A 41,880-nucleotide genomic window follows, 5' to 3' on the forward strand; every position below is an offset into this window, starting at 1 on the left:
GGCGCAGCGGACGGGACTCGAACCCGCGACCCCCGGCGTGACAGGCCGGTATTCTAACCGACTGAACTACCGCTGCGCGTAACACTTGAAACGAATGGTGGGTGATGACGGGATCGAACCGCCGACATTCTGCTTGTAAGGCAGACGCTCTCCCAGCTGAGCTAATCACCCTTCGCTTCGGTGTGGGCGGCATAATACACCAAAAATCTGCAATGTCTTGATTTAAATACAATTTATTTAAAATAATTTCTTTGGTGCCCTCCGCGCCCCGAAAAACGGGGCCTCAAGCCCCCAAATGCGAGTCTATTGCGTTTATACGCTGCTTGGCGGCACAATTAAAAACCATTCTCAATAACACCTGAGCCGCGCCAATGTCTGTGGGTGAACCGCCATTCCAACGGGAAATAACCCTGCTCTACAGTGAGCATCACGGCTGGCTGCTCAGTTGGTTGCGGCGCAAACTCGGTTGCCGCCAGAACGCAGCCGATCTGGCGCAGGACACGTTTGTGCGAATCCTCAATACCCGCGAATCCGTGGCAAGCATTCGTGAACCGCGTGCTTATTTAAGTACAACGGCTCGACGCCTGCTGATCGATCAGGCGCGGCGTAAGCAGATTGAGCAGGCTTACCTGCAAGAGTTGGCGCTCACGGTGGACGCGTTGGAAGGGTTTCAGTCGCCGGAGCAAATCCACACTACCCTGGAAGCCCTTGAGCACATCGCGTTTATTCTGGAAGGCATGCACGACTACTCGCGCCAGGCGTTTGTGCTGTATTACCTGGAAGAGCTGACCCAACAACAAATCGCCCGCCAGCTCAAGCTGTCGGAACGCACCGTACGCAAATACCTGATCCAGGCACTGGTGCATTGCAGCCATAGCATGGACACCTGACCCGCGCATGCCTGACACCCACCAACAGATCGAAGAACAAGCCGCTCAATGGCTGCTGCGCCTGCACGAAGGGGACTTGAGCGAAGCCCAGCGCATGGCGTTCGAGCGCTGGAAGCAACAAGGCCCGCAATACGCCGCAGCCGCTGCGCGTATGGAGGCCGTGATTACCCGAATGCAGGCGTTGCGTGCGGAGAAATCACCGGCGCGGGCGGCACTCAACGCAGCATTTGCTCAACCAAAACCGCGGCGCGGCAAAAACGCGGTACGCGCCCTGCTGCTCGCGTGCAGCCTGGCGATTCCTGCGGCGGCGCTGCTCGTCAGCCCTTATCCACAACGGTGGATGGCCGATGTGCGTAACGGCCCCGGGCAGTGGCAAACCCTGCAACTGGCGGACGGCTCGACACTCACCCTGAACGGCATCAGCGCGGCGAACCTGCATTTCGATCAGCAGCAGCGCCGGATTGAACTGCTGCAAGGCGAGATCCTGGTGGAAGTGGCTCATGACAGCGCACGGCCCTTTATCGTGCAGACGCCGCAAGGCACCTTGCGTGCCCTGGGGACGCGGTTTGTGGTCAAGCGTGAGGGTGACGTGACCGTACTGAGTATGTTGCAGTCGCGCGTGGCGGCGCACAGCACGAATGCCCAGGAGACCGTGGAAGTGGACGCCGGCTCGCAGGCGCTGATGAGTTCGAACGCAGTGCGCCTGAGCGGCCGTATCGACCCGGCCAGCGTCAACGAAGCCTGGCGTCGCCATCAGTTGGTGGTGGAAAACCGGCCGTTGCCTGAAGTACTGAATGAAATCGCCCGCCATCGAGCCGGCTATCTGCAATTTGATCGCGCCGCCCTGCAACACCTGCGGGTATCGGCGGTCGTTCCGCTGGATGACAGCGATCAAGCCCTGCAATTGCTGGCGCAAACCCTGCCGATCAAGGTTCGCCACTACACACCCTGGCTGATGGTCGTAAGCCCTGAAACAGCACCCAATAAATAATTATTCGCATTTGCTTCCGGTTTTTTCGCGGTTGCCCGTCAAGCAAGGTAATTCGACACGTAAAGGATTGCCCTGACCATGCACACCCCTTCTGACCCACGCGGGCGTTTTGGCCTGCTGAAAAGCGCGCCGCTTTCCCTGGCGATATTTGCCGCGTCCACCCTGAGTACTCACCTGGCACAGGCGGACACCGTCAACGTCGCCGCCCAAGCCTACGACATTCCCGCCGGGCCGCTGGGCACTTCGCTCAACCGCTTTGCCCAGCAAGCCGCCGTGGCGATTGTGTTCCAGCCCCAGGCACTCGAAGGCCTGCAAAGCCCCGGCTTGAAGGGCAACTTTGCCACCCAGGACGGCTTTGACCGATTGCTGCAAGGCAGTGGCTATCGTGCCGTTAAGGTTTCCCAAGGGTACGCGCTGCAGGCCATTGCGACGGCCAGCAGCGGCACCATGGAGCTAGGCCCCACCCAGGTGACTGCCACCCAACTGGGTAACGTCACCGAAGGCACCGGTTCCTACACGCCCGGTACGATCGCCACCTCGACGCGGTTGATACTGACGCCCAAACAGACCCCGCAATCGGTGAGCGTGGTCACCCGCCAACACATGGATGACTTCGGCCTGAACAACGTCGACGACGTGATGCGCCATACTCCAGGCATCACCGTGTCGGCCTTCGACACCGAGCGCAGCAACTATTACGCGCGCGGCTTTTCCATCAATAACTTCCAGTACGACGGCATTCCTTCGACCGCGCGCAACGTCGCCTACTCGGAGGGCAACACCCTCAGCGACATGGCGATCTACGACCGCGTAGAAGTGCTCAAAGGCGCCACCGGCCTGCTCACCGGCGCCGGCTCACTGGGTGCGACGATCAACCTGGTGCGCAAAAAGCCCACCGCCGATTTCCAGGGCCATGCCACCCTCGGTGCCGGCTCGTGGGACAACTACCGCAGCGAACTGGACGTGAGCGGCCCGATGACCGACAGCGGCAATGTGCGCGGCCGAGCGGTTGCGGCCTATCAAGACAAGCGCTCGTTCATGGACCGCTACTCGCGCAAGAGCCCGACGTACTACGGCATCATGGAGTTCGACCTGTCACCCGACACCTTGCTGACCGTGGGCGGCGACTATCAGGACACGTTGCCGACCGCCTCGTCGTGGTCCGGCAGCTTTCCGCTGATCAACTCTCAGGGCGAACGCAACAGCGTCAAGCGCTCGTTCAACAACGCCGCCAACTGGAGCAGTTGGGAGCAATACACCCGCACCGTGTTCGCCATGCTTGAACACGACCTGGGTAATGGCTGGGTCGGCAAGCTGCAACTCGATCACAAGATCAACGGCTACCACGCGCTGATGGGCTCGATCCAGGGCGACCAGCCACAGCCCGACGGCACCGCCAACCTCACCTCCGGCAAATACACCGGTGACACCGTCAGCGACTCGGCCGACCTGTATGTGAGCGGCCCGTTCAGCCTCGGCGGTCGCGAGCATGAGTTGGTACTGGGCGGCTCCATCAGCGCATCGCAGTGGAAAGGCAAGGGTTACTGGAACCTGGCCACCAATACCGTCGACTTCAACCACTGGCGCGGCCACGCCACGATCCCGGATTGGGGCAGCGCGCAATCACTGATCGACGACACCGTGCGCCAGACCGGCGCCTATGTCACCACGCGCTTGAACCTCGCCGACGACCTCAAGCTGCTGCTGGGCGGGCGCGTGGTCAACTACCAGGTCACCGGCAATAACCCGAGCTACCGCGAGTCCGGGCGGTTCGTGCCGTATGTGGGCGCCATTTACGACTTGAACGACACCTACTCGGTCTACGCCAGCTACACCGATATTTTCATGCCCCAGGAAAACTACAACCGCGACCGCGAGAACAAGCTGCTTGAACCGGACGAGGGCCAGAACTGGGAATTTGGCCTCAAAGCCGACTTCCTCGACGGCCGCCTGAACGCCAGCGCCGCCTACTTCGAAATCCACGAATCCAACCGTGCGCTCTCCGACGACGAGTACAACAACCAGACGCCGATACCGTCCAACTACGCTTATAAAGGCAGCAAGGCGGTGACCAAGGGCTACGAAGTGGAAGTGTCCGGCGAGATTGCGCCAGGCTGGCAGTTGCAGGCAGGGTACACCCACAAGGTCGTGCGCGATGACAAGGACGTGAAGATCTCCACCTTCGAGCCCGAGGACCAGGTCAAGCTGTACACCACCTATAAACTCAAGGGCAACCTGGACAAGCTCACCGTCGGCGGCGGCGTGCGCTGGCAGAGCGTGGGCTGGCAGGATATCTACAACAACCCGCACAAGGGTTATGAAGAGTTCTCCCAGGACGCTTATTGGCTGGTGGACCTGATGACCCGCTACCAGGTCACCAAGAACCTGTCGGCGACGCTGAACCTCAACAATATCTTCGACAAGTCCTACTACACCAATATCGGTTTCTATAACTCCGCCGCGTATGGCGAGCCGCGCAACGTGATGGTGACAACCCGTTGGGATTTCTGATCGCCCCATAAAAAACGCCGCCGATCATCGGAAATGATCGGCGGCGTTTTTTCGGTTTTACAAACCCCGGACAGCAAAAAGCCCGCTCAATGAGCGGGCTTTCTGTGGTGACCTGGCGTTCAGTGTTCCAGGTTACCGAATATGGCGCAGCGGACGGGACTCGAACCCGCGACCCCCGGCGTGACAGGCCGGTATTCTAACCGACTGAACTACCGCTGCGCGTAACACTTGAAACGAATGGTGGGTGATGACGGGATCGAACCGCCGACATTCTGCTTGTAAGGCAGACGCTCTCCCAGCTGAGCTAATCACCCTTCGCTTCGGTGTGGCGCGCATTCTACGGAGCGACCCTAAGTCTGGCAAGCACTTTCTTAAATCTTTTTTTTCAGCCCTTCCAATGGCTTAGGCAGGGTTGGCCTCAGCCCGGATCAAGAGAATAATGCCCCCCTTTGTATAAAGGAGAGACTCACCCCATGTGGTTCAAGAACCTGCTTATCTATCGCCTGACCCAAGATCTGCCTGTTGATGCCGAGGCGTTGGAAGCGGCCATGGCCACCAAACTGGCGCGCCCGTGTGCAAGCCAGGAGTTGACCACTTACGGTTTCGTCGCACCTTTTGGTAAAGGTGAAGACGCTCCCCTGGTGCATGTCAGCGGTGACTTCCTGCTGATCGCTGCGCGCAAGGAAGAACGCATCCTGCCGGGTAGCGTGGTGCGTGACGCGCTGAAAGAGAAAGTCGAAGAGATCGAGGCCGAGCAAATGCGCAAGGTCTATAAGAAGGAACGCGACCAGATCAAGGATGAAATCATCCAGGCCTTCCTGCCGCGTGCCTTTATCCGTCGCTCGTCGACTTTCGCCGCCATTGCGCCGAAACAGGGCCTGATCCTGGTCAACTCGGCCAGCCCCAAGCGCGCCGAAGACCTGCTGTCGACCCTGCGTGAAGTGATCGGCACCCTGCCGGTACGCCCGCTGACGGTTAAAACCGCACCCACGGCGATCATGACCGACTGGGTCACCACGCAGAAGCCGGCCGATGACTTCTTCGTCCTCGACGAATGCGAACTGCGCGACACCCACGAAGACGGCGGCATCGTGCGCTGCAAGCGCCAGGACCTGACCGGCGAAGAGATCCAACTGCACCTGACCACCGGCAAAGTCGTGACGCAATTGTCCCTGGCCTGGCAGGACAAGTTGTCCTTCATGCTCGACGACAAAATGACCGTCAAGCGCCTGAAGTTCGAAGACCTGTTGCAAGACCAGGCTGAACAGGACGGCGGTGACGAGGCATTGGGCCAACTGGATGCCAGCTTTACCCTGATGATGCTGACGTTTGGCGAGTTCCTGCCGGCGTTGGTTGAAGCATTGGGCGGCGAAGAGACCCCACAGGGCATCTAAGCAACACCCGCCATAAAGGGAGCACAGTCAGTGTGGGAGCTGGCTTGCCTGCGATGCAGACACCTCGGTCTATCAGTCATACCGAGTTGATGCTATCGCAGGCAAGCCAGCTCCCACATTTGATTACATTTGCACTTCCGAAATCTGATAACAAGGACACCCCCCCATGCGTGCACTCGCCGCCTTGAGCCGCTTCGTCGGCAATACCTTCGCCTACTGGGTGTTGATTTTCGCGGTGCTCGCCTTCCTTGAGCCCGGCTGGTTCATTGGTCTCAAGGGCGCCATCGTGCCGCTGCTGGGCCTGGTGATGTTCGGCATGGGGCTGACCTTGAAACTGGAAGACTTCGCCGAAGTCGCTCGCCATCCCTGGCGCGTGGCCCTCGGCGTGGTTGCGCATTTTGTGATCATGCCGGGCGTGGCCTGGCTGCTGTGCCAGGCGTTCCACCTGCCGCCGGAAATCGCCGTCGGCGTGATCCTGGTCGGGTGCTGCCCAAGCGGCACTTCATCCAACGTCATGACCTGGCTGGCACGCGGTGACCTGGCGCTGTCGGTGGCCATCGCCGCCGTCACCACCCTCCTCGCCCCGCTGCTGACGCCGGCGTTGATCTGGCTGCTGGCCTCGGCCTGGTTGCCGGTGTCGTTCATGGAGTTGTTCTGGTCGATCCTGCAAGTGGTGTTGCTGCCGATCGTGCTGGGCGTGGTGGCGCAGCGCGTGCTGGGTGAGCGCGTCCGCCATGCGGTAGACGTGCTGCCGTTGGTGTCGGTGGTGAGCATTGTAATCATCGTCGCGGCGGTGGTTGCGGCGAGCCAGGCGAAGATCGCCGAATCCGGCCTGTTGATCATGGCCGTGGTGATGCTGCACAACAGCTTCGGTTATCTGCTCGGCTACTTCACCGGCCGTATGTTCAAACTGCCGTTGGCGCAGCGTAAATCCCTGGCCCTGGAAGTGGGCATGCAGAACTCCGGGCTGGGCGCCGCACTGGCCAGTGCGCACTTTTCGCCGTTGGCGGCGGTGCCGAGCGCGCTGTTCAGCGTGTGGCACAATATTTCCGGGGCATTGCTGTCGACGTACTTTCGCCGTATGAGCGAAAAAGAGGACCGCCGCGCCCTGGAGAACACGCCACAAACTTGATCGCCCGATCAATTTTCGGCACTCTACCGAGCTTCGCGGGGACGACCTCGCGACGCTCTCAAGCGCTTAATCCGGGGACGACCCCAGCTATAAAGGGGAGATCAACATGTCCTGGATCATTCTGTTTTTTGCCGGGCTGTTCGAGGTCGGCTGGGCGGTCGGCCTGAAGTACACCGATGGCTTCAGCAAGCCGCTGCCGACTGCCCTGACGATTGCCGCCATGGCCATCAGCCTCGGCCTGTTGGGCCTGGCCATGAAGGAGCTGCCGCTGGGAACCGCCTATGCCATCTGGACCGGTGTGGGTGCAGTGGGCACGGTGATCGCCGGGATTATCCTGTTTGGCGAGTCCATGGCGTTGTTTCGGCTGGCGAGTGTGGCGTTGATTATTTGCGGGTTGGTTGGGCTCAAGATCAGTACTTAGGCCACTACCGTTATCGCAGGCAAGCCAGCTCCCACATTGGACTGTATTCACCGTTCAAAGGTGGGAGCCGGCTTGCCTGCGATGAGGCCCTTACAGCCAGCAACTAACTACCTGACACTCCCACGCAACACACCTACCCGCGCCTGCAACTGCTCAGGCGTCGCGGCCTCCAATGCAACCGGCTCCCCCGCCACCAGCACCACCCGCGACCAGATCCGATGAAAGATCCCCTTGTTCGGGTCGCGACTGAAAAAGCTCCCCCACAACCCCTGCAACGCCATCGGAATCACCGGCACCGGCGTCTCCTCCAGAATCCGCGTCAGCCCGCCACGGAACTCATTCATCTCGCCATCGGCGGTCAGTTTGCCTTCAGGGAAGATGCACACCAACTCCCCGTCCTTCAGGTACTGGGCAATCCGTGTGAAGGCCTTTTCGTAGATCTGGATATCTTCATGGCGCCCGGCAATCGGAATCGCCCCGGCCGTACTGAAGATAAAGTTCAGCACCGGCAAACGGTAGATCTTGTAGTACATCACAAAGCGAATTGGCCGACGTACCGCGCCGCCAATCAACAATGCATCGACAAACGACACATGGTTGCACACCAGCAGCGCCGCGCCTTCATCCGGAATCAGCTCAAGGTTGCGATGCTCCACGCGGTACATGGAATGGCTGAGCAGCCAGATCATGAAACGCATGGTGAACTCGGGGACGATTTTGAAGATGTAGGTGTTGACCGCAATATTGAGCAGCGACACCACCAGGAACAACTCGGGGATCGACAGCTTGGCCACGCTCAGCAGCAGGATCGAGACGATGGCCGAGACCACCATGAACAACGCGTTGAGAATATTGTTGGCCGCGATGACCCGCGCGCGCTCGTTTTCGGCCGTGCGCGACTGGATCAGCGCGTAGAGCGGCACGATATAGAAACCACCGAACACACCCAGGCCAAGGATATCGAACAACACCCACCACGCCTGACCGTAGCTGAGCACCGCCAGCCAGCTATGTTCCTGGGGTGACTGCGGGAAACCGCCGGAGTGCCACCACAGCAGCAGGCCGAACACCGTCAGGCCAAACGAGCCAAACGGCACCAGGCCGATCTCGACCTTACGGCCCGAGAGCTTTTCGCAGAGCATCGAACCGACGGCGATACCCACCGAAAACACCGTGAGGATCAGCGTCACCACGGTTTCATCGCCGTACAACCATTCCTTGGCGTAGGCCGGGATCTGCGTCAGGTAGATCGCGCCGACAAACCAGAACCACGAGTTGCCGACAATCGAGCGCGACACCGCCGGCGTCTGCCCCAGGCCCAGGCGCAAGGTTGCCCAGGATTCGCTGAAGATATTCCAGTTCAGGCGCAGCTCGGGCGTGGACGCCGCCGCCCGCGGAATGCTGCGACTGGCCAGGTAGCCGAGCACCGCCACGCCGACAATCGCCACCGCCACCAAGGGCGCGTAATTGCTCGACGACATGATGATCCCGGCGCCGATGGTGCCGGCCAGGATCGCCAGGAACGTGCCCATTTCCACCAGCCCGTTGCCGCCCACCAGCTCATCGTCGTGCAGCGCCTGGGGCATGATCGAGTACTTCACCGGGCCGAACAGCGCCGAATGCGTGCCCATGGCAAACAGCGCCAGCAGCATCAGCTCAAGGTGGTTGAACACAAAGCCCGTGGCGCCCACGGCCATGATCACGATCTCGCCGATCTTGATCGCGCGGATCAGCGCGTCCTTGTTGAATTTCTCGCCAAACTGCCCGGCCAGCGCCGAGAACAGGAAGAACGGCAGGATAAACAGCAAGGCGCACAGGTTGACCCAGATGGAGCGGTCGCCCTCAATGGTGAGCTTGTAGAGAATCGCCAGGATCAGCGATTGCTTGAAGATGTTGTCGTTGAACGCGCCCAGTAACTGGGTGATGAAAAACGGCAGAAAGCGCCGTGTGCGCAGCAAGGTGAATTGTGAGGGGTGGCTCATCGTCCGTGTTCCTGCGTGGCCTGAAGGCGTGTAGTTTCTCAGGCCACGACTTTACCTAATCGCGCTTACTTATTCGCTAGTCCTGCAATGCATGGCGAAACAAAAAGCTCACCTTTATAGGCGCCCTGCACGGTGCGCTTGGCCACGATCAGCCACATCAGCGTCAATGCCAGCACCAGCACGCTGCCAAAGACGCTGAAAAAGCTCAGGTGCAGCAGGTTCGCCAGCTTCAGGGTGGCCAACGCGTACACCCCGAGCGGGAAGGTAAACCCCCACCAGCCGAGGTTAAACGGGATGCCGGCGCGCAGGTAACGCAGGGTGATCAGCACCGCAATCAGCATCCACCACAAACCGAAGCCCCACAGGGTGATGCCGGCCACCACGCCCAGGCCATTGGCCATTTCGCCCACACCCGGCAACCCATTGGCGGCGAAGATCGCCGGTGCGTCACCGCCCAACAACAACATGCCCAGCGCACCGGTGCCGATGGGGCCAAGGGCCAGCCAGCTCGACGCGGCCATATTGGCAGGCGGCAGTTTATGCAGGGCCATGCGCAACATCAGGATGGTCAGGATGCTGAACGCCACCGGCAGGGAAAACGCCCACAGCACGTAGCTGGTCACCAGCATCACCAGTTGCCCATGGGCGTCGGCCAGGTGCGGCGCCAGCAAGCCACCGCTGGCGGCGGCGACTTCGGCGGCCACCACCGGCAACAGCCAGACGGCGGTCATCTGGTCGATGCTGTGTTCCTGGCGAGTGAACATCATGAACGGGATGAGCACGCCGCAGGCCAGGGCCATCGCCACGTCCAGCCACCATAAGGCTTCTGTCAGCGGGATCACTTCGCTGCCCCAGCGCGGCAGGCCAAACAGCAGCAAACCGTTGAGAATCGTCGCCAGCCCCATGGGAATGGTGCCGAAGAACATCGAGACGGTGGAATGCCCGAAGATGCGTCGCGCTTCGTGGAAAAACATCACCCAACGTGCCGCGTACAACAGGCTGAACAGCACAAACAGGCCAATGGTGAACAGCCACAGCCCTTCGGCAATGACGTGCAAACCAGGCAGGCTGAATGGTAGTTGCGCCAAGGCCAGGGCCAGTACGCCGGTGCCCATGGTCGCGGCGAACCAGTTGGGAGTGAACTGGCGAATCACTTCCCGTGGGCGGGTCAGGTGGCTCAAGGGTTTGTAGCTTGGGGCTTTGCAGGTGGGAATAGTCGAGCAGGTCATGATGGTCATCCTCTTCCTCGCATGAGGTTGAGGCCATCATAGAACCTGATCGAATATCTATATAACGGGTAATATCTCTATCTGTTATCTACTTTACCAATATACGGCATCACTCTATCGCCGCCTTGGCCCGCACCGAGTCCTGCACAACCAAACCGACCAAGGCACTCAGGGCCAGCACCATCAGCGCAGCACCATAGCCTTCAGTGGTGACGATAAGGCCATAAACCTGACACAGGTAACCCGCCAACAGCGCCGGCAAGCAGAACGCCAAGTAGCTCAAGACATAGAACGCCGACATCAAACCGGCCCGTTCGTGGGGCAACGCCAGCCCGACGATACTGCGCACACTGCCCATGAAGCCGCCGCCAAAACCCAAACCTGCAATCACACTGGCGACAAAGAACAGCCACAAAATACCCATGTGGACGGCCACCAGCAGCAGCGCGACGCCCACGGCCAACAGCCCTGCCGACAGCCGCATGATTTTATCGGCCGCACGCTCGCGCACGCTGTAGATCATCACCGCGCCACTCAAGGTCACGACGGCTACCAGGCCGCCGCCGATCAGGTGCGACGTGGAACCGGTGGCAGCCTTGACCAGCGACGGCGCCAGGGATGAGAAAAACCCGCCCAGCGCCCACACCGCCACATTCAGCGGCATCACCAGCCAGAGGGCGCGGCGCGCTTGCTGCGGCACATGCAGGGTCGGCGCCAGCGATTTCAAGGCGCCCGGAATACGGCTGACGGTTTCCGCCAGACGCCACACATACGCCGCCTGCAACACCATCAATCCCAGCAGCGTGAAGTAGATCAATTGGGTAGGACGCGGCGCGAACTCCACCAATAGACCACTGCCCAGCCCGCCACTGGCCATGCCCAACAGGGGCGCCAGGCTATTAAGCATCGGGCCGCGCACGCGGTCAGTGTCGAGCAAGGTTGCACTCAGCACTGCCGTGGCCATGCCGGTGGCGAACCCTTGCAGCGCACGGGCGGCAATCAGGTGCGCGGTGCTGTCGGCGTTGATAAACAGCAGCATCGCCACAATATTGAGCAGCAATGCGACGAAAATCACCGGCTTGCGCCCCAAGTGATCCGACAACGAACCCACGGTCAGCAACGCCGCCAGCAGGCTGACGGCGTACACGCCGAAAATCACCGTGAGCATTGTCGCGGAGAAATGCAGGTTTTCCTGATACACCTGATACAGCGGCGTCGGCGCGCTGGACGCGGCGAGGAAGGTCAGCACCGTGATGACCAGGAACGTCAGGCTGGACCGTTGAGAAATAACGCGAGACATGGGCACACTCCGCTAAAGCTAATACTTTGCTTTTGCGCAGTGTGCTACCGGCGAGCGCTTAAAGCAAATTCTTTGTGTTAAGGTTTTACGCATGGCGATAAAAGAAGGCCTTCGCCCGGGAGGCCGCAGTGCCCGGGTCCAGGAATCAGTGCATTCGGCGGTGCGTGAACTGCTCGAAGTGCATGAGCGCTCCAGCGTTACCGTGCCGATGATTGCGACGCGCGCGGGTGTCACGCCCTCGACCATCTATCGGCGCTGGGGCGACTTATCGGTGCTGTTGGCCGATGTGGCCCTGGCCCGCATGCGCCCCGACAGCGAGCCGGCGAATACCGGCAGCCTGCGCGGTGATCTGCTCGCTTGGGCCGAGCAATACCTGGATGAAATGAGTTCGGAGCCAGGGCGCAACATGATGCGTGACCTGCAGAGCATGATCACACCGGGTTATTGCGTGAGCATTCTGAGTGGGCAGTTTCAGACGATTATCGATCGTTACCCACAGAGTACGCCGCCGAGCGTGGACCATTTGATCAACCTGCTGGCGGCGCCGACGGTGTTTCGCATTTTGTTCTCGACCGAGCCACTGACGGTGCAAGAGCTGCATGGACTGATCGAGCTGGCACTAAAAGGTTAAAAACCTCTGCAAAAAACCAAATGTGGGAGCGGGCTTGCCTGCGATGGCGGTCTGTCAGTTAAACAATGGCTGCCTGACCCATCGCTATCGCAGGCAAGCCAGCTCCCACATTGGCCCTGCCTACAGTCAATAAAAAACGGCCTCACTTGGAGGCCGTTTTTTATTGCAGCTAACGGCTTAGGTACGCATCCCGCGCCCACTCACCAGCAACCGCGCGCAGCCGACATACAGCACCACGGTCGCCACCAGCATAAAGGTGATCGCCACACTGATCTTGATATCCGACACGCCAAGAATGCCGTAGCGGAAGGCGTTAACCATGTGCAACACCGGGTTGGCCAGCGACACGGTCTGCCAGAACGGCGGCAGCAAGGTGATGGAGTAGAACACCCCGCCCAGGTAAGTCAGTGGTGTCAGCACAAACGTCGGGATGATCGAAATATCATCGAAGTTGCGTGCAAACACGGCGTTGATAAAGCCCAGCAGCGAGAAGATCGTCGCCGTCAGTACCACCACCAGAATGGTGACCCCCAGGTGATGCACCTGCAGGTGGGTGAAGAACAGCGACAGCAAGGTCACGATCACACCCACCATCAAGCCGCGCAGCACGCCGCCCAGGGTGTAGCCGATCAGGATGGTGTGCGGCGACACCGGCGAAACCATCAGTTCTTCGATGGAGCGCTGGAACTTGCTGCCGAAAAAGCTCGAGACCACGTTGCCGTAGGAGTTGGTGATCACCGACATCATGATCAGGCCCGGCACAATGTACTCCATGTAGGTGAAGCCACCCATGTCGCCAATTTGGCGGCCGATCAGGTTACCGAAGATCACGAAGTACAAAACCATGGTGATCGCCGGCGGCAGCAGGGTCTGCGGCCAGATCCGGGTAAAGCGCTTCACTTCGCGGTAAACAATGGTCTGCAGCGCGACGAGGTTGGGTTGCAGTTCGGAACTCATACCGCCACCTTCGCCAGATTTTTCTCCACCAGGGACACGAACAACTCCTCAAGGCGATTGGTTTTGTTACGCAGGCTCAGCACTTCGATGCTCTGGGCCGCCAGCTGGGTGAACAACGCGGTGATGCCCATGGCCTTGTCCACCTGCACTTCCAGGGTGTGGCCATCGACCAGGCGGCTTGGGTAGCCGAGCAGTTGCGGCGCCACCGACAGGTTGTTTTTCAGGTCCAGCAGGAAAGTTTCCACATGCAGCTGGCCCAGCAGGTTGCGCATGCTGGTGTTCTCGACAATGGTGCCGTGGTCGATGATGCCGATGTTGCGGCACAGCTGCTCAGCCTCTTCCAGGTAATGGGTGGTGAGGATGATGGTGATGCCCTTCTCGTTCAGCTCGGTGAGGAAGGTCCACATCGAACGGCGCAGCTCGATATCCACACCGGCGGTCGGCTCATCGAGGATCAGCAGGCGCGGTTCATGCACCAGCGCGCGGGCGATCATCAGGCGGCGCTTCATACCGCCCGACAACGAACGCGAAGGCACGTCGCGCTTGTCCCACAGGCCCAACTGAGTCAGGTACTGCTCGGCGCGTTCCTTGGCGATTTTCGCCGGGATGCCGTAGTAGCCCGCCTGGGTCACGACGATGTCGAAGGTCTTTTCAAACTGGTTGAAGTTGAATTCCTGGGGCACCACGCCGATGGAACGCTTGAGCGCCGCCGGGGATTTGTCCAGGTCATGGCCAAAGATATTCACCGAGCCGCTGGTTTTGTTGACCAGGGTGGAGAGGATGCCGATGGTGGTGGATTTGCCGGCACCGTTGGGACCGAGCAAGGCGAAGAAGTCACCTTCGGCAACGTCCAGATCGATACCACTCAGGGCCTGGAAACCGTTGCCGTAGGTTTTGGTTAGCTGCCGGATGGACAGAGCGGAACTCATATCGGATTACGCACCAGAGAAGGGAATAGAAAGAGTAGATAAGCGCGCAGCGCACGTAGTTCAACGGCGGCGCATGACAAGCATGGTGCTTGCCCGCGCCGCACAAGTACAGTCACCTGTATTAATAGTCAGTATTAAGTCAACGCGGTCATCACGGCCTTGCGGTAGGCCGGGCGGTCTTTAAGGCGCTGGTACCAGGCCTCTAGATTGGGCATTGCCGGGCGTTCGATGGGCATCTCGAACCAGGCGTAGGCAAAGCAACCCAAGGGGATATCGCCCATGCCGAAATGCTCGCCGGACAGGTAGGGTTGCCTGGCGAGGGCCTGGTCGACGGTTTCAAGCGCATCGATACAGGCTTGGCGCCCGGCATTGATGCTGTCCCAGTTCTGTTTTTCCGCCGGGGTGCGCAGGATGCCCCAGAACACGGCCTTGAACGGATCGGCAAGCGTGGACGTGGTCCAGTCCATCCACTTCTCGGCGCTGGCCCGCGCTTGCAGATCATTAGGGTAAAAATCCGACGCGCTCTTGGCGCACAGGTAACGCACGATGGTGTTGGATTCCCACAACACAAAGTCGCCGTCTTCGATCATCGGCACCCGGCCATTGGGGTTCAAGGCCCGGTATTGCGGGGTGTCGACCACACCAAAAGCTCCGCCCGCATCAATTGCCTCATAGTCCAGGCCGAGCTCCTCGGCGCACCACAGTGCCTTCCTGACGTTTGATGAATTTTTACGCCCCCAGATTTTCAGCATGACCGCGCCTTATCGTTGATGAACATGGCTTGATGAACGCAGCAGCATACGCCGGTTCACGCGCGGCTTAAATCGCTCTGCATGTCGCTGTGCATGTCCTTCAGCGAGATCGGCATGTCGCCGACAAACAGGTGCGGGTAACACTGCTGAATATGCTCGAAGAAAAACGCTTCGGGCACATCGCTGAACTGGCCGTGGTCCAGCACGTATTCCATCGAGCGCCGCCCCTGGCGGTTGAAGGCGTGGAACACGCTGTCGTTAACCCCATCGAACGCCAGCGGCGGCACGTCGAACAACTCGCACAGTTGGCTGTTGAACGCCGGCGTGGCCTTGACCCAGCGACCGTGCAGGTACAACTCGGTATAGCCATGCATGGCGAACACATCACTTTTAAGCAGCGCGAGCAGGCGCGGTGTCGACAAATGATTGCGCACATCCGCCAGGCCGATGCGCGCCGGGATCCCGCAATGGCGGGCACAGGCGGCCAATAAGGTGGCCTTGGGCACGCAGTAGCTCTCGCCGGTGGCCAGGGCAAAGCTGGCACTGAGGGTGTTCGGGTCACGGCTGAAGGTGTACGGATTGTAGCGAATCGCCTCACGCACGGCGTAGTAAAGACTGACCGCCTGGTCACTTAAATCCGGGCGGGTTCCGCGATGTTTTTCGGCGAACTCCACCACCGCAGGGTGGTCACTATCGATGAAGCGGCTGGGACTCAGGTACGTATCCATGAGCTTTATCTCCAAGGGAAGCCTTGAGTCTAACGACAGGTCTGCCGTGGAGATAACGACGATTCGGCCAAATGTCGGCGTGCGCCAGCACAACTCGTTACACCCTCGCCACCGCGCTTTTTCGGATGCCGACTAAGCTCCATGGTGGTTTCGCCCTTGGTTTCACGGAGGATTGAATATGCTGTTGTTGTGGATACTGGTTCTGGTGGTCGGCATTGCCTACCTGGCACACCGCCGCACCGCGCCCCTGCCTGCGCTGGGCGTGGTTGCCGTCTACCTGCTGGCGATGGGGGCCTGGAGCCATGCACCGGGTTGGCTGCTGGTCATCCTCTGGGTGCTGATCGCCGCCGTGGCCGTGCCCCTGTTGCTGCCCGACCTGCGCCGCCAATACTTCACCAAACCGCTGTTCAGCTGGTTCCAGAAAGTCCTGCCGCCGATGTCCGAGACCGAGCGCGACGCCATCGACGCCGGCACCGTGTGGTGGGACGGCGAACTGTTCAGCGGTCGCCCCGACTGGGACAAGTTGCTGGCCTACCCCAAGGTGCAACTGACCGAAGAAGAACAAGCGTTTATCGACGGCCCTACCGAAGAACTCTGCGCGATGGTCAGCGACTGGGAAATCGGCCAGGCCATGGACCTGCCGCCCGCTGCCTGGGAGCACATCAAGACCCACGGTTTCTTCGCCCTGATCATCCCCAAGGAGTATGGCGGCAAGGGGTTCTCGGCGTATGCCCACTCCCAGGTCGCGATGAAACTCGCCACCCGCAGCGGCGACCTCGCCTCCACCGTGATGGTCCCCAACTCCCTCGGCCCGGCCGAGTTGCTGCTGCATTACGGCACCGACGAACAACGCAACCACTACCTGCCGCGCCTGGCCCGTGGCGACGACATCCCCTGCTTCGCCCTCACCGGCCCGCTGGCCGGCTCCGACGCCGGCGCCATGCCCGACACCGGCGTGATCTGCAAAGGTGAATGGGAAGGCAAGGAAACCCTGGGCCTGCGCCTGAACTGGGAAAAACGCTACATCACCCTTGGCCCGGTCGCGACCCTCCTCGGCCTGGCCTTCAAGGCCCATGACCCGGACCATTTGCTGGGCGAAGAAGAAGACCTGGGCATCAGCCTGGCGCTGATCCCCACCGACACCCCCGGCGTAGAAATCGGCCGTCGTCACTTGCCGTTGGGCGCCGCGTTCATGAACGGCCCAAACTCCGGCAAGGACGTGTTCATTCCCCTGGAATTCCTCATCGGTGGCCAGGAAATGCTCGGCAAGGGCTGGATGATGCTGATGAACTGCCTGTCGGTCGGCCGTTCGATCTCGCTGCCTGCGGTCGGCACCGGCGCGGCCAAGTTCACCAGTTTGGTCACCGGCCAATACGCTCAAGTCCGTGAGCAGTTCAACGTGCCGCTGTCGGCCTTTGAAGGTATCCAGGAAGCCCTGGCGCGCATCGGCGGCAACGCCTGGCTGATGGACAGCGCGCGCATGCTCACTGCCAACGCTGTCGACCTGGGCGAAAAGCCTTCGGTGCTGTCGGCAATCCTCAAGTACCACCTCACCGAGCGCGGTCGCGAGTGCATCAGCCACGCCATGGATGTGCATGGCGGCAAGGGCATCATCATGGGCCCCAACAACTACCTGGGCCGCAACTGGCAAGGCGCGCCGATCTTCATCACGGTGGAAGGCGCGAATATCCTGTCGCGCAACTTGATGATCTTTGGCCAGGGCGCAATCCGCTGCCATCCGTTTGTGCTCAAGGAGATGGCGCTGGCCGGCCGTGAAGACCATGACCAGGCGCTCAAGGAATTTGATGGCCTGCTGATGCAACATATCGGCTTCGCCGTGAGCAACGCTGCCAGCACCTTGGTGCTGAACCTCGGCATCGGTCACTTCGAAAAAGCCCCGGGCAACCGTTTGAGCCAGGGTTATTTCCGTGCATTGAACCGCCAGGCCGCCGCGTTCGCCCTGCTCGCCGACTTGAGCATGATGCTACTCGGTGGCGAGCTGAAACGCCGCGAACGCCTGTCGGCGCGCCTGGGTGATGTGCTGAGCCATATGTACCTGGCCTCGGCGGCGCTCAAGCGTTATCACGACCTGGACTCGCCGGATCACCTGGAGCCGCTGTTCGCCTGGGCCATGGAAGAAAGCCTCGGTGAATCGGAACGTGCCCTGGATGAACTGCTCAGCAACTTCCCCAACAAGGTGCTCGGTTGCCTGCTGCGGGTGATCGTGTTCCCGTTCGGCCGTCGCCACACCGGGCCGTCCGATGCGCTGGACGCCGAGGTGGCTGCAGTGATTGGGCGTGCCAAAGGCGACCCGACCCTGGAAGAGTTGCTGGCGGGTTGCTATCGCCCGCAATCGGCAGAAGACCCGGTGGGCGCCCTGCAACATGCCTACGACCTGCTGAGTGCCAGCCACCCCTTGCAGAAAAAACTCCACACCGCGCTCAAAAGCGGCCAGGTCAAACCGGCCGCCGGCGAGCATGCCATCGACGCGGCGCTGCACGCGGGCGTATTGCAACCGGCCGAAGCGCAAACCCTGCGCGATGCCGAAGCCGCGCGCCGCAAGGTGATCGATGTGGATGATTTCAGCAAGGAAGAGCTGACCCAGGCTGAGGGTAAAATCCGCTGAGTCAGGCGGTCATATAAAAACGGGCGCGTGAGCTATATACTCTCGCGCCCGTTTTTGCTTTAGAGGACTTATCTCGTGTCCAACGTCGTTGCCGATCATCTCGTCTTGCTCGACCACTTGCGCAGCATCCTGGTTGCCGTCGGCGAAGCCGAACAGGTGCCCGAGGAAAGCCATACCCTGTTCCTGGAGCGCTTCGACGAATTGCGCGCCCTGCTGCCGATCGACCCGATCGAAAGCCAGTACCTGGGCCAGGACCTGATGAGCCAGGTCATCCTGCGTTACCCGCAAATCGCCCATCTGGTGCCCCGCGACCTGCTGTGGTTCTTCGGCGGTGACTGCCTGCACTTCATGCCCGATGAAGAACTGGACCTGTATCAGTCCCTGGAAGAACGTCGCTACGAAGCCGAACAGAACGACGAGCCGTTCGACTGGAACCAGGAAAAACAACTGCTGGCCATGCCGCAGGATCAGAGCAAGCACTGAGTCCAGCTAAGACCGTGTGCAGTAAATTGCTTTTGTGTGGGAACTGGCTTGCCTGCGATTGTATCGCCTCGGTTTAACTGATAGACCGAGTCGCCTGCATCGCAGGCAAGCCAGCTCCCACACAAGCCAGCTCCCACAGTTGGACCGCACTCCTACCTTCGGCGCAATGTCGGCTCCTTCGCCATACACTCCACCAGATAATCAATAAACACCCGCAACTTCGGGGGCAGATACCGCGTGGGCGAATGCAGCAACCACGCCTCGCCATGGTAGGACGCAATAAAATCCCACTCGGGCAATACCTGCACCAGGTTCCCCGCCTCCAGGGCGTGGCGCGCCGTGAAGTAAGGCAAGCTACCAATCCCCACATGCTGCAACACCGCATCCAGGCGCACGCCGGTGTGGTTCGCGGCGTAGCGCCCGCGCACGCCCACGGTCACCGCCTTGGCGCCCTGACGAAACTTCCAGCGTGAATCCCCCGGCGTTTCCCCCAGGTAAATGCAGCTGTGTTTTAGCAAATCATGGGGATGTTCAGGCGTACCCTGCTCGGCCAGGTACTGCGGCGTGGCACACAGCAAATGCTCGATGGGCAACAGTTGGCGGCCGACCAAGCCCGGCGGCGGGCTGTCGGTGATGCGGATGCTGAGGTCGACATTGTCGTCGATCAAGTCCACATGCCGGTCTTCCAGGATCAACTGCACATCCACCTTGGGGTAGCGCCGCAAGAACTCCGGCATATGCGGGTGCACCACAAACCGGCCCACCGCCTTGGGCACGCTGACCCGCACCAGGCCTTCGGCCTCATGGGTGAACTGGCCGCTGATCTCCATGACCGAACGCGCCGCGTTGACCATCTCCTGGCAACGCTTGAACACCTCTTCACCGCCTTCGCTCAATCGCAACTTGCGCGTGGTGCGTTGCAGCAAACGCGTAGCCAGCGCCTGTTCGAGGCGCGAGATACTGCGGCTCACTGCTGAGGGTGAAACGCTCAGCTGTCGCGCCGCTTCGGAGAAACTGCCGGTCTCCACGACTTTGACGAAAATCGCCATTTCACCCAGCAGTGGCAAAGGAAGATTGATGCTCATGACGCACAGGTCCATTGATAATTGAACGGATTATCACCCATCCACGCACTATTTATACTGCCCGTAGAACCCTGATGCGGATGTAAATGATGACCGAGCGCCTGTTTTTCACCCACGACCATCTGACTGCCGAGCTTGAAGTGCTGAGCTGCACGCCGCACGAAGGCCTGTTTGCCGTCACCTTGCAGTCGACTATTTTCCATCCCCAAGGCGGCGGGCAACCCTTTGATACCGGTTGGCTGGGCGACAGCCAGGTGCTGCGCGTGACTCAGGAGGCTGACCGTGTGGTGCACTACGTGGACCAGCCTGTGCAGCCCGGCCCGATCAGCGCACGGGTCGACGAACAACGCCGCGCCCTTTACACGCGCCTGCATTCGGCCGGGCACCTGATCGGCAATGCGGGGGAAAGCTTCGGTTGGATGCCGATCAAAGCCCACCATTGGCCCGGCGAATGCAAAATCACCTTTATCCGTGGCGAAATGGCCCAGGCCATCGACGCCGAGGCAATCCAGCAACAGGTCAACCAATGGATCGCCGCCGACTACCCGCGCCATATGACTCTGGAAGACGGCGCCCGCGAAGTGGGTTTCGGCGAACTGCCTGCCTACGCCTGCGGCGGCACCCATGTGCAAGCGTTGAGCGAACTGGGCCAGGTGACCATCCTGGCCTTGTCGGAGAAAAAAGGCGCGCTGTCGGTGCGTTACGAAATCAACTGACAGACCACGCGGCTTTTGTGGTCACCGGGCTTGTTGTGATGAGCAGGCTGTTGTGGCGAGCGGGCTTGGTGTGGCGAGCGGGCTTGCCCCGCGTTGGGCTGCGAAGCGGCCCTAATACAGTCACCGCGTTTTTTCAGGCAAACATAAGCGCCTGGTTTTGGGGCCGCTTCGCAGCCCAACGCGGGGCAAGCCCGCTCGCCACACCAAGCCTGCTCGCCACAAATCCCCCCGCGCTCGCCACATTGAGTATTTACAACCGACAAGTGCGCTAAACCGCAATCGCCCCCGCCCGCCCCGGCTCCACCACAAACGACTTGAGGGTCGACACCGTGGCGTTGGGATCGCGCGGGTCAGTTATCACCCGAAAGTTCGTCAGCATCTTCTGAGCCGCAAGCTCTACCGACACATACCCACGCTGGCGACTGTCGAAAAACTTCACATGCGGATTAAGCGGCAGGATCTTGCTGAACGCCTCAAAGGGCGGCCCGTCAGAGGTCACCGAACTGCCGACAAACTCAGTGGCGATCACTGGCGAATCCGGGTTGTTGGCGTCGGCATGCAGGTCGGTGGTCCAGAAGGAATGGATATCACCGCCCCAGAACACCGGGTTGCTGAGCTTGTGACGCTCGATGGACGCCAGCATCCGTGAACGGTTGGCCATGTAGCCGTCCCAGCCATCGGTCCAATGGCCGACCTTGTGGCTGGTCAGGTCGCGCTGGATCAAGGGCGCCACCAGCAAGTCCTGGGCGATCACATTCCACTGCGCCTGCGACTGGGCAAAGCCCTGGTCCAGCCAGGCCTCCTGCTGCCAGCCGAGCATGGTGCGACCGAGGTCGCGCAGGTCGCTGCAAGTGTTGGCGGCGATATGCCCCTGATGGCTGCCGTTGGCCTGGATGCAGGGTTGCTCGGAGCGATACTGGCGCCCATCCAGCACATGAAAACGCGCCAGGCGGCCGTAGTCCAGGCGCCGGTAAATACGCATGTCCGGCCCCTTCGGCACGCTGCTGGCGCGCAGCGGCATGTGCTCGTAATACGCCTGGTAGGCCGCCGCCCGCTGCTGGAGAAATTGCGCTACGGGAATCTTCGGGTCCTGGGACCAGCGGTTGGCGTAGTCATTCTGCACTTCGTGGTCATCCCAGGTCGCCACGCTGGGCGCTGCGGCGTGCAGCGCTTGCAGGTCCGGATCGGTTTTGTACAGCGCGTAGCGGTTGCGGTAGTCGCTCAAGCTCTTGGCGTTGCCGCTGCCATGGCACCGAATGACTTTTCCCGAGTCAGCGGCGTAAGAGCTGTCGTAAATGTAGTCCCCGAGAAAAAACACCAGGTCCGGCTGCTCCGCCGCCAGGTGACGATAGACGCTGAAGTAACCGCGCTCCCAATGCGAGCAGGAAACAAACCCCAGCCGAGCCGAGGCCATCGCCTGCCAGGGTGGCGTGGTACGAGCCTGGCCCACCGGGCTTTGCGCGCCGAGGCCCTCGAACTGGTACCAATACGGCCGGCCCGCCGCAAGCCCGGCCACTTCAACATGCACCGAATGGGCGAAACGCTCGGTCGCCATGACTTCGCCCTGCTTAACAATGCGCGTCATCGCCGCATCACTGGCCACCCGCCAGCGCACCGGCACCGCGCGCTTCAGCCCACCGCTGCCATCGGCTGCATTGAACAACGGCGCCAGGCGCGTCCAGATCACAAAACCATCCGGCAGCGGGTCGCCCGAGGCCACGCCGAGGGTGAACGGGTAATCCACCCCGGCACTGCGCGCAAACGGGCTGAGAATTGCAAACGCGGTAGCGACCGCCAGCCCGGTAAGGACTCGCCGCCTGCCATGGTCCACTGCGTCACTCACAACGCGCGCTCCCAGTCCTCACGCACGGTGGCAAAGCCCTGCAGGTCTTCGTACACGCCATTTTTGAGAAACGCCCGACGCAGGCAGCCTTCAAAGCGCAGGCCAATTTTTCCCCTGCGTTGCGGGATCGACAATTGAGGCAATGCAATGGACATACGCGGCAGCTCTTGAAGTAAATTCTTCCAGAGTGTACTGCCTTCGTGTCAATTGCATTACGTCATCAAAGTGCCCGGTTAAAACGCTGAAAGACGCGTCCTAGAGCCTTTAAAACGTCAATTAAAGTTAACCATTCGGTCATTTTTGGTTGTTAGCGTGTCGCCCCTAATTCAACGACGGGGTAACAGAATGAGAACCTGGGATGAACCCAAGAAACGCAAGGCACACATCGAGTTGATCCCCATGATCGACGTGATGATGTTCCTCCTGGTGTTTTTCGTACTGGTGAGTTTGAACGTGATTCCGGCACTCGGCATGAAGACCCAATTGCCCAGCGCCAGCAGCTCGCAGCAACTCAAGCCGCAGAATAAATTCATTCTGACCCTGGGCCTGCAAGGCCAACTGCAACTCGACGGCAAGGACCTCACGGTCGACGCTCTGGTGCCGACGCTGAAGGCCGCAGAAAAGCCTGATACCAAGTCGACCATCATCGTCAACAGCGACAAAGGTGTGGAGGTTTCGCGCCTGGTGGAAGTCATGGACACCCTGCGCCTGGGTGGCTTTACCTCCGTGTCCATTGCCACGCGTAAGTCTTGATCATGTATGTACTGTTTCGTGCGCGTCAGCTGCTGGGCAGTGTCCCGGCCCTGATCGCCCTGGTGCTGATTGCACTGGGTATCCAGTCCCAACCGTTGAAAATCCAGCCGCAGTACGACGAGTCGGCGGTCGAACTGGCCCTGGTCGAGCCCGAACCCGAAGTGGTTCCCGAGCCTGTGGTCGAGCAAGAGCCGCCACCGCCGGTGATCGAAGACGAAGAGGCCGAACCGGCCCCGCCGCCGCCACCGCCCAAGCCCTTGCCAAAACCTGAACCCAAGCCCAAGCCGGTGCCCAAACCCAAGCCCGTGGTGGCGGCCAAACCGACTCCGATTCCGACTCCAGCGCCAGTCGCAGCGGTTGCGGCCAAGCCGGTACAGGCCCCTGTCGCGCCGACACCTGCGCCGCCCGCGCCACCGGCACCGCCCAAAGTGGATGGCCAGGCACTGGAAGGCGGTTACCTCAAGGGGCTGCGCAACGAGCTGGACACTTACAAGCAATACCCCACCGGGCGCCAGGCGTCCCTCGAACGCCCCAGCGGTGAGGTGGTGGTGTGGTTGATGGTGGATCGACAAGGCCGCGTCCTTGATGCCGGGATCCAGACCCCGGCGCCGAGCATGCTGCTCAATCGGGCCGCTACCAATAGCCTGCGCCGCATCAAGCAGGTCAAGCCGTTCCCCGAACAAGCCTTCGGTGGACGTAACGAACAACGCTTCACCGCCACCTTCAACTACAGCGTGCAATAAGCACCGACACCAGGACGACAGTGATGAGGTTCACACGTATTCATCTGGCACTTGTTGCCGCGACAAGCATGACCCACGCAGTGGTCATGGCAGCTACCAGCGACAGTGACGTCGGCACCATCGGAGTTCAGGGAGGCAAGGCGACCGCGGGGGGCGGTTACATGGTCCAGGAAGAGAGCGCCAAGGGCCGCTCGACCATCACCAAGGAAGCGTTGGACAAACAAACCGCCACCGGCAACGCCATCGACAAGCTCAAATACACGCCGGGCCTGAACATCTCCAGTGAGGACAACACCGGTCTGTCGGGCTTTCGCTTCACCATGCGCGGCATGAACTCCGACCAGGTCGGTATGTCGGTGGATGGCATGCCGATCAACGACTCCGGCAACTACGCGCTGTATTCCAACTTATTGGGCGATCCGGAAAACATCGACCAGATCTTCGTCACCCAGGGCTCGTCGGAAGCCGACGGCCCGCACATCGGTTCCAGCGGCGGCAACATCGGTATCGTGACCATTCGCCCCACCAAGGAAACCGGTGCGTTCGTCAAACAAGTGGTGGGCAGCAACGCCACCCGCAAGACCTTCGCGCGCCTGAACACCGGTGAAGTCAACGGCCTCTCCAACTGGCTGTCGGCTTCCCACACCGAAGGCCAGATGTGGCGCGGCTCGGGCGCGGTGCGTGCGGACAAGGTGGAGTGGAACAGCTTTTTCGACGCCGGCAACGGCAACACCGCCAACCTGATCCTCAAGTACCACGAGCAGGACAACAACAGTTACAGCCAACTGACCAAGGCGCAGTTCCAGCAGTTCGGCCGCAAGTATGACCCCTACCCGGCCAAGCCGGCGCTGGGCTCCAACGGCAAGATCAGCAGCTATTACGACCTGGCACAAAACCCGTTCCAGACCTTCACCGCCGTGCTCAACACTCAGTACAAGCTGAGCGATAATCTGTCGCTCTCGGTGATCCCGTATTACTACTACGGCAACGGCAGTGGCGTGGGCTCCTCCGCCTATGCACTCAACAGCGGCTCCAACAAAGGCGGCGTGTTCGACCTTGGCAACCTGCCGACGCAGGCCCAATACAACGCCGACGGCTCCGCGACGACGGGCGTCTACTACCGCCCTTCGCGCACCCAGACCTGGCGTCCGGGCATCACCACCAAGCTGAACTGGGACTTGGGCGACCACAGCCTGCAATTCGGCTACTGGTACGAACGCGCCCGCCAAAGCCAGACCCAACCGTTCATTGCCCTCAAAAACAGCGGCAAGCCCAGCGACACCTGGCCGGACGCCAGCTCCGTGGTCGACGCCAACGGCAACACCGTACAAGGTCGCGACCGCTACACCGTGACGCCGGCGCAAAAAGTCTGGGCCCAGGACACCTGGTACATCAACTCGGACTGGACCCTGATCGCCGGCCTTGCCTACATGAATGTCGAGCGTGAGGGCACCAACCACGGCAGCCTCACCGAGCAACCGGGCAAGGCCAACCAGACCTACAACAAGCTGCTGCCCAACGCCGGTCTGAAATACCAGCTCGACGAGCGTGACCAGTTGTTCTACAGCCTCTCGCGCAACATGCGTATCCCGCAGAACTACGTGTTGTACGACAAAGGCGTGGGCTCGCTGGACTCCAAGCCGGAACTGAGCTGGAACCAGGAATTGGGCTGGCGCTACACCGGCGAAGACATGACCCTCGCCGCGACCCTGTTCTACATGCAGTTCAAGAACCGCCAGCTCACGTCCCTGGACAGCAACGGCGATTCGGCCGACATCAACGCCGGCACCGTGATCAACAAAGGCCTGGAACTGGAGTGGAGCGGCAAGCTGCCGCACAACTTCAACTACTACACCTCCTACACCTACACCAGCTCCAAGCAGCAGGATGACCTGACCGTCTTCAGCGCCGGCAAACCGATCGTATTGCCCACCAGCGGCAAGCAGTTCGCCAACGTACCGGCCAACATGCTGGCAGCCAACATCGGCTACGACGACGGGCGTTTCTACGGCACCTTCGGCGGCAAGTTCACCAGCAAGCTCTACGGCGACCTGACCAACGACGAGGCCATCTCGGCACGCACCGTTTTCAACCTCGGCGCCGGTATCTACCTGCCCGTGGACAAAAAAGTGGTCAAGGACGCCACCCTGCGCCTGAACGTCGACAACCTGTTTGACAAGAAGTACCTGGACGGCGTGTACACCACCAAGACCAACGCGGCGAGCTACAGCGGTTTCCGCGATGGCGACCCGGCTTACATCGTCGGCCTGGACCGTACCGTCACGGTTTCCCTGGAAGCGAATTTCTGATTAATCACCTGAGAGGAACACACTCATGGACATGGACCTGCTGCACCAGATCACCTTTTATGTGATGTACGCCGCGATGGCGATCGCGATCTTCATCACCATCGAACGGGGCATCTACTTCGCCTATGTGCGCCGCCAGGCCCGCGCCTTGACCGACGTGCTGGGCGCCAACGTACACAGCGAGCGCGACCTGCCGCAAAGCCTCACCCGCCGCGACAGCCTGCCGCTGAACATGGTGCTGCCGATCCTGGCGCAGAAGGCCTCCAACGGCTCGCGCAAGGACCTGGACGATGAAATCGAAACCCAGTACCTCAAGACCCGCGCGCCGCTGTCGCGCAGCCTGTGGATCATCGAGACCATCACCACCGCCGCGCCATTGCTGGGCCTGCTGGGCACCATCCTCGGCATCATCGACACCTTCAAGGCGCTGGCCAGTGCCGGCGTGTCCGACCCGGGCCAGATCTCCGGTGGTATCGGCACGGCCTTGTTTGCCACCGGCCTGGGTATCGCCATTGCGCTGTTCTGCGTGGTGTTCCACAACTTTTTCCAGGACAGCCTGGAGCGCATCAACGACCAGCTGAAAATCCTGCTGATCCGCGCGGCGACCGGCGCCCGTGTTCAGGGTGAAGTGCCGCACCTGGTACCGACGCCGTTGCACACCCGCACGGCATGACCTTCAGGGCGGGCGCGTGATGCGCCCGCCTTTCTTTTTGCCCGATGAGACGCTTATGTCCCTCTCGATGAAGTTGCGTATCGCCGGCCTGACCGGCCTTCTGTTGAGTCCGCTAGCCCAGGCGGACTTTTCAATTCCAGGGTTTGAACTGGTACACACCGTGCCGGTGGACACCGCGCTGGGCACTGCCGACCTGCGCCAGCCGGGGCCGGTGTGGATCGAGTTGTTTGATGGCGCCAAAAGCAGCATTGATATCGGCCAGTTCTACGCCGCCGACCATCCCGGTTCGGTGATGGACAAGGTGATCGAGCATCTGGAAGCTGCCGGCAAACGGGGTGTGAAGATTCGCTTTCTGCTGGAGGAAAAAGGCATTCGGCTGTCGCAGGCGTCTACCCTGGAACGCTTGCGGGCGATTCCCAACCTGACCTTTCGCGTGCTGGCCTATGGGCAGTTGAGCGGCGGGATCATCCACGCCAAATACATGGTGGTGGACGGCAAGCAGGCGTTTGTCGGCAGTCAGAATTTCGATTGGCGCTCGCTGGAGCATATCCACGAGACCGGCTTGCGCATCAGCGATGCCACGGTAGTCAGCCAGGTGCAGGCCATCTTCAACCAGGACTGGCAAGCCCAGGCCGCCTTGGCGGATAAGCAACCGGTGCCACTGCCCGCTGCGGGCCAGGCACCTGCGCGCACCGGTAACTATCTGGTGGCCAGCCCGCAACGCTACAACCCGCCCGGCGTGGGCGACTCACAACTGGAACTGCCGCGCCTGCTGAGCGAAGCCAAGAAAGAAGTGCGCGTGCAATTGCTCGACTATGCACCGCTGTCCTACGGGCCGGACAAAACCCGCCCCTACTACGCAGTGATCGACAACGCCGTGCGCGCTGCCGCTGCGCGTGGGGTGTCGGTCAAGCTGATGGTGTCCAACTGGAACACCGACAAGCTGGAACTGCCCTACCTCAAAAGCCTGGCCGTGCTGCCCAACGTCGAGGTCAAGATCGTCACCCTGCCTGCCGCCAAACAAGGGTTTATTCCCTATGCGCGGGTGATCCACAGCAAGACCCTGGAGATCGACGGGCAAGTGGCCTGGGTAGGCACCAGCAATTGGCTGGGCGGGTATCTGGATAACTCGCGCAATTTGGAGGTGGTGATGCATGACGCGGCGATGGCCAAGCGCATTGGCGAGCTGCACGAGCAGTTGTGGGATGGGCCGTATGCCAAGGCATTGGACGTGATGGCGCAGTATCCGGAGCCGCATCCGGGCAAGCCTTGAGCGCCCGTTACTTCACTGTAATCCCCTGTGTGTGGGAGCTGGGCAACCCTGATACTTGAGTAGGATATTTCCCTGGCCGAGGCTCCCTACCCCGGCCTTGGTGATGGTAGTGTGTGGAAATGTTTCTGACAGATCGATCAGAAACCTCTTACTCACCGCCTGCAAAGGAATGCCTTTAGTCATGCACTTTCCACTCAAGAAACGGCTGGCTGCCACCCTGTTCGCCGCCAGCTTCGTGGCCGTCGCCACGCCTGCGTCCGCCACTATCAGCGCCGAACAAAGCACAGCCATCATCAAGCACTTTGGCGAAACCCCGGCCGCCGATTTCCGTGGTTTCCTAGCCACACTGGCCAAGAGCGACCTGGCAAAAACCGACGACGTCGGCCCGGCCATTACAGCCTTCCTCGCCAACAAACCCCTGAGCGCCGACCAACAGAACGAAATCAACCGCCTGCTGGGAATTTACACCCGCGTGAAGTACGGCAAGGCCGCCCTGGAAACCCTGCGCGAGCTGGTCGAGATCCCAACTTTCAACATCGACGGCCTGCCGCAGTACAAGAACCCCGAATTCCTCAAGATCGCCGACAAGATCCAGGGCCTGGCCAAAGCCTTCAACCTGAACTTCCGTAACGTCGACAACCGCGTGTACGAAATCTCCCTGCAAGGCAGCGGCGATGAAGTCGTCGGCATTCACGCCCACGCCGACGTGGTGCCGGTGACCCCGGAAAACTGGGTACTCAAGGACGGCACCCGACTTGACCCGTTCAAAGTCACGCTGATCGGCGACCGCATGTACGGCCGTGGCACCGAGGATGACAAGAACGGCATCGTAGTAACGATGTATGCGATGAAGGTCATCAAGGAAGAAAAACTGCCACTGGCGCGCAACTTCAAGCTGCTGGTGGACACCACCGAGGAAACGTCCGGGGACGCCATCCCGTACTACTTCGAGCGTAACCCTACGCCGCAATACAACCTGGCGCTCGATGGCGGCTACCCGGTGGTGATTGCCGAGAAAGGCTACGGCACCGTCATGGCAAGCTTCCCGTTGCGCAAAGGTGACGGCAAAGGTGCACAAATCATCTCGATGACCGGCGGCGCGGCCACCAATCAGATTCCTTCCGTGTCAGTGGCTACTTTAGTCGGTGATAAACCCGCCGAGCTGGCGGCCAGCCTGCAACAAGCCGGTGATGAATATGCCAGGCAGCACGGTGGCGACTTCACAGTGGCGGCCAAGGTGGTGGGCACAGAGGTCAAGCTGACGGTCACCGGTGTATCCGCGCACTCGTCCAAGCCGGAAACCGGCGTCAACCCGGTCGCACGCATGCTGGAGCTGATCCACAGCGTCGACGGCAAGATCGCCCTCAGGCACAACCACATCACCGACGCTGCGCAGTACGCCGCCGACAACTGGGGCCTGGATTACCTGGGCGGCAAGCTGGGCGTGGGCTTCTCCGATGCGTTCATGGGGCCCCTGACCACTTCGCTGACCTTTGTCGGCCAAGACGATAAAGCCTTCAAACTGGCAGTGAACCTGCGCATTCCCAAGGGCAAGTCGCCGGAAAAACTCAAGGCAGAGATCGAAGAGAAAATCAGCGCCTGGGACAAGCGCACCCAGGTGGCCATGAGCGTCACCTACTCGGTAGCCGAGCCGATGTACCGCAACCCGGAAGGTGAGTGGGTCAAAGCTCTGTTGGCCGTGGCCAGCGAAAACCTCGGCATGGAGCACAAATTCGGCGCCTCAGCCGGTGCGACCTCCGTGCATGAGCTGCCCAATGGCGTGCAATTCGGCCTGGCGAAGCCGGGCGTGAAGTACACCGGGCACACCGACGGTGAGTTCAAGACCGTCGAGCAGTTCCTGCTGGACCTGCAGATCGTCACGGAAATGATCGGCCGTGTGGGGCAACTGCCGAAGCTCTGACAGGCGAAGGGATAAACCATAACGCCGATCAATCGTGATCGGCGTTGTGGTTAACCAGGTCTTGCTTGCGGCCTAAAACATATCCATCGCATTGCACAGCTTGGCCTTCTGCACCGCCACATTCTCCGGTTTCCCCGTCGGGTTCAGGCGCTGCAAAGCAATCAGGCACTGGCCACCGTCCAGCAGGATCAGTTCGTAATCTTGCCCGGCCATGGGGGTGAAGTGAAAGCTTTGCCTGCAGCTATAAGAATTGCCGCCGGAAACATAGCCCTCGCTCTGGAAGTTCATGGCAAAAGGCGTGTTCGCCGGCACCTTCAGTTCGCTACGCGCCGAGCCTTGCGCCTCCACCCGGCGGTTGCTCTCGGGCATGCCCAGGCTGCGGCCATTATTCTGACCCGCAAAGCCGGATTCGGACACGGCCATCACCCCGGCGCCAGGCACACGCCAGTCGATGCAGTCACGGCCCGGCACGCCGCGCGCCATGCCATTGGTGATCACACGCAAGCGTGCGGTATCCCCTGAGGTGGGTTCAACATAGGCCGTGTTGTAAGCACGGATATTGGAAATATTGCCGCAGCCACTCACGGCCAGGGCCAGGCCTGCTACCAGAAACACTCGCATGGAAATCCTTTTTTTGAGGCTTAACGGCAGTGATAAGGGCTTTCGCTGCGCAGTTCCTCGCCGGTCCGGGCATCGCGAATGATGACCGTCGCCCCCGGCGCATTGAGGCAGAACGCATTGCGTATGGGGTAAATGTTATGGCCCTCGGCGGTGAAGGTGCCAAGCTTGGTTAACGGCGCGCCGGAGGCGTCCTGAGCCGTTACGGTGTATTCACCCGACATGGTCAGGCAGCCGCTCAGTGAGAGCAGCAAGGTGGCGCAGATTGCATATTTCACAGGTGATGTCCCTATCGCATAGAAATAATTGCCTTGATTGGCAATGGCTGTATGAGCCGACTGCGCCCATATAGTTCAGGGAAACTCGGGAAACCTCCTGCATAACACCTGGAGTGCCTCAGCCCTTCAAGCTTCAAGCATCAGGATATCTTCAAAGAACCCGCCAACCGGCTCGGTGGGGTGGCAGAGCTGGATCTCCAGCACCCACACCATTTCACTTGGCGTGATCTCAAGCGCGGCCAATTCCTGGTTGCCGAACAAAGCGTGGGGGAAATCCGCAATACGGTGGCCTGCCAGGTTACGGGACAGCAGCCAGCCCTTGGAAACGGCCCGCGCCTCGGCAAAGTCATACAGCTCACAGCCAGTCATACCACGCTTCCACGCCTCGCGGGTTTCATCGAAGACTTCATGCACGGCCTTGAAGCAATCGCGGTGCAGCGGCGCCTCGCCAAAAATGAAAGTATCGCCGTAGTCACCTTCGTAGCCGTCCCACACCGGGCCGAGGTCGACCACCACGATATCGCTGGCACGCAGCGTGCGCAGGGGGTCAATGCCTTCTCTCGGTGGACGAACCGTGTCGTCGCCAAACCGGATGTACGTCGGGTGCCAGGTGTGGGAGGCGCCCATGGCCTGCAATTGCTCGGCGGCCATGTCGAGGGCTGCTCCGGTGGTCATGCCGACTTTAAGGTGGCTGGCAATCGCCGCCAGGGCGCGGATGGTTTTTTCACGGGCGGCGAGCATGCCGTCCAGCGAATACCTCGGGCCGACTTTTTCCCAGGTGTCATCCAGAGTCTTGAGCAGCGTGTCGGCGCTCGATCGGCCACTGGGCACAAAGGCTTCGGCGATAAAACGATGGCTGGGCAAACCCGCTTCCAGGCACTCGGCACGCGTCTGGCTGATCATGCCGCCGTTGCCGCAGGCATACACCTGCGCCGCTTCCCAGCGGTGCCCGTGGCTGAGCGCGACTTCCTGCACCTTGCCCTGGGAAGCCAATACCGGGTGCCAGTGAAAACGCGGGTGGTCGAGTACCGCCTGGTCGAGGAATGCACGGTCGTAAAAATCCGTTGCCTGCGCGCCGCCCCAGTAAAACGTCACGTCCACATCCCGCTTCAAGGCGGTCAGCAGGATCGGCTTGATACCCGCGTAGCCGGTGCCGGTGGCGAACAGCACGACCGGCGCCGCGTCATCGTCCTGCCAGGTGCAGGCACCAAAAGGCCCTTCCAGTTGCAACAGATCGCCGGCCTCCAGGCTGCCCAGCAGGGTCTCGGAAAACAGCCCACCGCTCACCCGGCGAATCTGAAACACCAGGCGCCCATCGCCTTCGGCCGGCAGGTTGGCGATCGAGAAGCACCGCGAATCACCATCGACCAGGCGGACCTTGAGGTACTGGCCCGCCCTCACGGCCAACGGCATATCCGGCATCAGCACCAACTCGATGATGTCGGCGCTCAATGCGCGCTTGCTCAGCACCGTGGCTTCGACGACCAGCGCGGGCGTGTCCAGCGACCAGCCGGGAATTTCCAGGCGCATGTCGGCGCAGGCATGGCTCTGGCACAGCAGCATTTCATTGGCCGCCAACGGGTAGCTGGGCGCGGGTGCGCCTGGGGCCAGTTGCCTGGCGCGGTATTCACCTTGGGTGACCACCACCTTGCACGACCCACAGGCACCGCGTCGGCACGAAAACGGCACCGACAAACCGCTGGCGAGCATGGCGTCCAGCAGCAGCTCGTCACCGGCTTCAAAGGTTTTCCCCGAGGGAGAGAGTTCGATTACATGGCGTGTGTTCATAAAGACCTCGGAGTGAGTGAGGCCTGATTGTTGCGCTAGACTAGGCCCATTAAAACCTCCAGTTTTGGATACTTCAGATGGTCCAGATGCGTAAATGGCGCCCCCTGCTCAAGCTTGATGACGGCACAAGCCAAGCCTCCTATCGCAAGATTGCCGAAGGCCTCGTCGCGGCCATCCTCGAAGGGCGGCTGCCGCCCGGCACATTGCTGCCGGGCACGCGGGAGATGGCGCAGTTGCTCGACGTCAACCGCAAGACCGTGATCCTGGCCTATGAAGAAGCCCTGACCAAAGGCTGGCTGATCAGCGAGCCGCGGCGCGGGACATTCGTCAATGCGCAGCTGGCACCCAAGCCCGCACCCCGTCACACCAAGCCGTCCTTCGCCCCGGCACTAATGCCGCAGGCTGTCGTGCCCTACTTCAGCGAGAACGCCCAGGTGATTGCCCTGGAGCATCGCCATGACGCGCTGTTTTTCGATAACGGCGCGTGCGATCACCGCTTGTTGCCGCAAGCCGTGCTGCATCGCTACTACCGCAACGCCTTGCGCAGCAGCTTTACCACCAACACGGTGCGCTACGGCAGCGAAGGCACCGGCTATTACCTGCGCTGCGCGCTGGCCGACATGTTGCGCAACAATCGCGGGCTGATGATCAGTGCCGAGAACATCTGCCTGACGCCAGGCACCCAGGTGTCGCTGTACCTCACCGCCAGCCTGCTGATCCAACCCGGTGACGTGGTGTTGGTGGAGCGCCTGAGTTACCCGCCGGCGTGGGAGATTTTTCGCAAACTCGGCGCGCGCTTGATCACCGTCGACATGGACGATGAAGGCTGCCGCACCGACCATATCGAGCAACTCTGCCAAGCGCATAAGGTGCGCATGATCTACCTCACACCGCACCATCAATTCCCCACCACCGTAAGCCTGCATGCGGCACGTCGGCAACAGTTGCTGGCCTTGGCGGCGCTGCACGATTTTTGTGTGATCGAAGAAGACTACGACCACGAGTATCACTTCAACGGGCGGCCCTACTTGCCACTGGCCAGTGACAGCGCGCAACGCCATGTGATCTATATAGGCTCGTTATCCAAGGCATTGGGATCGACATTTCGCTGCAGCTATGTGGTGGCGCCGGCCAATGTGATTGAAGTGCTGCAACAGAGCGCCGCACTGGTGGTCGGCGACACCGACGCCGTCGCGCAAAAGATGTTGGCGGACCTGATCAACGAGGGTGAATTAAAGAAGCACTTGCGCCGTGTTTCGAAAGAATACGCCGCGCGCCGGGAGCTGTTGCAAAGCTGCCTGCACGAGGCGTTCGGCGAGCGTATCAACGTGCGCACGCCCGAGGGCGGGCTGGCGCTCTGGGTACGTTTCCAGGATGAGACCGATGTTGATCGGTTAGTGGAGAATGCCCTGGGCCAGGGCGTTGTGGTGCGCAGTGCGCGTCAGTTTTCGCCTGCGGGCTTGGCGGAGAACGCGTTGCGGCTGGGGTTTGCTTCGCTCAATCGTGATGAGATACGCCAAGGCACATTGCGCTTGGCGCGGGCCATGAAGAGCGGTTGAAAGCCGACCTGATCACTGAAGCTGCCCACAGAAAAGCAGGTGCCGATCCGGATCCAAACGCAGTGGCACTCAAAGAGGCAGCATCAAACGAGACCGCTCTTGCACCCGAGCCAACTCGGGAAACTCCAGCAGCAACGCACGGTTACCCCTGCCGATATGCTCCATGACCGCCCGTGTAACGTGTTCACGCACCCTCCCGGTCGAGACGTAATACATGGCCCAGGCTTGCTCCGGCGTACAGTGACCGATCTGTTCCTCAATCTCCTTGTACGCCTGGTAGTCGTCCGATTTCACATCGCACGGGTCATCACGTCGGGCCATGATTTATCTCCCTCTCTGGGATCTCTGCGAAAGCTCCAGGGCGTTGCTCAGCCCGTCACGTACCGCTCCTGACCTTGGTCCACACACGCGTGCGGATACGCTCGAGTTTCAACGGCAACGGCTCAAGTGGCACCAGCGTGGCGATGGTTTCTTTGGACGGGTAAATCCACGGGTTATCACGCAACTTCTGCTCAACCAGCGCAGTGGCGTCCTTGTTGGCATTCGGGTACAGCGTGTGGTTGGAGCTCTTGGCAATCACCTTGGGCTCAAGCATGTAATTGATAAATGCCAAGCCGGCCTTGGCGTTGGGTGCATCCTTGAGCAACACAAAGTTTTCCGACCAGACCAGCCCACCCTCGCGCGGCAAGCTGTAGGCAATCTTGCGGCCAGTGTGGTTTTTCTCATTGATGGCCTGGGCTGTCAGTGCCCCACTCGCCCAGCCCACGACCACACAGATATTGCCATCGGCAAAGTCGGCGTCGGTTCGGGAGGAGTCGAAGTAGAGCACGTAAGGGCGGATTTTCAGCAGCAGCGCCTGGGCCTTCTGGTAGTCCTCGGGGTTCTGGCTGTTGCTCGGCAGGCCAAGGTAATGCAAGGCGATGGAGATGATTTCACTCGGCGAGTCGAGCATCGCCAAGCCGCAGGACTTGAGCTTGCTGATGTTTTCTTCTTTGAAGATCAAGTCCCAGCTGTCCACCGGGGCGTTGTCTCCCAGTGCGGCCTTGACCTTATCCACGTCATAGCCGATACCGGTGGTGCCCCACAGGTACGGAATCGCATATTGGTTACCCGGATCGTTAATGGCGAGCAAGGCCAGCATTTGCGGGTCGATATGCGCATAGTTGCTCAGTTGGTTGCGGTCCAGCGGGGCCAGCACACCCGCCTGGATCAGGCTTGGCAACACGTTGGAGGTGGCGACAACGACGTCATACCCGGTGCGCCCGGCCATGGCCTTGCTTTGCATGACCTCGGCACTGTCGAAGGTATCGATGTGCATCTTGGTGCCGGTTTTTTGCTCGAATGCCTTCGGCGTTTCTGGCGCGATCAACCCGAACCAGTTGTACAGGTTAACCTGGGGTTCTGCCGCCGCTGCGGGCGTGCTGGCCCCCGCACAGACAAGCGAGGCTAAAAAAAGGGCTCGCAAATGTGATTTATTCATATAACTATCCTTGTCAAAAACGACAGGCCTTCATGGCCATCAACGCTGGTGGGTGAATATACCCGGCGTCGTCGAATAGTAAACACCTACAAATACTTAGCGCAGCCCCCTGAATCCCTAACCCTAAAGGGGCAGTCCATGTCACTCGACCTTCACAACCTCGCCTGGCACCGGTCGGCCGGCAAGCTGATCATGGAGCTGAACCGCCCAGCCTTCTGGAGCTCGCTGGTTCGCGTCTTGAACGAGTATGTGCAGATCGACAATTGGGGGGGCCTGGTGTTCAGCAACCAGCAAGTCAATGTCGTCAGCGTGACCGAGGTAGCGGATGCCGACGAAGTGGATGCCCTGACGCAACTGTATGTAAAAGGCCTTTATCTGCTGGACCCGTTTTACATTGCCAACCGTGAAAACCCGCAGAGCGGTTTTTTCCATCTGTCAGACATTGCTCCCGAGCACTTCCTGACCACCGAGTATTACCATCAGTATTTCGCCCGGTACGTGCCCGTCGATGAGGTGCAATACAACGTCCAGCTCGATGCGGATCGAACCCTGTGTATTTCATTTGGCAGTAATACGCGCTACACCCCGGAGCAGATCACCACGCGCGCGAAGGACGTGCTCAAGTTGTTGCTCAGTGGTTTCTCCAATAAAGAGATCGCCGGCAAACTGGCGCTGTGGACCGAAACCATCAAGGTGCACCGGCGCAATATTTACAACAAGCTCAACATCAAGTCGCAGTCCGAACTGTTTTCGCGTTTTTTTCATGCCCAAACAGGAGGTTAACGCCCTCAATTAGACGAACGACCCCCTACCCTGCCTGGAAGCCCTCAACGGCGACCTAGCCGTTCGGTCAGTTACCGGGTTTTACACCTTTGCGTACTCTTTCCCTTGATCTCTATCGGAGAAGTCGTGATGCCCTTGATCAGCGATGTAGAACACGCTTGCACACGTCTGGCCCCGGCAGGATGGCGTGACCTGCTGCTGCATCACGGCCTGGACATCACCTCGACAAGCCTGCGTGAAGAACTCGCCAGGCCTCTGCAGATTGATCGCACCCAGGCAGGCTTTGAGGATTTTTCCGGCGATGCCACACGCGGCATAGAGCCTGGGCGCCCGGCCGACAGCCTGTTGTTTCATGCATTCGCCTCGCCCAATGTGGTCAGCGGGGTCAACGGTGAAACGCTCACGGCCTTCCCCACAGCCGCTGAAATCGAGCACATCCTCAATTATGTCTACGGCGCCACTCCCCCGACCCTGGCGGCTTTGCAGCAACGAGCCGGTGAGGCGCCACTGGCGATTGCAGTGTTTGCCTATGAATACCGGCCCTACGCCGAAACCGTGCACAGCCGTCAGGCGGACCTGTGTTTTTCACGCACCGGGGTGGCCCGGGTCGGTACAGCGAACGCACTGTATAACCCGCAGCAACGAGGCTTTTTGCCCTTTGTCGAAGGCCAGCCGAATCAGATGCGGGTGATACCGGCGCGCTACGGCGCGTTCATCGCTGCCCGGCACACCGGCCAACCGACGCGGTTTGGCCCAATGGATGCTCAACCTATCGATGAGGACCTGGAGTTCTGGGTGCCCCTGCACAAAGTGTTCGATGGCAACGAGTGCCTGGCCGGAATGGACCTGACCGTGCAGCTGGAAAGCCACCAGATCAATGAAAAAATCGCACAGATCCATCGGCGCTTTCCCGATACCGGCTGGCAAGAGCCTGACATTCTCAACGCGCCTTTCGTCATCACCGAGGGCTTGTGCCATTGGGCGAATACCGATGAGTTCGCGCCGGGGCTGTTGGTACCCGACGCCAAAGAAGCACTGGTGGAACTGGCCTATTACCAAGACCGTCCGCTGTCGTTCATGATGCCGCCAAATACCGGCGGGTTGGTGCATGGGCGCCATCATTTGCGCGACGACGGTTCGATCGAAGACCTCAACCAGCGTGAGGATGTCGACGCCATCGTCAAGGCGGGCGGCTACCGAGCCCTGCATTATCAGGATGCCATGGCCGACGGCTGGGTACAGGCCCACTGCCCTGCGCTGGAACTGGCAAGCATTGCCGCCTACTCCATCATCGGTGCGCCGGATTTTTTTCCGTTGTGCGGGCAGCGGGAACTCAAGCGATGGTCCAGTGACCCTGGCGTTTTCCCTTGCCCTGCGCCGCCCTGTCCAGAGGTTTGGCATACGCGGGTGAACCCACTGTCCGACGTGCGTTTTTTTATCAATCAAGCCCTTGCCGGTGGGTACTTCGCCCCTGAAGACCGTGGCGTCACCGCCATCGTCTCCCACCCACAATTTTCCACAACACCCGGCGCGGCCCTGCCTGTGCAGCGTGCTCAACGACAATCCTGGCTGCCGGATTTCGCCAGCGGGGTCTTTGGGCCGGGCTGGGAGGTGGGCCGGGGCCTGGTAGACGCTCCGTTTACGAACATGCTGTGCGGTTATCAGTTAGCCAGCCCGTTTACTGAGGATGCACGCATCTGTGCGGCACTCGGCTCGTACTGGCCGGGGTGGCGCCGGACTCCACCCGCAGCTTTGAACCGCGCAATGTTTCAGCCACGGTCATTCCGCTGACAGACAGCGAAATCGGCCTGGGCGACAGCCCTGCCTGGGATGGTCGCGCCGGTCCCACCATGATTGAATCCCAGGGGCGCCCAGTGGTGCAGTACGGTGCTTATGAATACAGCGACTACACGCAGGCCGCATTGGAGGGGCAACTGTCGCTGGCCATCACCGGGCAGACCAGTACCGCGCAGTACCACCAGAGAGTGCTGGGGATGCGCCGTGCTTATCAGGCCGTAGGTGCCGGGTCAGACAAAGAACAGAGAAAACGCTGGCCGTTGCTGTCGTTTTACCCAGTGCGGTTACCAGACGAAGCTTTCGAAATGGCACAGCAAGAAGCGGGCGTGCGACTAAAGGGCGAGGTGCATTATTACAGGCTGTTCAAATACGGCGAGACCTCCATACCCGCTCACGATTTCAAGCTGCGTCACGTGGAGATAGAGCAAGACATCGAGCTGTACATGGGCGAGGACGCTGTGCTTATTCGCCAAGACGGTGCAGCTTGGCAGCAACGCGATGAATCACTTTGATGTCATTGTCGTGGGCGCCGGCCCAGCCGGGTGTGCCACAGCAATTGGCTGCGCGCAGAGGGGGCTGCGAGTCGCGCTGCTGGAGCAGACCCGCTTCCCCAGATACAGGCCCGGAGAAACACTGCATCCAGGCGTTGAGCCCCTGCTGCAGCAACTGCAGGTCAGCCTCCAGAACTGCCCACGTCACCTTGGTCATTGGGTGCATTGGGATGGCCCGCCTCGTTTCAACGCCTTCAGCACGGGGCGCGCTATTGCCTGGCAAGGCTTCCAGGTTTCGCGCGCGTTGCTTGACCAACAATTGCTGGAGCGGGCACAAGCCCTGGGTGTGCAGGTCACGTACCTCAGACATACCAGCCGAGCGCTGCTGCAACACGGTCGTGTGCAAGGTGTTCGTGCGGGCACCATGCAATGGACGGGCAAGTTCGTGGTAGACGCCACGGGACGGCACCACTGGTTGCAACGTCAATTGCAGATACCCTGGCGGCGTTTCTCACCGCGCTTGATCGCGCGGTTCGGATACTGCGAAGACAACAGTCTTACAGACGACAAAATGGGCTTGTTCGCCCACCCACACGGCTGGCACTGGATTGCTCGTATCAGCCGTACATGCCTGCACTGGACCCAACTGGCGTTTACCCAAGAAGGCCAGCAACCCTTGATTCCAACGGTATTACAGCGCTGTAAGGCAATCGGTCAGGTCCGCGGTGCGGACGTGTCGTGGAGGGTGTGCCGCACTACGGCCGGGCCTGGTTTCTTTTTAGTCGGTGACGCGGCAGCAACACTGGACCCTTGCGCCTCCCATGGCGTGATCAAGGCATTAATGTCCGGCCTGCAAACAGCCTGCGCGATTGTCGAATGCCTGTTTTGGCCGGCCGGCGAAGCAACCGTACAAGCGGCCTACCAGGCCTGGGTACAAAAAACAGTGCAGCGTGACGTACTCGCCCTGCGCGATTTCTATCGTGCCCATCCTTATCCGCCAGCCTGGCTCTAAAGGCAGGCTTACCCCGCAGCGCCCAGAAACGGCAGCGCCAGGTACAGCTTGATCACCACCGCATTGGTAATGTCGATAAAGAACGCCCCCACCATCGGCACCACCAGAAACGCAATCGGCGAAGGCCCGAAACGCTGCGTGACCGCCTGCATATTGGCAATGGCGGTCGGCGTGGCACCCAAGCCAAAACCGCAGTGCCCCGCCGCCAGTACAGCCGCGTCGTAGTTGCGGCCCATGACCCGGAACGTCACGAAGATGGCGAACAGGGCCATCAGTAATGCCTGGGCCGCCAACAGAATCACTATCGGCAAAGCCAGCGCTGCCAAGTCCCATAGCTTGAGCGACATCAGCGCAATCGCCAGGAACAACGACAAGCTGACATTACCCAGCAGCGACACTTCACGCTCAAACACCTGATGCCAGCCCAGCGCCGACAAGCCGTTGCGCAATACCACGCCCACAAACAGCACGCATACAAACGTCGGCAACTCGAAAGCCGTGCCTTTAATAAAGCCATACAGGAAGGTGCCGACCTGCAAGCTGACCGCCAATAACGCCAGGGTCTCGATAAATGAAAACGAGGTGATCATGCGTTCCTGGTTGGGCTGCTCAAAGCCTTTGGGCTGAGGTGGTAGCGCCAGCTCAACGCCAGGCACCTGCACACGTTTGATCAGCAAACGTGCAACCGGACCACCAATCAGCCCACCCAGCACCAAGCCAAACGTCGCCGAGGCAATCGCCAGTTCGGACGCCGAAGCCACGCCATATTTTTCGCTGAACACCGCGCCCCAGGCCGCGCCGGTGCCGTGCCCGCCGGACAGGGTAACGGAGCCTGCCAACAGCCCCATCAACGGGTCGAGCCCCAGCGCCTTGGCCAGGGCAATGCCCATGGCATTTTGCACCACCAGCAGGGCCGTCACGACCAGCAGGAAGATGCCGAGGATGCGCCCGCCTTTCTTCAGGCTGGCAAAGTCTGCATTCAGGCCGATGGTGGCAAAGAACGCCAGCATCAAAGGGGCCTGCAATGAAGCGTCGAATCGAACTTCGATGTCCGTCAATACGCGCAGCAATAGCAGCAATGCAGCCACCAATAAGCCGCCGACCACCGGTTCCGGAATACTGTAGGCGCGTAAAAAGCCAATGCGGGCGACCAGCCAGCGCCCCAACAGCAGCACCAGAGAGGCGGCGACCAGGGTTGAGTAAAAATCGAGTTGGAACATCTGGGCAGTTCTCCGAAGTGAACAGACACACTGGGCTGGTCAGAGTAGAGACAGCAGCACCAGCACACACCCACCCGCGATTAACTACGGACTATTCCCATACACTTAACAACAAGGCCTACACAGTTGAGATGTTCACTCGCTGCAAAACCTTTAGAAAAACTAAAAGTGATGGAAACGGGTGAGTTTTTGTCGCCGGCAGAGCCGCTCTTGACCGGCCTGCTGCTGGACAGCCTGGGCTGGAACTATGTGTTCATTTTCCCGGCCATTGGCTCTTTCACCAGCTTCGTGCTCTTGCTGACCGTTGCCGAGCCTATTCCCCACCCAGCACACGCCAGGCACTGTCACCAGGCGCCACGTAAAGCATTCACCGTGAGCAGCACTGTCGACTCAGAGCGTATATCGATCGGCAAAACGCTGTGGTTAGGCCTGTTTCTGACCCGGCGGATTAAATTCAGCGCAAACAAAAACGCCGATCATTGCTGATCGGCGTTTTTGTTGAATATGGAGCGGGAAACGAGACTCGAACTCGCGACCCCGACCTTGGCAAGGTCGTGCTCTACCAACTGAGCTATTCCCGCA

36 protein-coding genes, 5 tRNA genes and 2 pseudogenes are annotated in these 41,880 nt (G+C 60.3%); 22 read left to right on the forward strand and 21 right to left on the reverse strand.

The genetic code is table 11. From position 1 onward, the window contains the following. Positions 1-2: 2 nt before the first annotated feature. Positions 3-76: transfer RNA gene (locus AOA59_RS01320), tRNA-Asp, on the reverse strand. A gap of 19 nt (positions 77-95) precedes the next feature. Further along, a tRNA-Val gene (locus tag AOA59_RS01325) sits at positions 96-171 on the reverse strand. 200 nt (positions 172-371) lie between these two features. Here AOA59_RS01325 and AOA59_RS01330 point away from each other — a divergent pair. From AOA59_RS01330 to AOA59_RS01340, 3 genes are all read left to right on the forward strand, one after another. Continuing rightward, positions 372-890, forward strand: coding sequence for a sigma-70 family RNA polymerase sigma factor (locus tag AOA59_RS01330; RefSeq protein ID WP_099485572.1), 519 nt, complete (start codon positions 372-374; stop codon positions 888-890). 7 nt (positions 891-897) lie between these two features. Then, positions 898-1,881, forward strand: a complete 984-nt coding sequence (locus tag AOA59_RS01335) for a FecR family protein (protein ID WP_099485573.1) — start codon at positions 898-900, stop codon at positions 1,879-1,881. 78 nt (positions 1,882-1,959) lie between these two features. Beyond that, on the forward strand, positions 1,960-4,392 hold the full coding sequence (locus AOA59_RS01340) for a TonB-dependent siderophore receptor (RefSeq protein ID WP_099485575.1): 2,433 nt from the start codon (positions 1,960-1,962) through the stop codon (positions 4,390-4,392). Positions 4,393-4,534: 142 nt separating this feature from the next. Here the strand turns inward: AOA59_RS01340 and AOA59_RS01345 are convergent. Next, positions 4,535-4,611 (reverse strand) — tRNA-Asp (locus tag AOA59_RS01345). 19 nt (positions 4,612-4,630) lie between these two features. Continuing rightward, positions 4,631-4,706: transfer RNA gene (locus AOA59_RS01350), tRNA-Val, on the reverse strand. A gap of 159 nt (positions 4,707-4,865) precedes the next feature. On the opposite strand from AOA59_RS01350, the gene rdgC reads away from it, so the two are divergent. The 3 genes from rdgC to sugE all read left to right on the forward strand — a co-directional run bounded on the left by rdgC (position 4,866) and on the right by sugE (position 7,339). Continuing rightward, positions 4,866-5,786, forward strand: a complete 921-nt coding sequence (rdgC, locus tag AOA59_RS01355; protein WP_003172886.1) for a recombination-associated protein RdgC — start codon at positions 4,866-4,868, stop codon at positions 5,784-5,786. Between the two features lie 166 nt (positions 5,787-5,952). Continuing rightward, a complete protein-coding gene (locus AOA59_RS01360; RefSeq protein ID WP_069786324.1) occupies positions 5,953-6,918 on the forward strand; it encodes a bile acid:sodium symporter family protein in 966 nt (321 codons plus the stop codon). Positions 6,919-7,024: 106 nt separating this feature from the next. Further along, positions 7,025-7,339 carry a quaternary ammonium compound efflux SMR transporter SugE gene (sugE, locus tag AOA59_RS01365; protein ID WP_016970241.1) on the forward strand — a complete coding sequence of 105 codons (315 nt, stop codon included), beginning with the start codon at positions 7,025-7,027 and terminating at the stop codon, positions 7,337-7,339. A gap of 107 nt (positions 7,340-7,446) precedes the next feature. Here the strand turns inward: sugE and AOA59_RS01370 are convergent, their stop codons facing one another. The 3 genes from AOA59_RS01370 to AOA59_RS01380 form a co-directional block, all read right to left on the reverse strand. Beyond that, on the reverse strand, positions 7,447-9,321 hold the full coding sequence (locus AOA59_RS01370) for an MFS transporter (protein ID WP_099485577.1): 1,875 nt from the start codon (positions 9,319-9,321) through the stop codon (positions 7,447-7,449). 65 nt (positions 9,322-9,386) lie between these two features. Next, positions 9,387-10,550, reverse strand: coding sequence for a TDT family transporter (locus tag AOA59_RS01375; protein WP_099485609.1), 1,164 nt, complete (start codon positions 10,548-10,550; stop codon positions 9,387-9,389). Between the two features lie 109 nt (positions 10,551-10,659). After that, on the reverse strand, positions 10,660-11,850 hold the full coding sequence (locus AOA59_RS01380) for an MFS transporter (RefSeq protein WP_099485579.1): 1,191 nt from the start codon (positions 11,848-11,850) through the stop codon (positions 10,660-10,662). Positions 11,851-11,941: 91 nt separating this feature from the next. On the opposite strand from AOA59_RS01380, the gene AOA59_RS01385 reads away from it, so the two are divergent. Then, complete coding sequence (locus AOA59_RS01385; RefSeq protein ID WP_065931713.1) at positions 11,942-12,481, forward strand: TetR/AcrR family transcriptional regulator; 540 nt, start codon at positions 11,942-11,944, stop codon at positions 12,479-12,481. A 177-nt stretch (positions 12,482-12,658) separates the two neighbouring features. Here the strand turns inward: AOA59_RS01385 and AOA59_RS01390 are convergent, their stop codons facing one another. From AOA59_RS01390 to AOA59_RS01405, 4 genes are all read right to left on the reverse strand, one after another. Continuing rightward, positions 12,659-13,438 (reverse strand): ABC transporter permease, encoded by a 780-nt coding sequence (locus AOA59_RS01390; protein WP_058420148.1) that lies wholly within the window; start codon positions 13,436-13,438, stop codon positions 12,659-12,661. Then, positions 13,435-14,367 carry an ABC transporter ATP-binding protein gene (locus AOA59_RS01395; protein ID WP_056859647.1) on the reverse strand — a complete coding sequence of 311 codons (933 nt, stop codon included), beginning with the start codon at positions 14,365-14,367 and terminating at the stop codon, positions 13,435-13,437. Before AOA59_RS01395 ends, AOA59_RS01390 begins: the two co-directional genes overlap by 4 nt. Positions 14,368-14,501: 134 nt before the next feature. Further along, positions 14,502-15,119, reverse strand: coding sequence for a glutathione S-transferase family protein (locus tag AOA59_RS01400; RefSeq protein ID WP_099485581.1), 618 nt, complete (start codon positions 15,117-15,119; stop codon positions 14,502-14,504). A gap of 56 nt (positions 15,120-15,175) precedes the next feature. Then, positions 15,176-15,847 (reverse strand): transglutaminase family protein, encoded by a 672-nt coding sequence (locus AOA59_RS01405; protein WP_099485583.1) that lies wholly within the window; start codon positions 15,845-15,847, stop codon positions 15,176-15,178. A gap of 178 nt (positions 15,848-16,025) precedes the next feature. On the opposite strand from AOA59_RS01405, the gene AOA59_RS01410 reads away from it, so the two are divergent. Continuing rightward, entirely contained in the window at positions 16,026-18,473 is a 2,448-nt protein-coding gene (locus AOA59_RS01410; RefSeq protein WP_069788774.1) for an acyl-CoA dehydrogenase, read from the forward strand. 75 nt (positions 18,474-18,548) lie between these two features. Continuing rightward, the gene (locus AOA59_RS01415; protein WP_065931709.1) at positions 18,549-18,956 is read left to right on the forward strand and encodes a PA2817 family protein; all 408 of its coding nucleotides are present in this window, start codon (positions 18,549-18,551) and stop codon (positions 18,954-18,956) included. A 152-nt stretch (positions 18,957-19,108) separates the two neighbouring features. Here the strand turns inward: AOA59_RS01415 and AOA59_RS01420 are convergent, their stop codons facing one another. After that, positions 19,109-20,041 (reverse strand): LysR family transcriptional regulator, encoded by a 933-nt coding sequence (locus AOA59_RS01420; RefSeq protein WP_099485585.1) that lies wholly within the window; start codon positions 20,039-20,041, stop codon positions 19,109-19,111. Positions 20,042-20,130: 89 nt separating this feature from the next. Here AOA59_RS01420 and AOA59_RS01425 point away from each other — a divergent pair, with 89 nt between their 5' ends. Continuing rightward, a complete protein-coding gene (locus tag AOA59_RS01425; protein ID WP_099485611.1) occupies positions 20,131-20,757 on the forward strand; it encodes a hypothetical protein in 627 nt (208 codons plus the stop codon). Positions 20,758-21,025: 268 nt separating this feature from the next. Here AOA59_RS01425 and AOA59_RS01430 read toward each other — a convergent pair whose 3' ends face one another. Both AOA59_RS01430 and AOA59_RS01435 read right to left on the reverse strand, forming a co-directional pair. Beyond that, positions 21,026-22,600: an alkaline phosphatase gene (locus AOA59_RS01430; protein WP_099485586.1), complete on the reverse strand. Its 1,575-nt coding sequence runs from the start codon at positions 22,598-22,600 to the stop codon at positions 21,026-21,028. Beyond that, a pseudogene (locus tag AOA59_RS01435) lies at positions 22,597-22,710 on the reverse strand (GNAT family N-acetyltransferase); the annotation flags it as partial. The gene AOA59_RS01430 and the pseudogene AOA59_RS01435, both read right to left, overlap by 4 nt. A 235-nt stretch (positions 22,711-22,945) precedes the next feature. Between AOA59_RS01435 and AOA59_RS01440 the strand changes: the two are divergent. The 6 genes from AOA59_RS01440 (at position 22,946) to AOA59_RS01465 (ending at position 30,272) form a co-directional block, all read left to right on the forward strand. Further along, complete coding sequence (locus AOA59_RS01440; protein WP_056859640.1) at positions 22,946-23,353, forward strand: biopolymer transporter ExbD; 408 nt, start codon at positions 22,946-22,948, stop codon at positions 23,351-23,353. A 2-nt stretch (positions 23,354-23,355) separates the two neighbouring features. Continuing rightward, positions 23,356-24,096, forward strand: coding sequence for an energy transducer TonB (locus AOA59_RS01445; protein ID WP_099485588.1), 741 nt, complete (start codon positions 23,356-23,358; stop codon positions 24,094-24,096). A gap of 23 nt (positions 24,097-24,119) precedes the next feature. Next, the gene (locus AOA59_RS01450; RefSeq protein ID WP_099485590.1) at positions 24,120-26,405 is read left to right on the forward strand and encodes a TonB-dependent receptor; all 2,286 of its coding nucleotides are present in this window, start codon (positions 24,120-24,122) and stop codon (positions 26,403-26,405) included. 25 nt (positions 26,406-26,430) lie between these two features. Then, the gene (locus AOA59_RS01455; RefSeq protein WP_069788768.1) at positions 26,431-27,078 is read left to right on the forward strand and encodes a MotA/TolQ/ExbB proton channel family protein; all 648 of its coding nucleotides are present in this window, start codon (positions 26,431-26,433) and stop codon (positions 27,076-27,078) included. A gap of 55 nt (positions 27,079-27,133) precedes the next feature. Further along, on the forward strand, positions 27,134-28,351 hold the full coding sequence (locus AOA59_RS01460; protein ID WP_099485592.1) for a phospholipase D-like domain-containing protein: 1,218 nt from the start codon (positions 27,134-27,136) through the stop codon (positions 28,349-28,351). Positions 28,352-28,532: 181 nt separating this feature from the next. Further along, the gene (locus AOA59_RS01465) at positions 28,533-30,272 is read left to right on the forward strand and encodes a dipeptidase (RefSeq protein WP_099485594.1); all 1,740 of its coding nucleotides are present in this window, start codon (positions 28,533-28,535) and stop codon (positions 30,270-30,272) included. 72 nt (positions 30,273-30,344) lie between these two features. Here the strand turns inward: AOA59_RS01465 and AOA59_RS01470 are convergent, their stop codons facing one another. The 3 genes from AOA59_RS01470 to AOA59_RS01480 form a co-directional block, all read right to left on the reverse strand. Then, entirely contained in the window at positions 30,345-30,893 is a 549-nt protein-coding gene (locus AOA59_RS01470; RefSeq protein ID WP_065931701.1) for a hypothetical protein, read from the reverse strand. A gap of 20 nt (positions 30,894-30,913) precedes the next feature. Beyond that, a complete protein-coding gene (locus AOA59_RS01475) occupies positions 30,914-31,168 on the reverse strand; it encodes a hypothetical protein (protein ID WP_065931700.1) in 255 nt (84 codons plus the stop codon). A gap of 126 nt (positions 31,169-31,294) precedes the next feature. Continuing rightward, on the reverse strand, positions 31,295-32,956 hold the full coding sequence (locus AOA59_RS01480; RefSeq protein WP_099485596.1) for an NAD(P)H dependent flavin oxidoreductase family protein: 1,662 nt from the start codon (positions 32,954-32,956) through the stop codon (positions 31,295-31,297). Positions 32,957-33,033: 77 nt separating this feature from the next. Here AOA59_RS01480 and AOA59_RS01485 point away from each other — a divergent pair, with 77 nt between their 5' ends. Continuing rightward, a complete protein-coding gene (locus AOA59_RS01485) occupies positions 33,034-34,515 on the forward strand; it encodes a PLP-dependent aminotransferase family protein (protein ID WP_099485598.1) in 1,482 nt (493 codons plus the stop codon). Between the two features lie 69 nt (positions 34,516-34,584). On the opposite strand, the gene AOA59_RS01490 is transcribed toward AOA59_RS01485, so the two are convergent. Beyond that, positions 34,585-34,836, reverse strand: coding sequence for a hypothetical protein (locus tag AOA59_RS01490; RefSeq protein ID WP_099485600.1), 252 nt, complete (start codon positions 34,834-34,836; stop codon positions 34,585-34,587). A gap of 55 nt (positions 34,837-34,891) precedes the next feature. Beyond that, complete coding sequence (locus AOA59_RS01495; RefSeq protein ID WP_099485601.1) at positions 34,892-35,995, reverse strand: polyamine ABC transporter substrate-binding protein; 1,104 nt, start codon at positions 35,993-35,995, stop codon at positions 34,892-34,894. Between the two features lie 138 nt (positions 35,996-36,133). Here AOA59_RS01495 and AOA59_RS01500 point away from each other — a divergent pair. The 4 genes and pseudogenes from AOA59_RS01500 (at position 36,134) to AOA59_RS01510 (ending at position 40,078) form a co-directional block, all read left to right on the forward strand. Next, positions 36,134-36,791, forward strand: a pseudogene (locus AOA59_RS01500) (LuxR C-terminal-related transcriptional regulator). Between the two features lie 116 nt (positions 36,792-36,907). Beyond that, the gene (locus AOA59_RS01505; RefSeq protein WP_256593016.1) at positions 36,908-38,569 is read left to right on the forward strand and encodes a hypothetical protein; all 1,662 of its coding nucleotides are present in this window, start codon (positions 36,908-36,910) and stop codon (positions 38,567-38,569) included. Positions 38,570-38,628: 59 nt separating this feature from the next. Next, on the forward strand, positions 38,629-39,087 hold the full coding sequence (locus tag AOA59_RS33075) for a hypothetical protein (RefSeq protein WP_256593017.1): 459 nt from the start codon (positions 38,629-38,631) through the stop codon (positions 39,085-39,087). Beyond that, complete coding sequence (locus AOA59_RS01510; protein ID WP_099485605.1) at positions 39,074-40,078, forward strand: NAD(P)/FAD-dependent oxidoreductase; 1,005 nt, start codon at positions 39,074-39,076, stop codon at positions 40,076-40,078. Before AOA59_RS33075 ends, AOA59_RS01510 begins: the two co-directional genes overlap by 14 nt. 8 nt (positions 40,079-40,086) lie before the next feature. Here the strand turns inward: AOA59_RS01510 and gltS are convergent, their stop codons facing one another. After that, positions 40,087-41,298 carry a sodium/glutamate symporter gene (gene gltS, locus AOA59_RS01515; RefSeq protein ID WP_099485607.1) on the reverse strand — a complete coding sequence of 404 codons (1,212 nt, stop codon included), beginning with the start codon at positions 41,296-41,298 and terminating at the stop codon, positions 40,087-40,089. A gap of 210 nt (positions 41,299-41,508) precedes the next feature. Here gltS and AOA59_RS33420 point away from each other — a divergent pair, with 210 nt between their 5' ends. After that, entirely contained in the window at positions 41,509-41,784 is a 276-nt protein-coding gene (locus AOA59_RS33420) for a hypothetical protein (protein ID WP_178076226.1), read from the forward strand. 19 nt (positions 41,785-41,803) lie between these two features. On the opposite strand, the gene AOA59_RS01525 is transcribed toward AOA59_RS33420, so the two are convergent. Next, positions 41,804-41,879: transfer RNA gene (locus tag AOA59_RS01525), tRNA-Gly, on the reverse strand. Position 41,880: the final 1 nt, after the last annotated feature.

Source organism: Pseudomonas sp. 2822-15, assembly GCF_002742515.1.
Taxonomy (GTDB): domain Bacteria; phylum Pseudomonadota; class Gammaproteobacteria; order Pseudomonadales; family Pseudomonadaceae; genus Aquipseudomonas; species Aquipseudomonas salomonii.

Bases quoted from the DNA above. Each gene is read 5' to 3' on its own strand.
- AOA59_RS01330 (WP_099485572.1), top strand. From the start codon at position 372: ATGTCTGTGGGTGAACCGCCATTCCAACGGGAAATAACCCTGCTCTAC.
- AOA59_RS01335 (WP_099485573.1), top strand. From the start codon at position 898: ATGCCTGACACCCACCAACAGATCGAAGAACAAGCCGCTCAATGGCTG.
- AOA59_RS01340 (WP_099485575.1), top strand. From the start codon at position 1,960: ATGCACACCCCTTCTGACCCACGCGGGCGTTTTGGCCTGCTGAAAAGC.
- rdgC (WP_003172886.1), top strand. From the start codon at position 4,866: ATGTGGTTCAAGAACCTGCTTATCTATCGCCTGACCCAAGATCTGCCT.
- AOA59_RS01360 (WP_069786324.1), top strand. From the start codon at position 5,953: ATGCGTGCACTCGCCGCCTTGAGCCGCTTCGTCGGCAATACCTTCGCC.
- sugE (WP_016970241.1), top strand. From the start codon at position 7,025: ATGTCCTGGATCATTCTGTTTTTTGCCGGGCTGTTCGAGGTCGGCTGG.
- AOA59_RS01370 (WP_099485577.1), bottom strand. From the start codon at position 9,321: ATGAGCCACCCCTCACAATTCACCTTGCTGCGCACACGGCGCTTTCTG.
- AOA59_RS01375 (WP_099485609.1), bottom strand. From the start codon at position 10,550: ATGACCTGCTCGACTATTCCCACCTGCAAAGCCCCAAGCTACAAACCC.
- AOA59_RS01380 (WP_099485579.1), bottom strand. From the start codon at position 11,850: ATGTCTCGCGTTATTTCTCAACGGTCCAGCCTGACGTTCCTGGTCATC.
- AOA59_RS01385 (WP_065931713.1), top strand. From the start codon at position 11,942: ATGGCGATAAAAGAAGGCCTTCGCCCGGGAGGCCGCAGTGCCCGGGTC.
- AOA59_RS01390 (WP_058420148.1), bottom strand. From the start codon at position 13,438: ATGAGTTCCGAACTGCAACCCAACCTCGTCGCGCTGCAGACCATTGTT.
- AOA59_RS01395 (WP_056859647.1), bottom strand. From the start codon at position 14,367: ATGAGTTCCGCTCTGTCCATCCGGCAGCTAACCAAAACCTACGGCAAC.
- AOA59_RS01400 (WP_099485581.1), bottom strand. From the start codon at position 15,119: ATGCTGAAAATCTGGGGGCGTAAAAATTCATCAAACGTCAGGAAGGCA.
- AOA59_RS01405 (WP_099485583.1), bottom strand. From the start codon at position 15,847: ATGGATACGTACCTGAGTCCCAGCCGCTTCATCGATAGTGACCACCCT.
- AOA59_RS01410 (WP_069788774.1), top strand. From the start codon at position 16,026: ATGCTGTTGTTGTGGATACTGGTTCTGGTGGTCGGCATTGCCTACCTG.
- AOA59_RS01420 (WP_099485585.1), bottom strand. From the start codon at position 20,041: ATGAGCATCAATCTTCCTTTGCCACTGCTGGGTGAAATGGCGATTTTC.
- AOA59_RS01425 (WP_099485611.1), top strand. From the start codon at position 20,131: ATGACCGAGCGCCTGTTTTTCACCCACGACCATCTGACTGCCGAGCTT.
- AOA59_RS01440 (WP_056859640.1), top strand. From the start codon at position 22,946: ATGAGAACCTGGGATGAACCCAAGAAACGCAAGGCACACATCGAGTTG.
- AOA59_RS01445 (WP_099485588.1), top strand. From the start codon at position 23,356: ATGTATGTACTGTTTCGTGCGCGTCAGCTGCTGGGCAGTGTCCCGGCC.
- AOA59_RS01450 (WP_099485590.1), top strand. From the start codon at position 24,120: ATGAGGTTCACACGTATTCATCTGGCACTTGTTGCCGCGACAAGCATG.
- AOA59_RS01455 (WP_069788768.1), top strand. From the start codon at position 26,431: ATGGACATGGACCTGCTGCACCAGATCACCTTTTATGTGATGTACGCC.
- AOA59_RS01460 (WP_099485592.1), top strand. From the start codon at position 27,134: ATGTCCCTCTCGATGAAGTTGCGTATCGCCGGCCTGACCGGCCTTCTG.
- AOA59_RS01465 (WP_099485594.1), top strand. From the start codon at position 28,533: ATGCACTTTCCACTCAAGAAACGGCTGGCTGCCACCCTGTTCGCCGCC.
- AOA59_RS01470 (WP_065931701.1), bottom strand. From the start codon at position 30,893: ATGCGAGTGTTTCTGGTAGCAGGCCTGGCCCTGGCCGTGAGTGGCTGC.
- AOA59_RS01480 (WP_099485596.1), bottom strand. From the start codon at position 32,956: ATGAACACACGCCATGTAATCGAACTCTCTCCCTCGGGGAAAACCTTT.
- AOA59_RS01485 (WP_099485598.1), top strand. From the start codon at position 33,034: ATGGTCCAGATGCGTAAATGGCGCCCCCTGCTCAAGCTTGATGACGGC.
- AOA59_RS01490 (WP_099485600.1), bottom strand. From the start codon at position 34,836: ATGGCCCGACGTGATGACCCGTGCGATGTGAAATCGGACGACTACCAG.
- AOA59_RS01495 (WP_099485601.1), bottom strand. From the start codon at position 35,995: ATGAATAAATCACATTTGCGAGCCCTTTTTTTAGCCTCGCTTGTCTGT.
- AOA59_RS01505 (WP_256593016.1), top strand. From the start codon at position 36,908: ATGCCCTTGATCAGCGATGTAGAACACGCTTGCACACGTCTGGCCCCG.
- AOA59_RS33075 (WP_256593017.1), top strand. From the start codon at position 38,629: ATGATTGAATCCCAGGGGCGCCCAGTGGTGCAGTACGGTGCTTATGAA.
- AOA59_RS01510 (WP_099485605.1), top strand. From the start codon at position 39,074: ATGAATCACTTTGATGTCATTGTCGTGGGCGCCGGCCCAGCCGGGTGT.
- gltS (WP_099485607.1), bottom strand. From the start codon at position 41,298: ATGTTCCAACTCGATTTTTACTCAACCCTGGTCGCCGCCTCTCTGGTG.